The 57,671-nt window shown below is 55.0% G+C and carries 52 protein-coding genes (1 of these 52 running past the window's edge); 12 read left to right on the top strand and 40 right to left on the bottom strand.

Annotated elements, in window-relative coordinates:
• The 3 genes in view from kdpB to kdpF are tightly spaced (at most 9 nt apart) and all read right to left on the bottom strand, a layout consistent with a single transcriptional unit that may run on beyond the window.
• Positions 1 to 1,192: the 5' portion of a potassium-transporting ATPase subunit KdpB gene (gene kdpB / locus M5B43_RS22490; protein WP_248752137.1), read on the bottom strand. 872 nt of this gene lie to the left of the window's left edge; the window shows 1,192 of its 2,064 coding nt (coding positions 1-1,192); it begins with the start codon at positions 1,190 to 1,192; the stop codon falls past the left edge of the window.
• Between the two features lie 9 nt (positions 1,193 to 1,201).
• Entirely contained in the window at positions 1,202 to 2,896 is a 1,695-nt protein-coding gene (gene kdpA, locus M5B43_RS22485) for a potassium-transporting ATPase subunit KdpA (RefSeq protein ID WP_248752136.1), read from the bottom strand.
• A gap of 9 nt (positions 2,897 to 2,905) precedes the next feature.
• A complete protein-coding gene (gene kdpF, locus M5B43_RS22480; protein WP_003218754.1) occupies positions 2,906 to 2,995 on the bottom strand; it encodes a K(+)-transporting ATPase subunit F in 90 nt (29 codons plus the stop codon).
• Between the two features lie 413 nt (positions 2,996 to 3,408).
• Between kdpF and eat the strand changes: the two genes are divergently transcribed.
• Both eat and M5B43_RS22470 read left to right on the top strand, forming a co-directional pair.
• Complete coding sequence (gene eat / locus M5B43_RS22475; protein WP_248752135.1) at positions 3,409 to 4,773, top strand: ethanolamine permease; 1,365 nt, start codon at positions 3,409 to 3,411, stop codon at positions 4,771 to 4,773.
• Between the two features lie 111 nt (positions 4,774 to 4,884).
• Positions 4,885 to 5,052, top strand: coding sequence for a DUF2897 family protein (locus M5B43_RS22470; RefSeq protein WP_248752134.1), 168 nt, complete (start codon positions 4,885 to 4,887; stop codon positions 5,050 to 5,052).
• Between the two features lie 8 nt (positions 5,053 to 5,060).
• Here M5B43_RS22470 and M5B43_RS22465 read toward each other — a convergent pair whose 3' ends face one another.
• Positions 5,061 to 5,909: a DUF1989 domain-containing protein gene (locus M5B43_RS22465; protein ID WP_248752133.1), complete on the bottom strand. Its 849-nt coding sequence runs from the start codon at positions 5,907 to 5,909 to the stop codon at positions 5,061 to 5,063.
• A gap of 15 nt (positions 5,910 to 5,924) precedes the next feature.
• Positions 5,925 to 6,569 (bottom strand): GntR family transcriptional regulator, encoded by a 645-nt coding sequence (locus tag M5B43_RS22460; RefSeq protein WP_248752132.1) that lies wholly within the window; start codon positions 6,567 to 6,569, stop codon positions 5,925 to 5,927.
• Between the two features lie 124 nt (positions 6,570 to 6,693).
• Here M5B43_RS22460 and M5B43_RS22455 point away from each other — a divergent pair, with 124 nt between their 5' ends.
• The gene (locus M5B43_RS22455) at positions 6,694 to 7,068 is read left to right on the top strand and encodes a TetR/AcrR family transcriptional regulator (RefSeq protein ID WP_248752149.1); all 375 of its coding nucleotides are present in this window, start codon (positions 6,694 to 6,696) and stop codon (positions 7,066 to 7,068) included.
• Between the two features lie 27 nt (positions 7,069 to 7,095).
• Here M5B43_RS22455 and M5B43_RS22450 read toward each other — a convergent pair whose 3' ends face one another.
• A complete protein-coding gene (locus tag M5B43_RS22450) occupies positions 7,096 to 7,428 on the bottom strand; it encodes a ComEA family DNA-binding protein (protein WP_248752131.1) in 333 nt (110 codons plus the stop codon).
• Positions 7,429 to 7,563: 135 nt separating this feature from the next.
• Positions 7,564 to 9,669, bottom strand: coding sequence for an acyltransferase family protein (locus tag M5B43_RS22445; protein WP_248752130.1), 2,106 nt, complete (start codon positions 9,667 to 9,669; stop codon positions 7,564 to 7,566).
• 439 nt (positions 9,670 to 10,108) lie between these two features.
• On the opposite strand from M5B43_RS22445, the gene M5B43_RS22440 reads away from it, so the two are divergent.
• From M5B43_RS22440 to M5B43_RS22430, 3 genes are all read left to right on the top strand, one after another.
• The gene (locus tag M5B43_RS22440) at positions 10,109 to 10,921 is read left to right on the top strand and encodes an acyltransferase (protein WP_248752129.1); all 813 of its coding nucleotides are present in this window, start codon (positions 10,109 to 10,111) and stop codon (positions 10,919 to 10,921) included.
• 377 nt (positions 10,922 to 11,298) lie between these two features.
• Positions 11,299 to 11,949, top strand: a complete 651-nt coding sequence (locus tag M5B43_RS22435) for an acetyltransferase (protein ID WP_248752128.1) — start codon at positions 11,299 to 11,301, stop codon at positions 11,947 to 11,949.
• A gap of 21 nt (positions 11,950 to 11,970) precedes the next feature.
• Positions 11,971 to 12,825, top strand: a complete 855-nt coding sequence (locus M5B43_RS22430; protein WP_248752127.1) for a 3-hydroxyacyl-CoA dehydrogenase NAD-binding domain-containing protein — start codon at positions 11,971 to 11,973, stop codon at positions 12,823 to 12,825.
• Positions 12,826 to 12,895: 70 nt separating this feature from the next.
• On the opposite strand, the gene M5B43_RS22425 is transcribed toward M5B43_RS22430, so the two are convergent.
• The 27 genes from M5B43_RS22425 to mtnA all read right to left on the bottom strand — a co-directional run bounded on the left by M5B43_RS22425 (position 12,896) and on the right by mtnA (position 45,502).
• Positions 12,896 to 14,890, bottom strand: coding sequence for a nucleoside-diphosphate sugar epimerase/dehydratase (locus M5B43_RS22425; protein WP_248752148.1), 1,995 nt, complete (start codon positions 14,888 to 14,890; stop codon positions 12,896 to 12,898).
• 75 nt (positions 14,891 to 14,965) lie between these two features.
• Positions 14,966 to 16,144 (bottom strand): DegT/DnrJ/EryC1/StrS aminotransferase family protein, encoded by a 1,179-nt coding sequence (locus M5B43_RS22420; protein WP_248752126.1) that lies wholly within the window; start codon positions 16,142 to 16,144, stop codon positions 14,966 to 14,968.
• An 89-nt stretch (positions 16,145 to 16,233) separates the two neighbouring features.
• Positions 16,234 to 16,827 (bottom strand): sugar transferase, encoded by a 594-nt coding sequence (locus M5B43_RS22415; RefSeq protein WP_248752125.1) that lies wholly within the window; start codon positions 16,825 to 16,827, stop codon positions 16,234 to 16,236.
• Positions 16,828 to 16,934: 107 nt separating this feature from the next.
• Positions 16,935 to 18,062: a glycosyltransferase family 4 protein gene (locus M5B43_RS22410; protein ID WP_248752124.1), complete on the bottom strand. Its 1,128-nt coding sequence runs from the start codon at positions 18,060 to 18,062 to the stop codon at positions 16,935 to 16,937.
• Positions 18,063 to 18,065: 3 nt separating this feature from the next.
• Positions 18,066 to 20,018, bottom strand: coding sequence for an asparagine synthase (glutamine-hydrolyzing) (asnB, locus tag M5B43_RS22405; protein WP_248752123.1), 1,953 nt, complete (start codon positions 20,016 to 20,018; stop codon positions 18,066 to 18,068).
• Positions 20,019 to 20,125: 107 nt separating this feature from the next.
• A complete protein-coding gene (locus tag M5B43_RS22400; RefSeq protein WP_248752122.1) occupies positions 20,126 to 21,205 on the bottom strand; it encodes a glycosyltransferase family 4 protein in 1,080 nt (359 codons plus the stop codon).
• 83 nt (positions 21,206 to 21,288) lie between these two features.
• The gene (locus M5B43_RS22395; RefSeq protein WP_283099582.1) at positions 21,289 to 22,401 is read right to left on the bottom strand and encodes an oligosaccharide repeat unit polymerase; all 1,113 of its coding nucleotides are present in this window, start codon (positions 22,399 to 22,401) and stop codon (positions 21,289 to 21,291) included.
• A gap of 68 nt (positions 22,402 to 22,469) precedes the next feature.
• The gene (locus tag M5B43_RS22390) at positions 22,470 to 23,381 is read right to left on the bottom strand and encodes a glycosyltransferase family A protein (protein ID WP_248752120.1); all 912 of its coding nucleotides are present in this window, start codon (positions 23,379 to 23,381) and stop codon (positions 22,470 to 22,472) included.
• Between the two features lie 21 nt (positions 23,382 to 23,402).
• A complete protein-coding gene (locus tag M5B43_RS22385; RefSeq protein ID WP_248752119.1) occupies positions 23,403 to 24,656 on the bottom strand; it encodes an O-antigen translocase in 1,254 nt (417 codons plus the stop codon).
• Positions 24,653 to 25,783, bottom strand: coding sequence for a DegT/DnrJ/EryC1/StrS family aminotransferase (locus tag M5B43_RS22380; RefSeq protein ID WP_248752118.1), 1,131 nt, complete (start codon positions 25,781 to 25,783; stop codon positions 24,653 to 24,655). The genes M5B43_RS22385 and M5B43_RS22380 overlap by 4 nt, the downstream gene beginning before the upstream one ends.
• A 157-nt stretch (positions 25,784 to 25,940) precedes the next feature.
• Positions 25,941 to 26,363 carry an FdtA/QdtA family cupin domain-containing protein gene (locus M5B43_RS22375; protein ID WP_248752117.1) on the bottom strand — a complete coding sequence of 141 codons (423 nt, stop codon included), beginning with the start codon at positions 26,361 to 26,363 and terminating at the stop codon, positions 25,941 to 25,943.
• 45 nt (positions 26,364 to 26,408) lie between these two features.
• Positions 26,409 to 27,434 (bottom strand): NAD-dependent epimerase/dehydratase family protein, encoded by a 1,026-nt coding sequence (locus M5B43_RS22370; protein ID WP_248752116.1) that lies wholly within the window; start codon positions 27,432 to 27,434, stop codon positions 26,409 to 26,411.
• Positions 27,435 to 27,500: 66 nt separating this feature from the next.
• The gene (tviB, locus tag M5B43_RS22365; protein ID WP_248752115.1) at positions 27,501 to 28,778 is read right to left on the bottom strand and encodes a Vi polysaccharide biosynthesis UDP-N-acetylglucosamine C-6 dehydrogenase TviB; all 1,278 of its coding nucleotides are present in this window, start codon (positions 28,776 to 28,778) and stop codon (positions 27,501 to 27,503) included.
• A gap of 267 nt (positions 28,779 to 29,045) precedes the next feature.
• The gene (gene rfaH, locus M5B43_RS22360) at positions 29,046 to 29,585 is read right to left on the bottom strand and encodes a transcription/translation regulatory transformer protein RfaH (RefSeq protein WP_248752147.1); all 540 of its coding nucleotides are present in this window, start codon (positions 29,583 to 29,585) and stop codon (positions 29,046 to 29,048) included.
• Between the two features lie 16 nt (positions 29,586 to 29,601).
• Complete coding sequence (locus M5B43_RS22355; protein ID WP_248752114.1) at positions 29,602 to 30,024, bottom strand: hypothetical protein; 423 nt, start codon at positions 30,022 to 30,024, stop codon at positions 29,602 to 29,604.
• A 200-nt stretch (positions 30,025 to 30,224) separates the two neighbouring features.
• On the bottom strand, positions 30,225 to 31,598 hold the full coding sequence (locus tag M5B43_RS22350; protein ID WP_248752113.1) for a Wzz/FepE/Etk N-terminal domain-containing protein: 1,374 nt from the start codon (positions 31,596 to 31,598) through the stop codon (positions 30,225 to 30,227).
• Positions 31,599 to 31,946: 348 nt separating this feature from the next.
• Positions 31,947 to 32,177, bottom strand: coding sequence for a lipopolysaccharide assembly protein LapA domain-containing protein (locus tag M5B43_RS22345; protein WP_248752112.1), 231 nt, complete (start codon positions 32,175 to 32,177; stop codon positions 31,947 to 31,949).
• A 24-nt stretch (positions 32,178 to 32,201) separates the two neighbouring features.
• On the bottom strand, positions 32,202 to 32,498 hold the full coding sequence (gene ihfB / locus M5B43_RS22340; protein ID WP_003189779.1) for an integration host factor subunit beta: 297 nt from the start codon (positions 32,496 to 32,498) through the stop codon (positions 32,202 to 32,204).
• A gap of 130 nt (positions 32,499 to 32,628) precedes the next feature.
• Positions 32,629 to 32,913, bottom strand: coding sequence for a hypothetical protein (locus tag M5B43_RS22335; RefSeq protein ID WP_248752111.1), 285 nt, complete (start codon positions 32,911 to 32,913; stop codon positions 32,629 to 32,631).
• Between the two features lie 160 nt (positions 32,914 to 33,073).
• The gene (rpsA, locus tag M5B43_RS22330; RefSeq protein ID WP_071483562.1) at positions 33,074 to 34,768 is read right to left on the bottom strand and encodes a 30S ribosomal protein S1; all 1,695 of its coding nucleotides are present in this window, start codon (positions 34,766 to 34,768) and stop codon (positions 33,074 to 33,076) included.
• A gap of 119 nt (positions 34,769 to 34,887) precedes the next feature.
• Positions 34,888 to 35,577 (bottom strand): (d)CMP kinase, encoded by a 690-nt coding sequence (gene cmk / locus M5B43_RS22325; RefSeq protein ID WP_016971485.1) that lies wholly within the window; start codon positions 35,575 to 35,577, stop codon positions 34,888 to 34,890.
• Positions 35,574 to 37,784 (bottom strand): bifunctional prephenate dehydrogenase/3-phosphoshikimate 1-carboxyvinyltransferase, encoded by a 2,211-nt coding sequence (locus M5B43_RS22320; protein ID WP_248752146.1) that lies wholly within the window; start codon positions 37,782 to 37,784, stop codon positions 35,574 to 35,576. The genes cmk and M5B43_RS22320 overlap by 4 nt, the downstream gene beginning before the upstream one ends.
• A 28-nt stretch (positions 37,785 to 37,812) precedes the next feature.
• On the bottom strand, positions 37,813 to 38,925 hold the full coding sequence (gene hisC / locus M5B43_RS22315) for a histidinol-phosphate transaminase (protein WP_248752110.1): 1,113 nt from the start codon (positions 38,923 to 38,925) through the stop codon (positions 37,813 to 37,815).
• Between the two features lie 9 nt (positions 38,926 to 38,934).
• Positions 38,935 to 40,029, bottom strand: a complete 1,095-nt coding sequence (gene pheA, locus M5B43_RS22310; RefSeq protein ID WP_003172650.1) for a prephenate dehydratase — start codon at positions 40,027 to 40,029, stop codon at positions 38,935 to 38,937.
• On the bottom strand, positions 40,029 to 41,114 hold the full coding sequence (gene serC / locus M5B43_RS22305) for a 3-phosphoserine/phosphohydroxythreonine transaminase (RefSeq protein ID WP_248752109.1): 1,086 nt from the start codon (positions 41,112 to 41,114) through the stop codon (positions 40,029 to 40,031). Before serC ends, pheA begins: the two co-directional genes overlap by 1 nt.
• 231 nt (positions 41,115 to 41,345) lie before the next feature.
• On the bottom strand, positions 41,346 to 44,009 hold the full coding sequence (gyrA, locus tag M5B43_RS22300) for a DNA gyrase subunit A (protein ID WP_248752108.1): 2,664 nt from the start codon (positions 44,007 to 44,009) through the stop codon (positions 41,346 to 41,348).
• Positions 44,010 to 44,431: 422 nt separating this feature from the next.
• Positions 44,432 to 45,502 carry an S-methyl-5-thioribose-1-phosphate isomerase gene (gene mtnA, locus M5B43_RS22295; protein WP_248752107.1) on the bottom strand — a complete coding sequence of 357 codons (1,071 nt, stop codon included), beginning with the start codon at positions 45,500 to 45,502 and terminating at the stop codon, positions 44,432 to 44,434.
• A gap of 109 nt (positions 45,503 to 45,611) precedes the next feature.
• Between mtnA and M5B43_RS22290 the strand changes: the two genes are divergently transcribed.
• The 4 genes from M5B43_RS22290 (at position 45,612) to M5B43_RS22275 (ending at position 49,313) form a co-directional block, all read left to right on the top strand.
• Complete coding sequence (locus tag M5B43_RS22290; protein ID WP_248752106.1) at positions 45,612 to 46,943, top strand: TRZ/ATZ family hydrolase; 1,332 nt, start codon at positions 45,612 to 45,614, stop codon at positions 46,941 to 46,943.
• A 64-nt stretch (positions 46,944 to 47,007) separates the two neighbouring features.
• Positions 47,008 to 47,706: a bifunctional 2-polyprenyl-6-hydroxyphenol methylase/3-demethylubiquinol 3-O-methyltransferase UbiG gene (ubiG, locus tag M5B43_RS22285; protein ID WP_122305469.1), complete on the top strand. Its 699-nt coding sequence runs from the start codon at positions 47,008 to 47,010 to the stop codon at positions 47,704 to 47,706.
• Between the two features lie 4 nt (positions 47,707 to 47,710).
• Positions 47,711 to 48,382 carry an N-acetylmuramic acid 6-phosphate phosphatase MupP gene (gene mupP / locus M5B43_RS22280; RefSeq protein ID WP_248752105.1) on the top strand — a complete coding sequence of 224 codons (672 nt, stop codon included), beginning with the start codon at positions 47,711 to 47,713 and terminating at the stop codon, positions 48,380 to 48,382.
• A 190-nt stretch (positions 48,383 to 48,572) separates the two neighbouring features.
• Positions 48,573 to 49,313 carry a YciK family oxidoreductase gene (locus M5B43_RS22275; protein ID WP_248752104.1) on the top strand — a complete coding sequence of 247 codons (741 nt, stop codon included), beginning with the start codon at positions 48,573 to 48,575 and terminating at the stop codon, positions 49,311 to 49,313.
• A gap of 72 nt (positions 49,314 to 49,385) precedes the next feature.
• Here M5B43_RS22275 and M5B43_RS22270 read toward each other — a convergent pair whose 3' ends face one another.
• From M5B43_RS22270 to M5B43_RS22245, 6 genes are read right to left on the bottom strand one after another with little or no spacing between them, the layout of a single operon-like run.
• Complete coding sequence (locus tag M5B43_RS22270) at positions 49,386 to 50,900, bottom strand: ABC transporter substrate-binding protein (RefSeq protein WP_248752103.1); 1,515 nt, start codon at positions 50,898 to 50,900, stop codon at positions 49,386 to 49,388.
• A gap of 1 nt (position 50,901) precedes the next feature.
• Positions 50,902 to 51,900 carry an ABC transporter ATP-binding protein gene (locus M5B43_RS22265; RefSeq protein WP_248752102.1) on the bottom strand — a complete coding sequence of 333 codons (999 nt, stop codon included), beginning with the start codon at positions 51,898 to 51,900 and terminating at the stop codon, positions 50,902 to 50,904.
• Positions 51,897 to 52,853, bottom strand: a complete 957-nt coding sequence (locus tag M5B43_RS22260) for an ABC transporter ATP-binding protein (protein ID WP_248752101.1) — start codon at positions 52,851 to 52,853, stop codon at positions 51,897 to 51,899. Before M5B43_RS22260 ends, M5B43_RS22265 begins: the two co-directional genes overlap by 4 nt.
• Positions 52,850 to 53,707 carry an ABC transporter permease gene (locus M5B43_RS22255; protein ID WP_248752100.1) on the bottom strand — a complete coding sequence of 286 codons (858 nt, stop codon included), beginning with the start codon at positions 53,705 to 53,707 and terminating at the stop codon, positions 52,850 to 52,852. Before M5B43_RS22255 ends, M5B43_RS22260 begins: the two co-directional genes overlap by 4 nt.
• Positions 53,704 to 54,651 (bottom strand): ABC transporter permease, encoded by a 948-nt coding sequence (locus tag M5B43_RS22250; protein WP_248752099.1) that lies wholly within the window; start codon positions 54,649 to 54,651, stop codon positions 53,704 to 53,706. The genes M5B43_RS22255 and M5B43_RS22250 overlap by 4 nt, the downstream gene beginning before the upstream one ends.
• A 3-nt stretch (positions 54,652 to 54,654) precedes the next feature.
• Positions 54,655 to 55,542: a proline iminopeptidase-family hydrolase gene (locus tag M5B43_RS22245; protein WP_248752098.1), complete on the bottom strand. Its 888-nt coding sequence runs from the start codon at positions 55,540 to 55,542 to the stop codon at positions 54,655 to 54,657.
• Positions 55,543 to 55,725: 183 nt separating this feature from the next.
• On the opposite strand from M5B43_RS22245, the gene M5B43_RS22240 reads away from it, so the two are divergent.
• The gene (locus M5B43_RS22240; RefSeq protein ID WP_248752097.1) at positions 55,726 to 56,490 is read left to right on the top strand and encodes a LuxR family transcriptional regulator; all 765 of its coding nucleotides are present in this window, start codon (positions 55,726 to 55,728) and stop codon (positions 56,488 to 56,490) included.
• Positions 56,491 to 56,582: 92 nt separating this feature from the next.
• A complete protein-coding gene (locus M5B43_RS22235; RefSeq protein WP_248752096.1) occupies positions 56,583 to 57,515 on the top strand; it encodes a proline iminopeptidase-family hydrolase in 933 nt (310 codons plus the stop codon).
• Positions 57,516 to 57,671: the final 156 nt, after the last annotated feature.

Raw genomic sequence — 57,671 nt, 5'->3', positions numbered from 1 at the left:
ACACGCGGCCCTGGTAGTCGACACCGGACAAGCGGGTTTCGGCAGTGAACGGTACAGCGGTCAACTGATCCAGCGTCGGCTCGGCCTGCGGATGCAGCGCACGCAAGTACTCAACGATGGATTTACCTTCCGCCGTGTCATCCGCAAGCGACGCCAGCAACGCCCCCTCGGCCAGTTCGCGGCCGTTGACACCAGGCGCCGCCACCACTGCCGAGCAGCGACGGTTACCAAAGGTGATGGTGCCGGTCTTGTCCAGCAGCAACACATGCACATCCCCCGCGGCCTCAACGGCGCGACCGGACTTGGCGATCACATTGAGGCGTACCAGGCGGTCCATACCGGCGATACCAATCGCCGACAACAAACCACCAATGGTCGTAGGAATCAGCGTCACCAGCAGTGCGACCAGGAACACCAGCGGCAAGCTGCCATTGGCGAAGTGGGCGAACGGCTGCAAGGTCACAACCACCAACAGGAAGATCAGGGTCAGGCCGATCAGCAAGATGTCCAGCGCGACTTCGTTGGGGGTTTTCTGACGTTTGGCGCCTTCTACCAGGGCAATCATGCGGTCCAGCGTGGACTCGCCAGGGTTGGCAGTGATGCGGATCATCAGCCAGTCCGACACCAGGCGCGTATTGCCGGTGACCGCCGAGCGGTCGCCGCCGGACTCACGGATCACCGGGGCGGATTCGCCGGTAATGGCCGCTTCGTTGACCGCGGCGATACCTTCGATCACTTCGCCGTCACCGGGGATCATTTCCCCGGCGGCGACACGCACGACATCACCTTTGCGCAAGCTGGCGGCCGGCACGACCTTGAAGCTGCCATCGGCCTCCTTACGACGTGCACTCAAGCCTTCGCTGCCGGCCTTGAGGCTGTCGGCACGGGCCTTGCCACGCCCTTCGGCCAGGGCTTCAGCAAAGTTGGCGAACAGCACGGTGAACCACAGCCACACGGCAATTTGCACCGCAACATAGGTCGGCACAGCGGTGTCGGGCACAAAACACAGCACGGTGGTGAGGATGGCGGTCAGCTCGACCACCAGCATCACTGGCGAGCGTTGCAGCTGGCGTGGGTCCAGCTTGACGAACGCCTGGCCCAGCGCCGGGCGCCACAGGGCCGACATCGCGGTTTTGGCAGGCTCCTGGGTATGTACGGGAGCCGCATTTTTTGCAGGCATGTTCATTTTCATATTCCCTTTTTAGAAGCCCATGCTCAAGTGTTCAGCGATGGGGCCTAACGCCAGCGTCGGCAGGAAAGTCAGGCCGCCCACCAGCAAAATGGTCACGGTCAACAGGGTCACGAACAGCGGGCCATGGGTGGGAAAGCTGTTCTGGCCAATCGGTGCGGTCTTCTTCATCGCCAGGCTGCCGGCCAGGGCCAGTACCGGGAGGATGTAGCCAAAACGGCCGATCAACATGCCCAAGCCCAGCATCAGGTTGTGGTATGTGGTGTTGCCACTGAAGCCGCCAAATGCCGAACCGTTGTTGGCACTGGCCGAGGTGTAGGCGTAGAGCAGTTGGCTGAACCCGTGTGGGCCAGGGTTACTGATGGCTCCGGCCGGGCCCGGCAAACTGGCGGCAATCGCTCCCAGGACCAAGGTGCCGACCGGCATCACCAGCAAGGTCACGACCAGCAATTGCACTTCCTTGGCCTGGAGTTTCTTGCCCAGGTATTCCGGCGTGCGGCCAATCATCAGCCCGGCGAGGAACACGGCAATCAGAACGTTGAGCAGCATGCCGTACATGCCGGCGCCGACGCCGCCGAAGATCACTTCGCCAACCATCATGTTGACCAGCGCCACCATCCCACTGAGGGGGTTGAGGCTGTCTTGCATGCCATTGACCGAGCCATTGGACGCCGCGGTGGTGGTCACCGACCACAGCACCGTGCCAGTGGTGCCGAAGCGCACTTCTTTACCTTCCAGCGGCGCGGTTTGCTCTACAGCAGGGTTGCTCAAGGTTGGATTGGGCTGGTACTCGGCCCACAGCGAGGTCGCGCCGCCGATCAGGAACAGCGCCAGCATGCACCCGAGGATCGCCCGGCTCTGGCGCAAATCCTTCACGTAATGGCCGAAGGTGAACACCAACGCCACCGGGATCAGGATGATCGCCGCCAGCTCAAACAGGTTGGCCCAGGCTGTCGGGTCCTCAAAGGGGTGTGCCGAGTTGACGCCGAAGAACCCGCCGCCGTTGGTGCCCAATTGCTTGATCGCAATCTGGCTGGCGGCCGGGCCCAGGGGAATCACTTGATCCACGCCCTGCATCGTTACAGCATTGACGTAGTGGGCGAAGGTTTGCGGCACGCCCTGCCATACCAGGAACAACGCGAACACCAGGCACAACGGCAACAGGCCGTAGAGGGTGGCGCGGGTCATGTCGACCCAGAAGTTACCCAAGGTCTTGGTAGATTTGCGACCGATCCCACGGCAAAGAGCGACCAGGACTGCCAGGCCAGTCGCCGCACTGACGAAGTTCTGCACAGTCAGGCCGACCATCTGGCTGAGGTAGCTCAGGGACGCTTCGCCGCTATAGTTCTGCCAGTTGGTATTGGTCATGAAACTGACGGCGGTATTGAACGCCAAGGTCCATTCCTGGCCCGGCAATTTCTGCGGGTTCAGCGGCAGGTAGTCCTGGAACAACAGGATCGCGAACAGCAATACAAAACCGGCGAGGTTGAACGCCAGCACCGCCAGCATGTATTTCTGCCAGCTCTGCTCCTGCTGATCATCCACGCCCGACAGGCGATAACAGGCTTTTTCGACGGGCCCCAGCACCGGGGTCAGCCAAGTACGCTGGCCTTCCATCACCTTGTAGTAGAACCGCCCCAGGGCCGGCGCAGGAATCAGCACCAAGGCAAAGAAGGCGATGATCAGCCAATAGTCATAACTGTGCATAGCCTGCTCCTAGTTCCGATCCGCGCGTAACAGCGCAACCAGCAGATAAATGAACAGCGCCACGGCCAATAGCAGTGACACCCCGTCCAGAACGCTCATGGAAGTTTCTCCGTTTTGCGGCGATTGCCGCGTGTGGAGCAATTGTCGGCAGGAGTGGCGTAAAGGAACGAGAGCGAGGGTATGGGTGGGGCGTAAAGACGGCGTAAAGAGTGACTTCATGCGGGGTTTACAGGGGGATTTGCAGTGGCTGGGAGGGCCTCTTCGCGGGCAAGCCCGGCTCCGACATTCGACCGCGTTCTTTCAGTTAAAACTCGGTCAAGTGTGAGAGCGGGCTTGCTCGCGAAAGCACCCGCTCAGTCACCACCGCACTTATGTGGTGCAACGCAAGCCACATTCAAACGCCAAACCGTTCCTCCGGCGACAAAGGCACTGCTTTACGACAGGGTTCTGAGGCTTGGCATAGCCGCTGCAACACCCTGAATCATTCCAACCCCTTCAGGGAGCACCGCACAATGAACACACAACTCAAACCCACCTTGGGCACCCTGCATCTATGGGGTATCGCCGTCGGGCTGGTGATTTCCGGCGAGTACTTCGGCTGGAGCTATGGTTGGGGCGTGGCTGGCACCTTGGGCTTTTTGGTGACCTCGCTGATGGTCGCCGCCATGTACACCTGCTTTATATTCAGTTTCACCGAGCTGACTACCGCGATTCCCCATGCTGGAGGGCCATTTGCCTACAGCCGTCGCGCCTTTGGCGAAAAGGGTGGCCTGATTGCCGGGTTGGCGACCCTGATCGAATTCGTGTTCGCGCCGCCTGCCATCGCCTTAGCCATTGGCGCCTATCTGAATGTGCAGTTCCCGGCCCTGGACCCGAAACACGCGGCCGTGGGCGCCTATGTCGTGTTCATGGGCCTGAACATCCTCGGTGTAAAACTTGCCGCGACCTTTGAGCTGGTGGTGTGCGTACTGGCCGTCGCCGAACTGCTGGTGTTCATGGGTGTGGTTGCCCCGGCCTTCAGCTTCAGCCATTTTGCCCTCAATGGCTGGGCCGGTTCCGACACCTTTGGTGCCCCGGCGATTGCCGGCATGTTTGCCGCGATCCCCTTCGCTATCTGGTTCTTCCTCGCGATTGAAGGCGCGGCCATGGCGGCCGAAGAAGCCAAAGATCCGAAGCGTACGATCCCCAAAGCCTATATCAGCGGCATCCTGACTCTGGTGATCCTTGCCATGGGCGTGATGTTCTTCGCCGGCGGCGTGGGTGACTGGCGTACCCTGTCAAACATCAACGACCCGCTGCCGCAAGCGATGAAAACCGTGGTAGGCGACAGCTCCGGCTGGTTGCACATGTTGGTGTGGATCGGCCTGTTCGGCTTGGTAGCGAGCTTCCACGGCATCATCCTGGGTTACTCGCGCCAGTTCTTTGCCCTGGCTCGCGCCGGCTACTTGCCTTCTTTCCTCGCCAAACTGTCGCGTTTTCAGACACCCCACCGGGCAATCATCGCCGGGGGCATCGTCGGCATCGCAGCCATCTACAGCGACGGCCTGATCAACCTGGGTGGCATGACCCTGACCGCTGCCATGATCACCATGGCGGTGTTCGGTGCCATCGTCATGTACATCATGAGCATGCTAAGCCTGTTCAAATTGCGTAAGACCGAGCCGCTGCTGGAACGTACCTTCCGCGCACCGGGCTATCCCATCGTGCCGGGTATCGCACTGGTACTGGCGGTGGTGTGCCTGGTGGCGATGGCCTGGTTCAATACCTTGATCGGGCTGATCTTCCTGGGCTTTATGCTGGTGGGCTTCATCTACTTCCAGATGACAGCACAGGACCGCGCCGATGCGCCGGCGGATGCGATGTTGACCGGTTCATGAGGTTCCTGAGGCAGAACGGGCCTACAATGAACTACTAACAACACCCGTTGCTCAAAGCAGCAATTACCGTGGGAAATTTCCCCGACTGTTTACTGCCTCAAGGAGAGCGCTATGCCGTGGTATGCCTGGTTGATTTTAGTGGTCGCGATCGGTTCGATCGTCGGTGGTTTGTTGATACTGCGTGACAGCGCCAACAAGGTGGAACTCACCGACGAACAGCGCAAACGCGTGGCCGAGAACAATGCGCAGGCGGATGCCAAGGACGCGCAAGACCGCTGAGCCTTGGGTTACTCCCAATCGGCCTTGGCAATATGCAACCCGTGCTGTCCCTTGTAGGCAGCACGTTCAGGCTGGCTCCAACCGCCCAGCAACGCGTCCTCCAACCGGTAGATTTCCACACCCAACGGACGACACACCGTCAGTGGGTCCTGTGCGTCCGGCCCCCACATCGGCAACGACAAATCTCCACCCGGGCATGTCGACAGCGCACACAGCAGATCAATCTCGGCGAAAAACTCCAGGTAATCGCCCTTCTGTGCCGGACAGGCTTTCATAAAGTACATGTCATCGTGATTGAGACCGGTGCATTGGAAAATATTCAGCACGTCATGCACATCGAACTCCGTCAGACCGTGGGGTAATACGGCGCGGGTCAGGTTTGAATGGCAGTGGTGATGGAAGTCCTCCCCCGTCAGCATACGGTTCACATAAGGGTCGCAACGCGTGCCAAGCAAATCGTGCAGGCGACCACCGTGCTCATCAATGCCGTAACTGGCCAGGCTGTCATCGGTGATGGTCACCAAGGGGCGCAAGAAAGGCAGGTTCGACCACAGCCGATCATGGGTGCTGACATGGGCGCCTTGTAGTTGCCGCGTACGCGCGGCCCACAAGCGCTCGCGAGGATCATTGGCATTCCACACGTTGAAGTCGCCCACCTGCGGGCCAACCGGCGTAGTCACACGAAACACATGCCCGGCCGGTACGTTCCACGCCCTCCCCGTGCGAATCGGCACCTCGAACTGCTCGATCAGCGTGCGCTGGTCCTTGCGATCACGAATACGCTCATAGAACGCCGTATCCACCTGCAACGCCGAACCTTTGCTGACCTGATAAGCGGCGGGATAGTCTTTGTACATTGGCGCAATCCTCCATCAAGGGTGATCAAACAGGGCAAGGGAAAGGTGTTCGGAATCATCCAGGTACAGGCTCATCGCCTCCCCGGCGGCCAGCGTGTTGTTATTGGCTAATAACGTGTAGATCTCACGGTCCCGTTCCAGCCAGGGCGACTGGAAACGCTGCTCATCGGGCGCGGCGCAGAACACCAGGCGCAACTGGGCAATCACCTGGGCGAAAAAATCGTCGAACAACGGGCTGCACATCAACCCGACAATCTGCTGGTGGAACACCAGGCTGTGGGTGGCCACGGCCCGCCAGTCCTCACGCTCGCGGGCCAGGGTGGTGGCTTCAATGGCGCTTTGCATACGCTCCGATTGAGCCGCTGTCAGCGGGCTACTCTGAGCAATCGCCTGCAACTCCAGAGTGCGACGGACTACAAACAGATCGCGCACTTCTTCGCGCTCCACTCGCCGAACCATCACCCCCTTATTGCGCACATAGCGCGTCAGCCCCTCCTGGCCCAAGCGATGCAACGCCTCACGAATGGTATTGCGCGATGCGTTATACCCCTTGACCAGATCCACCTCGACCAACGCCATACCCGGTAGCAACCGCCCACCGATGATGTCGGCGCGGAGTTCCCGGGCGATCTGGTCGGCTAAAGACAAACTGAGTGACATCACCACCTCAAGATTGTTGAACAATCACTGAGCCAGATGTAATCACTTTTCATGCCAATGCTGCCTGGATAGGTAAGAAAGGTATGACTCCGCAAAAGCGCTCGCTCGTTCACAAGACACTCCTCTGCACGGCTTATCAGACCATAACGTCCAGACTCACCAACGCATCGTCAAGGAAGCTTCCGTCCACTTTCGCCGCGACGGTATAGATACCGGCGGACTGCAGCCGCTGATGAAAGCGCTGAATCTGACGCATGGCGGCTTCTACACGCACTTCAAATCCAAGGGCGCGGTGCTTGGCGCCCGATTGCAGCAGGTTGAAACGGCCTTGCGCATTGAGAATGACGATGAACAAAGCGTGGTACTGATGTCGACGCTGGCGGGCGCACGGGCATTGGCCAGGAGTGTCGAAAGTGCACAGTTGGCGACACGTCTCTTGAATGGGGTGCGCGCCAGTCTGAAAAAGCAAATTTCAGCGGGTGAAAAGGCCGGTCAATGACCGGCCTCTTGGATTACCCTAGCTTCCTCAATTGATCGCCAACCTCTCGCGATTCTTCTCCAGCAGCGCCTTGCCGATGCCCTTTACTTCCAATAACTCATCCACCGCCGTGAACGGGCCATTGCTTTCGCGGTAAGCGATGATCGCCTTTGCCTTGGCAGAGCCGATACCGAACAGATCACGACGCAGGGTTTCGGCGTCAGCGGCGTTGAGATTGACCTTGGTAGCTTGCTCGGTCTTGGCCATTTGGGCGGCGATCGGGGTTGAGGCCTCAGGTTTGGCGCTAGGTGCAGCGGTGGTGATCAGCGATACACAGGCAAGAACAGCAAAAACGAGGGATGAGAAACACGTTTTACGCATAGTGAGGCTCCATAACATCAGTGAAGGAAAAGCAGCTTCTCCAAAGCTGCTTCTCAAACTTAGATGATGTGGAGCGAGAGTCAAAAATGACTGCGTTACAGAGTGTGATTACTTTTATTCAGCAGACACAATCTGTCACTCATCACTCATCTTTAGAGGATCAACTTTTTGACTATTAAACGTTTGATGCAACTTGCTCATCACCAACGGCGCAAGCGCACTTCTAGATAAAAACACCGAGGCGATAGACGTCAAGTGGCCGTAGTCAAACGTCACTAGACCCCGCGTAGGATCTGCGCCTAAATAAGTCAAACATCCTTCACTGTCACAGAACACGTCCCGAGCAGAAAGGTAATCAAACCCTCCCTGCCCGCTATCATAGAGCTGTTTAAGAGACTCATCAGCCTCTCGAACTTCTGAAACAAAATGAGTGGTCATTTTGCGCGGGGGATCCGGCCAATACTTACGAACGATCAGTTGGTAGAGCGGTCGATCATAGCGAGGCACAGGCCCCACGACAATTAAATCACCAACGCCATAAGCTTTTAGCTGACTCGCCAACGCTTTTAAGTCATTTGACTGATCCAGCCCAGCAAACTGGGCAACAATCACCACCGCTGGTTTTTTTTCCTTTATAACGCTTAAGGCAAATGCATTAGACTTTTCACAATTTTTCGCCCTTGGATAATCGGCGTTTGGCAAGTAAGCCATACAGCCGGACGTAGCAACCTGCAAGATCGAAACTTCACTTGGAATTTCTTCACGAAGCCCATAATAAAGTTGTTGGGCATGAGAGTCGCCCCAAATCATGACGGAGGTATTAGTCTGTGGCGTATAACACGACTCCGCGATACGCTCGATAGGATCGTTGGTAGGATGACCTTTGCGATAGCTATCGAAGTCAAAGAAATCGCACTCCAGGCGGTACGTTTTTGCAAGACCATGCTTGGCAACGTAAGCCTGTTCGGGCCATGAATTCTCAAAGTACTGTGCAAAGGCTTCGCGTTCAGGCATTCGTTCAGGCAGACCATTTTTTACAAAAACAGTAAACCCCGTTGCGCCCATGATTACACCGAGCAGCAATAGAATGGCACTGTTTTTCCTTGAGAGAGCGCCCAATCGAAACGGCCTTTCTATAAATAGATAAGTCGCGACCGCAAGAACAATACTTAACAAAACCGCCGCTAAAACCATTCCAATCGTAGGTGTATCTACATTAATGATTTTCAGAAAGGTCAGGATTGGCCAATGCCACAAATAAAGGGGATAACTGATCAACCCCAACCAGACAATCGGCCGAAGCGAGAACAGGCTGCGATTCAACCATACGTGAGGGCCCGCGAGAATGATTAGCGCAGCACCCAAAACAGGCGCAACGGCCCTTGCCCCCGGAAAAGGCAGCCCCTTATGAATAGTGTAGAGCGCGATGACCAGCAGTAAAAAACCAGCAACAGCAGTCGCATTACGAACCCACAGCGCCAGACGCCCAGTCAACTCACTCCTGACGCCACATGACGCCAATGCCCCAGTCAGCGTGCATCTGTTGTATAGGCTTTCATACGCGAGCAAGCTACCAATCAGCAGCTCCCATGCACGCCCGATCGGCAAATAGAACGCAGCCGAGGGTTCGCTTTTGACATCGCTTACATTGATACCAAAGGACAACAACACGCATATAATCAATACGTAGAGGGCGAGACGTCTAATCTTCCATACGCACAATGCCACCAGTGGAAAAAACAAATAAAACTGTTCCTCTATACCCAGTGACCACAAGTGCAACAGCGGCTTCAATTCGGAAGCGGTATCAAAATACCCTGACTCTTGGAACAATATTATATTTTGAACGAATGCAATTCCAGCAGCGATGTGCTTTCCAACAAACTTGAATTCCACTGCCATCAACAAGAACCAACCGGCTATAAAGCAGGCAAGCATCATAAGGATCAGCGCCGGAAATATCCGTCTAATTCGACGAACATAGAACTCAACAAAGCTAACCCCCCCCTTATCCAGGCTTTTAAAAATTATACTGGAAATCAAATAACCCGAGATAACAAAAAAAATGTCCACCCCTATGAAGCCGCCCTTCAGCGCCAAAGGAAATGCATGAAATATAACAACGGCCAGAACCGCAAAAGCGCGGAGCCCGTCAACATCCGGACGATAATCAACATGCTGATTGTGTTGATGTGAGGACCGCTCTTGCATAGGAGGGCGCGCCGTATTAATCATGGTCATTTTTTTATAAACTTCTCAATATAATTATCAAGCACATACTCAACCATTGCAGATGACTCACGCAGGGCATCAAAAATCGGCCTATTTTACGTACCGAAAAAGAATGACTCAATGGATATTACGGCCTGCTCTGCAATCTCTGCGCTCCCATCTCGAGTGGCCCTGCCGCACACCTTCAATGTTCGCTGTCGCACTAGCCTGGACGAACCGCCGACACCCGACCTCGCATGATGTGGCGGACTCACACTCACCGCACGCCCAACGGTTGCGAAAAGGTCCGGCATGCGAAAATCGAAGGAGAGCAAGCAGGTAGCACACAAACGGCCACTCCATGCCAAAGGGATCAGCAGGAACGACTCCCAGCTCTTCACGGATTACGGCGCCAGCGCTTCATCTCGCCCGACTAATTAGATACTATGTTTTTCCGTTAGACGTCAGCTTGGCCAAACTCAGTACTCCTGCTACAAAGACGCCCTTCCTACCTTATCTACCAGCGGAAAACTTTATGATACATGCAACCGCGATTATTGACCCCGACGCAAAAATTGGCAGCAACGTAAAAATCGGCCCCTATAGTATCGTCCATAAAAACGTCACCATCGGGGACGACACAGAAATTGGTGCCTACTGCGAAATTGGTTTGCCAACGAAACTGGCAAACGGACGTCCGTTGATCATTGGAAAAGCGTCCATTATTCGTTCACATTGTGTTTTTTACGAAGGGTCTTCGTTCGGTGATAACCTTACGACAGGGCACAGAGTTACAATCAGAGAACTGACTACCGCCGGGACGGGCTTTCAGATAGGGACACTTGGCGATATACAAGGACACTGTGAAATCGGAAACTACGTAAAATGCCATAGCAATGTCCATATAGGACAACATTCAACAATAGAAAACTATGTATGGATATTCCCCTATGTTGTATTAACTAACGACCCTCACCCGCCTAGCGAAATAATGTCTGGCGTTAAGATCGAAGAGTTTTCGGTCATTGCAACAATGTCCGTCATCCTGCCAGGCGTCACGGTTAAAAGAGGGGCATTGGTCGGTGCGCACAGCTCGGTGAGCCGAGATGTAGCTCAAGATACGGTAGTCGCTGGCTCTCCTGCAAAACTGATCTGCAACACCAGCAAAATTAAGCTGAAGGATGGTTCAGGAGAAAGCGCATACCCTTGGCGCAGGCACTTCCACCGCGGTTATCCGAAAGATATCGTGTCCAAATGGATTGAAGAGTTTTCTGAGCAATAAACCCTTTGCTCTCATTACTGATAGGGCGTGCGCAATCCGACTGAGCCCTTGGCATTCCGAACGCACGCCCCCCCTAACAATCAACAATTAGAAAACACACCCGGGCTTAAGCAGTGTTAAAGATCTATTTAACAGACAGCGTCTCTTATCAGTTTTTTGGCCAGGCTTGTCGGCACGAGCCAGGCCGGAGGTCCAACAAAGCACGCCATCATTCGGCCACCACCTCAATAAGGGGTACCACGAGCGGTCGAGAAACCAGCCTGAGCGCCCTCAGCCAAACTGTAAAACTCTACTGCCGACACTGACACTGACACTATTCACCTGTAGAATCGCTTGAGCCAAGGTCAATCCTGATTAAGCTTAAGGACCAGCTGAAGATGAAAATTTACGCAATCGTAGGGGCCGGTGGATTTGGCAGAGAGGTCGCCCCCCTAGTCACTCAAATGACTGAAATCACGTCCCACGATAATTTCAAAATTTTATTCGTGGATGACCATTTTCAAGACAAGGTTATTAACGGTTATACCGTGGTTGATACCGAAACTTTTATGAAAATGGACGGCGATAAGTTCTTCAACATTACGATCGCCAACAGCAAAACCAGACAGTCCATAGCCGAGCGGCTCATAGAACTGGGTGCAAAGCCATTCTCAATCTCAGCGCCGAACGCAATTAATCTGAGTCATAACATTATTGGCGAGGGTGCTGTCTTTTGCCCTTTTACTACTGTCACTTCAAATGCGACCATTGGTAAATTCTTTCACGCTAACCTCTACTCATACATTGCGCATGACTGTGTGATCGGCGACTACGTGACGTTTGCCCCCAATGTGCAATGCAATGGAAGCGTTGTGATAGAGAATCACGCTTATATCGGCACTGGCGCGATGATTCGACAGGGCACACCAGATAGGCCAATCGTGATCGGTGAAGGTGCTGTCGTCGGCATGGGTTCAGTAGTGACCAAAAGTGTCGCCCCGTACACTACCGTATTTGGAAATCCTGCAAAACCATTGCGGTCTGCCTAAGAGTAAAGGAATATATTTAATATGAAAGAAGTCAAGGTTGCCGTCATCGGCTCAGGCACGATGGGAAAGGGAATCGTCCAAGTACTCGCGCAATCTGATGCGACTGCTTCTATAGTCTGGATAGGCCGTTCTCAAGCAAGCAGTGAAGAAGCTTTTGATAACCTAAACGCTCTGTGGGAGCGCATGATTAACAAAAAAAGATTAGCAGCAGAAGATGTTTTGAGATTTTCTCAGAAAATTCGGACAGCTCACCATTATGAAGCATTAAAAAATTGTGACTTGATTATTGAAGCTGTTTCCGAGGACATGTCGGTAAAACACGGTATATTCCGTGACATCGCACAGTATGTGGACACTACTTCACTAATAGCGTCAAACACATCATCGCTATCAATTACTGAGTTAGCAAGCCTTACAAAAAACCCAGAAAATGTCATAGGTCTGCATTTTTTTAACCCCGCTCCAGTCATGAAGCTTGTTGAAGTAATTGTTGGCCTCTCTACCTCTAAAGAAACCGAAACCTGGGCATTCGATTTCGCCAAAAGCTTGGGGAAAGAGCCGGTACTGGTTAACGAAGCTCCCGGATTCATCGTCAACAGAATGTTGATTCCGATGATCAATGAAGCTATCGGAATACTCGCAGAAGGCGTCGCCAGCGCCGAAGAGATAGACAAGGCCATGAAGCTGGGCGCAAACCACCCCATTGGCCCTCTTGCCTTGGCGGACCTGATCGGAAATGACGTTAACCTTTCGATTATGGAGACCCTACACAACGAGACAGGCGACCCAAAATATAGGGCCCACCCTTTACTGAGGAAGATGGTCAGGGCAAACAAGCTGGGGAGAAAGACCCACTCTGGGTTTTACGAATATTAAAAAAACCGGACTATCATAATAGTCCGGTTATTCGTACCCTCGCGTCGCTATATATTCATGCTCTATAACATCAAGGCTCCAAGCGGCGCTGCTGATAAATCCAATCAACAATTTCACCATCAGGTGTGTAGCCACTGACTGTATCTCGCAGCAACTGGCGAACACGAGCGTAGTCGTCCTGATCTACTGCCGAAAGTAGCTCTATCAGCTTGGCCTTAAGAACGTCCCAAGCAATGTGATCTTCATTAGCACTCATAATCATAGGGTGCTGTGTGGCCACGACGTTATCGCCTATCAGCAACTCCTCGTACAGTTTTTCTCCTGGTCGCAGACCGGTGAATTCAATCGCGATATCGCCGTGTGGATTCTTTTCAGTGCGCAAACTCAACCCTGATAAATGAATCATTTTTTCGGCCAGTTCGACGATTCTAACCGGTTCGCCCATGTCCAACACAAACACATCCCCGCCCTGCCCCATTGACCCAGCCTGAATGACCAACTGGGCGGCCTCAGGAATAGTCATGAAGTAACGGGTGATTTTCGGATGTGTAACGGTGAGGGGGCCACCAGATTTAATTTGCTTGTGAAAGAGTGGAATCACAGAGCCGGACGACCCAAGGACATTGCCAAAACGTACCATGGTAAAGCGTGTTTTATTAACCCGCAGGATGTTTGCCGTGTCACCAAACAAGGCAGGTGCCAGCTCACGACTGAGGGCTTGTAATGTCAACTCGGCCAGTCGCTTGGTACTACCCATCACATTGGTCGGGCGCACAGCCTTGTCGGTTGAGATCAATACAAAGTTTGAGACACCGGCCTGCAGCGCTGCCTGGGCAGTATTCAACGTACCGATCACATTATTCATCACTCCTTCGGCAATGTTGTGTTCGACCATCGGCACATGTTTATAGGCGGCAGCATGATAAACCGTGTCAACATGCCAGGTTTTCATGATGTCCAGCAACTTACCCTCATTGCGAACAGAACCTAATATTGGCAACAGACGCACAGAAAGGGATTCACGGGTAATACGCTGCTCGAGCTCGGACAAGATACTGTAGAGATTAAACTCACTGTGCTCAAACAATAACAACGTGGTTGGGCGAAGTGCCAAAATCTGCCGGCATAGCTCCGAACCGATGGACCCACCAGCCCCGGTAACCAGCACACACTGCTCTTTGATGCAGTGCTCTAGCAACTCATCCTGTGCGGGTACAGCATCGCGCCCCAGCAAGTCAGCGATATCCACCTCTTGGATATCATCCACCTTAACCCGCCCGCTGGCCAAATCCATAAACCCTGGCACACTTCGCACGTGCAGCGGAAAACACTCGAGAAACCCTAAAATTTCCCGGCGACGAGCTCGATTTGACGAAGGAATCGCCAGGAGAATTTCCTGAGCGCCAGTGGCATCAATCATCCGTTGAATATGTTTAGGCTTATAGACCTGCAGGCCGGAGATTACCCGATCAGAAATACTATTGTCGTCGTCAATAAATGCGACAGGTCGCATGACACGTCCCATGCGCAACGCAACTACCAACTGATTCCCCGCAGCACCTGCGCCGTATATGGCCACGCGTGGCAGACCATCTTCACGGTTTGTGAACGGAACATGCTGGGCCGCAGCAAACCAGTCACCTAAGAAATACTGACGCATTGCCAGGCGCAAACCGCCCACCATGATCAGGCTGAGCCACCAATAGTTGAAAATAATTGAACGCGGCACCACGCTCTGATGGTTGCTGTACCAATAAACAACAACCCCCAAAACTAATGATGAAAGGCTGACGGCCTTGACGATCGCGATAAGGGCATCATTGCCGAAGTAGCGCATTACGGCCCGATACATTCCGAAGCGAATGAACAATGGGACAGCAAGGACGGGAGCACATATGAACAACCACAAATGAAGCTTGACCGGATTGGTCATCTCATCCATTCCCAGCCGAACGACAAACGCCAACCACAGCGCGGCCCAGACCAGAACAACATCTGTAGCCACCTGCAGAATGCGCTTCTGCCGACGTGGAAGCCTCAACAAATACGTTCGTACGCTATCCATATATACCTTGAACACCTCTCCGGTACCAACCAAACCCTTCATTCATAAACATACGCAGTGCCACACCCATAAGAGCTATCCGATCGAAGCCTCCGTGACGACATCGATTATTACCTGGCACGTAAGATCCATTTCGGCGCGGGTCAACGTTGGGTGCACCAGGAACATCATACTCGTTTCACCCAGTTCCTTTGCATTCGCCAGACGCTGAGCAGGTCGCAACCCAGTATTATCGAATGCTTTTTCTAGGTAAACCTCGGAACAGGAGCCTGAAAAAGCGGGGACACCGCGTGCCGCGATTTCGCTCAATATTCGATCCCGAGACCAACCGTCCTTCAACTGCTCCGGCCGTACAAACACGTAGCATTTATAAGCTGCGTGAACACTACCTTCAGAAAACAGTGGAACCCTTAATGCTGGTAGCTCGCGAGCAGCGTCCCATATGCGCGTGGCGTTCTGCTCGCGCTGAGCTTGCCACGCCTTCATTCTACGCAGCTGAATTCTGCCAATAACAGCTTGGACCTCCAACATCCGCCAGTTGGTACCAAAACTTTCGTGCAACCAGCGAAAACCGGGGGCGTGTTGACGCTCATAGACAGCCTCCCAGCTCTTGCCATGATCCTTATAAGCCCACATGTCAGCCCAGAGCGTACGGTCGTTAGTGGTCACCATTCCACCCTCGCCACCGGTGGTCATGATTTTATCCTGACAGAATGACCAGGCACCGATATGCCCGATAGAACCGACCGGACGGCCTTTGTAGTAAGCACCATGAGCCTGTGCACAGTCCTCAATAACCATCAAATCGTGCCGGGCGGCAAGGTCCATGATTGGATCCATATCGCACGGCCAGCCCGCGAGATGCACACAGATCACTGCACGAGTACGAGGCGTTAACACCGCCTCGATGGATTGCGCTGTAAAGTTTTGCGAGTCACGATCTACATCAGCAAAAATCGGCGTGGCCCCTGCATTGATGATGCTAGAAACCGAGGCCAGAAACGTTCGCGACGTTACGATGACTTCATCGCCTTCACCAATGCCCAACGCGATGAGGGCTAGGTCCAGCGCAACGGTGCCGTTGGCAAGTGCAATCGCGTAATCGGTGCCTGACCAGGTGGCGAACTCGCGCTCAAACTGGCGAGCTTCCTGCCCAGTCCAATAGTTGACCTTGTTCGACAGAATGACATCACGAACGGCGTTGGCCTCTTCTTCGGTGAACGAGGGCCAGGGGGAAAATGATGTTCCCAACATGAATAACACCTTAAATTTTTATCAAGACAAAGTTAAGAAACTCAAACGCTTGGTCAGAACACCCCTTCCATCCAAGCTCCCCCGCTTATTTACTTGGACCCCGTAAACTTACTCATGGTAGCTTCGCCATCAGCGCTGATTCCTTCCCTGACGATAACCTTTTTGATCGTCAGTATAATAATTTTCAGGTCAAGCCATAACGACTTATTATCGACATACCAGACGTCCAGCTTGAATTTCTCTTCCCAGCTTACCGAGTTTCTACCGTTGACTTGAGCCCAGCCAGTTACCCCGGGCCTCACCCAATGACGGCGGTACTGTTCGGCGCTGTAGAGCGGCAAATATTCCATAAGAAGAGGCCTGGGTCCAACCAAGCTCATATCCCCTTTCAGAACATTAAGCAAGCCCGGCAGCTCATCTAAACTACTGGAGCGCAAGAAGCTTCCGAAGGGTGTCATCCGCTGCGCGTCAGGCAACGGATTGCCATTCTGGTCGACAGCGTCAAGCATCGTTCGGAACTTCATCATTTTGAAAGGTTTGGCATTCAAGCCTGGTCTTATTTGACTGAACAACACTGGAGAGCCGAGTTTTCGCTTGACCAGCCATGCGACTATGATCATGACGGGGCCTAATAGGATTAGGCCACACAAGGACGCAAAAATATCAAATGAACGTTTAAGCATTTTTAACTCAACAAAAATTATTATCAGGCTTCAACGCTATTGCAACACCTTTCACCGAGGCCTTCAGTGTAAAGTCGACAACATGAGTTAACACCCCAAAAACACCGTTAAATACCCATTCCCTGCAACATTGCCGCGTTGACTTTTTCAACGTCATACTTAAGCTCCGCCAACGCGCGGGATTTTTTGCCCATACTCGAAATAAGCTCCGACGAGTTGACAAACTTCAACATCGCAGCAGTGAGTCCTTCAACATCCTTGACCGATATCAAAAAACCATTTTCCCCATCAACCACCGTCTCGCGACAACCAGGAGCATCCGTGGTGATAATAGGTCTACCCATTGCCATGGCCTCAAGAACGGTGCGAGGCGTTCCCTCTCTATAAGATGGCAATACATAAACAGATGAGTCCGCAATCGCCGGCCTCACATCCTGCAAGCGACCTAAGAATTCCAATGTACCATCACCGACCCAGGCATCCAGTTCTTCTTGCAAAATAGCATCCGGATTTTCATCAATCCACCCAACGACCTTGAACACGACATGCTCATACTCGGCCTTTATGGCCTTCGCGGCACCGACAAACTCACGCACGCCTTTGTCGCCGAGGAGTCGAGCAATCAAGAGAAAGCTAATTTTTCCAGGTAGGGGGACGACATTAAAGTCACCCAAATCAACACCCGAACCGTTCACTACAGTAGAAGGCGTTTCAGATCCGATCAGTTTGAGTTGCTGGAACAACGCCTGGTCATCCGGGTTCTGAAAGAAAACTCGGGTCGCAGATCGCAGCGACAACGCGTACAAACGTTGCACTAAGGCGCGAAGCAAACCACGGCGCTCCCCCGTCCCATCACTCGATCCCTGAAATGCATAACCTAGACCGGTGATCAGCGCAAAACGCCGGCGAACCCTCATCAATCGAGCGGCGAGCAGACCATAGATAACCGGCTTCACCGTATAAGCCAAAACGACATCCGGTTTCACATGTGCCATAAGCTTACAAAGTGAAATGAGGGTGAAAAAGTCGACAACCGGGTTCATGCCGACTCTTCGCAGCGGAATTTCGTGCACGATCACGCCTTTCTCTTCCAGGCGCATCCTCACAGGGCTATCTGAAGGGAGATCCGGCGCGGCGACATGCACCGTCAGGTCTCTAGCAATCAACGCGTCCAATAACGGCCCACGAAAGTTGATCAAAGAATCAGGATAGCTGGCGATTAATAGAAAATTCATTTTTTATTGCTCTGCCAGCCAAGCTTGAAACATAAGAATATCCCACAAGTGATGCTGCCAATTTCTGCGTCCGCTCAAGTGTTCCGCCCACTTTTTCCGGATGGGTTCAGGATGGAAGAACCCCTCTCGACGCAAGCGCCCTTCATCGAGAAGATTCTCTGCCCATTCTCTCAAAGGCCCCCTGAGCCAACTGTCCAGTGGGATACCGAAGCCCTGTTTGGGACGCTCAATAAGCTCTTTAGGCACATACCGATATAGAACTTCCCGCAGTAACCATTTGCCCTGATTATCCCGAATTTTCAGGTCCAGGGGCATGCGCCAAGCTAGCTCAATAACGCGATGATCAAGCATTGGCACACGTGACTCCAGACTGACAGCCATTGATGCGCGGTCTACTTTGACCAAAATATCGTCGGTCATATAAGTCTGCGTATCCATTGCCATCATCCAATGTTCAAAGCTATCGGTCACAGGCCAAGCGGTCTTGTCGGTGAATAGCGTTACCGGCTCATGCGCTCCGATTACAACACTAGCAGGATCCTCCCAATGGCTGTTCAGTTGATGATAAAAGTCTTCACCACTGGCAATACCGAGCACCGAGGCCAGTTTATGAGCTTTATCCCCGGGCGTCGCCAGGTGCAAGCGCTTGGGCAGCAGAGGCTTACTCAACTGAAACAATTGGTCCCACGCCCCCGGCGATAAGGCACGCAGCATTTTAGCAGTCGCGCTGCGCGCAAAACCCGGCAAGCGGTGCATTTTCTGCCAGACCTGCCGCGCGGTTAGATACCGGTTATAGCCACCGAACAGCTCATCCCCGCCGTCACCGCTAAGCGCGACGGTAACCTCTTTCCTGGCCATGTGACTGACCAAAAATGTTGGAATCTGCGAACTATCACTAAACGGCTCGCAGTACATGGATGCAAGCTTTGGGATAACCGCAAGGGCATCCTCGGGGCGCACGTAGAGCTCCGTATGCTGCGTTCCCAAGTGCTTTGCCACGGCCTTCGCATGCACCGCCTCGTCATAGCCACTTTCGTCAAAGCCAATGGTAAAGGTACGAACTGACTGATTACTTTGGGCCTGCATCAACGCAACAACTGCACTGCTGTCGACGCCGCCGCTCAAGAACGCACCGAGTGAAACGTCGGCCAACATCTGTTGCCCGATACTCAGTCGGAGCTGATTCTCCAGTGCGTCGGTCGCTTCCTTCGGCGAACCCTTAAAAGGATCTGCCAGCCCAGCAGTAACGGCATCGTTGACCGACCAATAGGCTTGAGATTCAGAACTTTTTGCAGCAGCAATATCGCTCAGCGTTAAAGACACGTAGTGCCCAGGACGAAGTTTTGAAATGCCCTTATAAATACTGTAAGGCGCGGGAATACAATTATGGCGTAACATAAGCGCGAGCGAATTACGGTCGACTTCGGCTTTAAATTCCGGATACGCCTTCACTGCACTCAACTCAGACGCAAATAGTAAGATATTATCCTGCCACCCCCAATAAAGAGGCTTCTCGCCCACTCGATCACGAGCCAGCGTCAATACCTGCTCTTGCTTATCCCAAAGCGCAAACGCGAACATGCCGACCAGCGATTTCAGCGCGTTTTCGATGCCCCAACGAGCAAGACATGCCAACAAGACTTCGGTATCTGAATGGCCCGTCCAAGGAGGAGTATTACCTTCTGCCTCAAGTTGATTGCGCAACTCGAGATGATTATAAATCTCTCCATTGAAAGCCAGGACATAGCGCTGGTCGTGAGAATGCATCGGCTGGTGGCCCGCGCTGGTGAGATCAACAATCGCCAGTCGCCTGTGCCCCAACGCAAGTCCAAGGTCATCAATCCAGATACCCGAATCATCAGGTCCGCGGTACGCTATGGCATCGTTCATTCTGGAGATGACTTCGTAAAGCTCAGGGCGCTTGGACGGATCGAAAAGACCGCTTAATCCACACATTTTAATAAATCCCGAATTTAAGGCCGCGAAGGTAAGCGTGGGTGAAGCCTTGAAAATTAAACTGAGATGACAAGACCGTCGGCAACATTACCAAAGAACTTATTACACTAACCTACCCGACTGCCTGCTACGGCTAGTATATCCCTGATTCGCGGCGCTTGAACTTGCACCGAAAAGACGCTTTCTACTGCATAAAGCCCTTTGCTGCCATAAAAAAGACGTAAATCCCGATCGCCCAGTAACGTGTCAAGACAGCGATGCCAATCAGACATGTCTGTTGCTAACATTCCACACTGGTTGCCTTCGACAATATCAACATTCACACCCACGGGTGACGCAATAACCGGCACCCCGCAAGCCATATATTGAATTAGTTTATACCCACACTTCCCCTTCTCCCAAAGCCCATCAATCAATGGCATGATCCCAATATCAAGTGCCTGAACAAACCCAGTCTCAGCGTCTTCGCTCCAAGCTTGGACCTCGACGTCAATACCCTCAAGTTCGTTGATAACGCCTTCACTAGCGCCCATCAAAACCACGCGAGCACCATAAGTTTCACATGCGACTCTGAGAGCATCTCGAATTTGGACGACATACTTTTCAGTTGACGGGGAACCAATCCAGCCGATTACCATTTTTTTATTGGGGAGTGGAAGTGTGCCCGCGTAGCGAGAATGATCGACCACAGTCGGTATCACCTCAACATTAGGCGCCCCCGCTTTTATCGCACGGTCAGCGAGATAAGCGTTGCCTGCAACTACACATTCTGCGTGACGCATCACTGTGTCAATCTTGGATCCCAAAAGAAACCGAACCAACACACTTGAAGAAAGATCATACGTGTGAAAAACCGCGTCATCGTAATCAACGATATACGGAACACCAAACAACTTTAGCAGCCTTTCTGCGAAGGCTGGGCAGAACGGAAATATCTCCTTTTCGATCCACACAACGTCATAGCGCGCCGCCTTGAACAGCACAACGAGACGCAAAATATATTGCTTTAGTGTTAAAAGAAACGATCTGCCACCGCCCCGATAAAGGTCCTCAAGATACTTATCATCAAACAGCGTCTCAATATCCACTTGCAACCCTTCAGCTTCCAAAAAAGGTAAAAACTGAAGCGTTCGAAGGCGCGTACTGGCTCCCATACGAGAATATTTTGGAAGTAATAAGATTTTCATTTTGATCTCAACAGCTCAAATAATTTTACGGTCATCCGTTGCGTAGCCAACGGCGTCTGGAGACCACTGACAAGACGCATTGATCACGGGGAAATTTGCTGCCCACTCGGGTGAAAGAACCGCCCCGCAAAGAGAGGAAAAAGTATGAGCATCAAATATAAATAGGTCGTCAATGAAAATTGCCATGCATAAAACATCATGATCAGCGCATACATAAAACAACTAAGAATTGCTAAGTAATAACCTTTTCTCTTAGCTGCAAAAACCCGGAGAATCGCAAAAAATGCACCGACAATTGCCATAGATATTATGACAGCCGGCAGCCCACCGAATAAGTATGGAGACGCTGCGTAGGTGAGAACATTGAAGTCTTTATCAGTGAGACCAAGGTCAAGAGGAGGGCAAGAGTATAACCCCAGCGACATCAGATCAATAAATTTTCCAAACACCAGATCAGCGCAGCCTAAATAGTCCTTACCCTCGGTCCATTGTGAAAAGGCTGTCACAGCATAACCCAAGTACAACAGGATAAAGTCATACCCCTTATCTCCGCCGGTTTTGCCGGTTCCGACAGCAACGATGATGAACAAAGCTATTAAAACGGCTAAGGACAGCAGCAGCCCCTTCAGTCTTATCCACCCCTCGTTGATGGCGGTATAACCCACCGCTACAAATATAAACATCATACTTGTTCTCTCCGCCATACTAAAAGCCGAGGTCAAATAAATGATCGCTGCTACCAAGCAAGGAAAAGCTCGTTTTTGCTGTGCATAGTAAAGCGACAAACACAGTGCGAACAACGCAAAGTGCTGAGCCCCATAGGAGGGTTGGTGCTCCCAGGTATTCGCGATTCTCAATGCTAACAAAACGCTACCATAATTTCCGTTATAACCGAACGCATAAATCTTGTAAAGAGACAGTACTAAACCAAAAAAAGCACAAAACCAGTAGAGCTGGATAACAACTCGATAGGGTGAGATCAGTTCAGCTTTTGGGTGAGGGATACCGCCTACATTCAACAATACATATACAAGCATGTAAACGATTACAAAAGACAGGACACCCAACAAATAAACACTGTGCCCCCAATCCCAGGGTTGCTCAAGGGCCAGCAGGTTAGCACAATACATTAGCAGGGTAATGAACAGTAAGACGAAGACTGGTGACACTAACGCATTCTTAAAAAATAATCTCAATTAAACCACCGTCCAACCGCTACTAGGGAAACCAAGGGTATAGGCGAGCTCATTACCACGCTCAACTATTAATTAGACCTTCCTGCTATTTTTTTTCCCACTAGGCCTATCGCCGCAGGTATGGCCGCAACCACGTGCATAAACTTCGATGCCCTGAGCATCGCGAGTGTCGTGGCGAAATCACCGCTCTTCAAAGCCGAAATGACATAAGAAGCCAGGACACGGCCAATCGCTTTACGCTGAATATAATCCGGTGCAAGTTCCTCCATCAACTCCCGCACCATGAAATACTGCCTCTTTACATTTTTATAACTATTTGATTCGTGTTGCCGATAACCAACAACACTCACCTCTGGCACATAAAGAAAATCCACATCACGAACAGGAAAACGTGTTAACAACTTTATAAAAGTAGGATAATCGTCCAACATCAACTTCGGATCCCAGCCACCAATTGTTCTCAATGCGTCAGTTCTAAAAACAGTAGATTGCAATAGTATTGGAGAGGGATAATTCAAGAAGATACTGCGACTCATTGCATCAACGCTTAGACTAAAGAAATTATCTTGGGCAACCCCGTATATAGGCGTTCTTTTTTCAGGTAATTGATCAAAGAAAGCATAACCACCACCGATACAAAATTTTGCGTTCGGACTCCCGATTAACTTATCAACACATTTTTTAATCCCGGCCGCCTCTGGGATATCATCAGATGCAACCAGGTAAACAAACTCCATATCTACCATCGCTAAACCCAGGTTCAGTGATGAAACAAGGCCCGCATTTGGCTTGGATATAAACTCGACTGTGCTATCGGATAAACTTGAAATAAAATCCCCGATGGCTTCGCCAGACCCGTCTGTAGAGCCATCGTCAATTACCAAGATTTTTCGCCCTGGCAAATCGACTGCCAGAGCGGCCTTAATACAACCCAACACATAATTAATATGATTATACGAAGGTATCACAAGTGTAATCATGCTTAGCTCATTTTCAAATAATTATTGAACTGCCTTCAATTTGCGTGACATGCAAACACCCATAACAACCCAGTACGCCGCGTAATTGATTGCGTAGGCCACGGTCACACCCTGCAAACCCAGTTCATTGGTAAACAGCCAAGACAAAATCACAAAAGAAGAAGAAAAAACAATTTCTGTGACCATGAAAAGCTTGAACATCGCTTTCCCAAGCATCAAGTAGGCCATAACCCAACTTCCGATCTTCAACGTATCGCCTAGCATTTGCCAGGCAAACAGATCAGTCATCGGCAAAAACTCAGGAGTAAAAAGCAACTTCACTATCATGTCGCGAAAAAGATAGATTATCAGTGCGCCCGCCGCAGTGAGAGGCAATATTATTTTATATCCATTCGCGATTTCTGCCCTGATATCTTCCGATTTTTTCAACTCGGAGAATTTAGGTAAATAATAGACACTTAGCGTTGTGGTGATCAGCATAAGATAAGCACCACTTAGCCGCGTCAACGCCTCCCAATAACCCGCCGCCTCCCACCCGAAGCTTTGGCCCAAGTGATTTCGAACCAAAATCTGACTAATGGGCACACACGCCACAGAAGTGAGTGACATCGCTGTATACTTAGCCAAATTTCGAGCCACGCCGGGATCAATTCGTCCGATAAAATATCGAATCTTGAACCACGGGGCTGTATAGCAAAGAAAAACTGTAACAAAAAAGCTTAACGACTGATAAACCGCCAATGCTACCAACGCGCCATACAGCCCCCACATAATCGCCATATACGCGGTAACGGCCAGAGCAAAAAAGCTCCCCGCGATATTTGATATAACGTACCGAGGGATTTCTTTCTTACCGTTTAGTACTGCTAGCAGTAAAGTATTCAGAATAAACAACACTAAGGTCGCTGAAAACCAAACAAATACACCACCAAACGCACGATCTTTCAAAAAGATCAGAGATAATCTTTCATTAAACACGGTCACGAGTACGCCGGTCACCAGCGCACCGATCAAGGAAATGCTGCCTGCCGTGCGCCACACCGTGCGCTGCCGCTCTTCATCTTCATGATACTCAGCGGTGTATTTAGTGACGCCAGCATTAATGGCGCCACTTGCAAACGTTGTAATCATCTGTACTGCGTTTTGAAACTGACCAAGCGCAGCATAGCCCACAGGCCCGACGTACACCGCAAGGATTTTGTTTATACATAATAGCGTGACCATACGTACAACGACTGCTATACCATTCAACAAACTGGTTTTAAGAAACGTCATTCTACCGTGGCGCCGTTAAAACTATTACATGCTTCGATAACGATGGAAACGTCATCCGTATTCATCGTCGGTCCAATCGGGAGACTAATGACTTCGGCGTGCATGCGCTCGGTAATATCAAAATTCAACTCATCCCACTCGGCATAAGCCTTCTGCTTGTGCGGAGGGATAGGATAATGAATCAGCGTCTCCACACCTTTTGCACGTAAATGGTCTTGAAAAGCAGTTCGATTCTGACACCGAACAACAAACAAATGCCAAACATGCTCGGAGAAGGCGGTAGCATCAATAGACTTTTCAAGCGGCAACTTCAACGCTTGGTTTTCTATACCAGCCATGTAGGCAGCTGCAATACTCCGACGCGCACTCATATCTTTTTCCAAGTGGCTCAGTTTCACACGCAACATCGCCGCTTGCAGCTCATCCAGGCGACTGTTCACGCCTTTGTATATATTATTATATTTCGATTTCGACCCATAATTTCCTAAGGCTCGAATAGTTTCAGCAAGCTCATCATCATCTGAGGTTACAGCGCCAGCATCTCCTAACGCCCCAAGATTTTTGCCCGGATAGAAGCTGAATGCTGAAGCATTTCCCCAGCTACCTGTCTTTTTACCTTTCACGCTTGCGCCGTGTGCTTGAGCCGAGTCCTCCAGCACCAACAGACCATACTTTTGCGCAAATTCATTAATAGCAGACATATCGCAGATTTGCCCATAAAGATGCACAGGCAATACCAGCCTTGTGCGATCAGTGAGAGCGCCTTCCAATCTCGCTGGACACAAGTTGAAGGTAGCGTTGTCAGGCTCTACTAACACCGGAACCAAACCGTTCTCGGTGATCGATAGAATACTCGCAATGTACGTATTGGCCGGAACAATGACTTCATCACCCTCCTTCAATCGCCCAAGCACTTTCCACGCTCGTATGGTTAACGTCAGAGCGTCCAAGCCATTTGCCACACCAATACAATGCTTAACACCACAGTACGCTGCAAATTCAGCCTCGAACGCCTCTACTTCTCGGCCTGATATATACCAACCAGAATCAATAACCCGAGTACATGCTTCAATCAACTCAGAACGCAGCACGGCGTTGATGCTTTTCAAATCGAGAAAATTTACCATCTTTATATAACCTGATTAGTTTCTAAGGCGGCGAGTAAGGCAGCACACAACCGCTGACGTCATACAACACACTGCTTAACTTTATAACAACGCAGCACATCACCAGATCAATACCGTGCAATAACTCACAAGCTTAAACAGTGGAGGTGCTATAGGCCTATGATGAGCTTGATATTCTAGCCTGGCGTGCGATGGCTAAAAACTCTTCGTAGTTTCGAATATAATCTGCTTCATCATAAGGTGCGCTTGCCAAGACAAGCAGTACACACTGCTCACTGAAGTCATGCATTTCACGCCACATACCACCTTCGATCAAAATCCCTTTTGTTGCACAATCCAGCCAAACGTCCTCTCGCTTAACGCCATCATCCAATACCATACGGCACTTGCCGACCAGGCATATAGCGACCTGTTGCAAGTTCCGATGGGCGTGGTATCCACGACTAACGCCTTCAGCCGTCCGATAAATATAGTAAACACGCTTTATCTCAAACGGAACGACCTTACCCTGTTCGATTGAAACCAGACTGCCTCGCTCATCACCCAACGTCTGGAAATCTATCCATTTAATAAGACTCATCATCCCCTCTCATAACCATTAGCAGGCTATACATACCCTTCAACATCACTTTAAAAAAGTGACATACCACGGCATCGCCTTTGCCACACCATGCTCTATCAGGTAGGCAGGTGAGTAACCAAGACTGGTTTTTATTTTTCCAATGTCAGCTTGAGAGTGCCTCACGTCACCAGCACGAAAATCCCGGTATACCGGGTCCTTTCGATAATCAATACCATTTGCCGCCAGCTCTTTTTTCAGAGCGTAAAACAGCGTATTAAGTGTTGTGCGACCACTGACAGCAACATTATAAACCTGGTTGCGAACAGCTGGATCAACCGCGGTAGCCGCCAACAAATTGGCTTGGACAGTATTCTCTATAAAGCAAAAATCGCGGCTTGTTTCACCATCTCCATTTATAAATATAGTTTCGTCCTTAATCATGGACGCCGCCCATTTCGGGATAACAGCCGCATAGGCACCATCCGGATCTTGCCGCTTACCGAACACATTAAAGTAACGCAGGCCAATGGTATTAAAGTTATAACAGCGTGCGAACACGTCAGCATATAATTCGTTGACGTACTTTGTCACCGCATAAGGGGACAACGGACTACCGATCACATCTTCAACTTTCGGCAACCCTGGGTGATCACCGTAAGTAGAACTGCTAGCGGCGTAGGTAAAACTTTTTACCTTGGCATCCCGTGCAGCCACCAGCATATTCAGAAAGCCGTCAATATTAGTTTGGCTTGTAGTGATCGGATCATTTAGGGAGCGAGGCACGGAACCAAGAGCAGCCTGGTGAAGCACATAATCGACGCCAGAACAAACCTCATGACAGACATCCAGATTTCGGATATCACCGTTAACAAATTTGAACCTGAGCCACTGTTCACCATCGACGCTCTGCTGTACCTCATCGAGATTACGCTGGTGCCCTGTAACAAAACTATCAAGGCCGACCACATGCTGATCCAACTTCAACAGCGTCTCAAGCAAATTCGAACCGATAAAACCTGCAACCCCGGTAATAAGCCAAACTTTTGGCTCATTTGGAAGGTTCTTTAAAAGCATTTCGTAACGCGTCATAGGGTCCACTTCGTAGAGAAAGAGAGTCTAAAATTGCCCACTACTGTGTAGGCATCTAAAATACAATCACAAACGAATATCAGACTGACCACGTTCCAAAAGGTATTTCAGGTCATAAAGCACGTGTTTGTCCTTACCGAGTGCGCGAATTTTCGCAGCCCCCATCGATCGAAACTCATTATGAGCCACCGCAAGTACCACGGCGTCATACGTGTTTTCAACCGGAGTATCGATAGGCATTATGCCATATTCGTGCTCTGCCTCAGCGCCACTTACCCATGGGTCATACACGTCCACAGCAATATTGTATTCCGCCAGCTCCCGCACGATATCCACGATTCTTGTATTACGCAGATCGGGGCAGTTTTCCTTGAACGCCAACCCCATAATCAGCACCCTGGCACCGTCGACATGAATACGCTGCTTGAGCATCGCTTTTACCAACTGCGAAACGACATATGCCCCCATACTGTCATTCAAACGACGTCCTGCCAGTATAATTTCGGGGTGATAACCGATGGACTGAGCTTTATGGGTCAAATAATAAGGATCGACGCCGATGCAATGCCCCCCTACCAATCCAGGACGGAAAGGCAAGAAGTTCCACTTGGTACCGGCAGCCTCCAGCACAGCCTCCGTATCAATACCCATTTTATTAAAAATAATGGCCAGTTCGTTAATCAGCGCAATATTTAAATCACGCTGCGTGTTTTCGATAACTTTAGCGGCTTCTGCGACACGAATGCTACTAGCTTTATGCGTGCCCGCAATAATAATTTCGCCATACAGCGAATCCACAAGATCAGCCACTTCTGGAGTAGAACCCGCGGTCACCTTTTTAATAGTAGTAACGCGGTGTTCCTTGTCACCCGGGTTAATTCGCTCTGGACTATAACCTGCAAAAAAATCAACATTAAACTTGAGTCCCGAGATTTTCTCCAACACGGGGACACAATCTTCTTCAGTAGCACCTGGGTAGACAGTCGACTCGTAAATAACGATATTGCCTTTCTTCAATACCTTCCCGATACTTTCCGAAGCCTTGATTAAAGGAGTCAGGTCTGGCTGATTGTATTCGTCGATTGGCGTGGGAACAGTCACCACGAAAACATTACAATCTTCAAGTTCATTTAAATTTGAGCTAAAACTGAGAGATTTTGCAGAAAGCAGCTCATCATCACTCACTTCCAGCGTCGAATCATGCCCCTCTCTAAGCGCCTCAATGCGAGACTTATTGATGTCAAATCCAACAACGGAGCGGTGCTTTCCGAATTCAACTGCCAACGGCAGGCCAACATACCCCAAACCAACAATAGCAAGTTTTATGTCTTCTAATAACAACATGTGTTTGTTCCATTTAGAAAAGCGCGATTCCATTTCAGCTTCGCACTGGTAAATTTAAATCGAAAAGTCGATTACACTCGTGTTGGCTAGGGAACGTGCCTCGCGAAAACTGTCACTGGGCAGAGCTGCCGTAATTTTTTAGCCTTCCTTGAATTCTGCCGCGGATTCTTAGCGCACCGGAGCGCGAGGAAAATAAAATAATCCCACGCTACCGCCCCAAGGTTTTTAGTCATCCCCTTGAAGACTCGCCTGCTGCTATCACGCCATTCACGCCTCGCTGCCAGCCCCACCTAGGCAGCTCAAAGGGACAACAATCTGTCGCTGGTGGCTTAATATGCTGATCAACAAAATGGCTCTTTCCTCACCGTCCATCGCCATGAAAATGGACTCAAACCCGGAAAAATCGCCATCAAGGATAACTACCTTATCACCCGCGTGATACGTAGGAACAACACCCAAATCTGCCCGCTCCTGCAGCGCATGAATAAGGCCGGACGCTACTCCCAGTGGGGAGCCGCCAAAAGCAACCATACGACTGACCCCCTTTGTCGACCGTAGCGGGGCCCAATTGGCACCTTCCGGGAGGTGTACAAATAAATACCCCGGAAACAGTGACTCCGTAATGAACTGTCGCCGACCACGACTGACCTTTTCGCGCCTGAGGACTGGGCGAGAGCATACATACCCTTGCCGTTCGAGATTCTCCTGAGCGCGCCCGTCTTGCTTAGGCTTGCATTGCACCAGGTACCAATCGTAACGCAACGAGGTATTGGGCTGCCGGATGATTGAGTGGGTACCTACACCCATAGCGTTTTCACGAATATCATTTTCCATGGCATGCTATTACATTTACATCGACAGGTATATTTGCCAGGCCATATTGACATCTAATACCGAACATGCCCTGAAATACAACTTGCTCCCACACCCGCCAAAACCACCTACTGCGGAAGATCATAAATTCGCATGCAGATAATACTACCCTGAACACCCAATTCAACCAGAGCATGCTTTGACACTCGCGAAACGCTCCCGGCGCTGATGCTGCTTGATCAGACTGCATCAGCACCTCAAAAGCGGTGGACAGGCCGCCTCTGAAATATCCTTGCAAAAAAATCAATGAAACGACATTTCTGAGGTTACACATGGCCGCCAGCCATTGATCATCACGCCCCTGAAAAGTCAAGGCTTTCGGTCGCTCACCAAGATCGCGCACCCTACAGGCCCTGCCCAGGATTTGAGGCATTTAAACCACATTTGGTTCCCCGGGATCGCTCACTGGTATAAAAACCCATTTGATAAAAGCAAGCCTGATAAGCAACACCCGAACCGATATCAAAATGATATCAATGCAGAACCAGAACGAGGATATGCTCTATATAAAGTCATTCAAGCAGACCTTCGACACCACCACCCGAAGAAAACACAGTCCTTATAACCTGCCGACTATCGCGTTGCGTCGAGAAGCGCACGCTCGGCACTGTCATGGTCCAAGGTGCTTTCCACGACAGGAAAGCTAAACCCATCTGTTCGCCTATCCTGATAACCTCTCAAACGTAAAAAATGGCGGCATGCGGCAATAAAGATTCCCAGCAATACCCCGAGGAAGGCTCCCAGGACGACAATTAGAAGCTTATTGGGCTTAATTGGACTCGCAGGTTCCACTGCCCGCTTATCGATAGCAACCAGTTGTAATTTCCCCATATCCATATTCAAATTGCGCAATCGAGCAATCTCTGCACGCATGGGCTCTACGCCTTTAAGAAATAGATCCTCGTTCTTCCTCTGATTCAATACCTCGATCTGCCTATTAGACTGGAGCAGTTGAAGCTCCTTAGCGATCTGCGCAATACGCTGCTCTGTAAAATCATCCGACTTGCGCTGCGATAATGCGGCCCTCTCAGCATCTAACGCTTCAACACCCATAAAATACAAAGGGACTTGCTGATTGTTGATCTCAGTGCGCATCATGCTGACTGCCCCACCCCGCTCACCCTCTCCCAGCGATGACGGACTAGAAGGTTTTCTGATACCCAAAGACTTTGCAATTCCTATTGCCTCACTGAGCTGCGCCATTCGATCCGCACGACGCGCTTTCAACTGCATCCTGAGAGCCTTAAGCTCGTCTTGTAGCTGCGACCGCCTCAGCGCGTCAGCCTCTGTCAAAAGAGCGATCCTCGCTTCTTTTTCAGTGTTGTAACCTGAGCGGGCAGCATCCAGCTTGCCTTTAATCTCATCCAGTCGATTTTTTACAATCACATCAAGGTCTGCGGCAATCTGATTCCGCTCTCTTGTGATGGCGTAATCTACAAGGCCGTTGAGGATAGCAACACCATCAACCCCTTTCGGGTAGTTCATTTCCATCTGAATATAAGCATTCAACGAGTCCGCTTTTTTTGCATCGCTCGATACAAGCCTGATTGAATTTCGATTAAATGCTTCAAAAGACTGTTCCAAGGTGCGGCCGGGCTGTTCAAATGACTTAAATAGCTTCTGATTTTCGCGAAAAAAACCAAGACGAGTCTCATACGACTCCAGAGAAGCACCCACCTTCGTCAGGGCCTCATCTGGCGGGAGCCTGTAAATTTCCGAGCGATTCAGGGCATCGAGTACATTGATTGCAGAAGGACGCAAAACACTTGTCACCTGATACTCAGGCGTGGCAATAAACGCGTATGCGACAGCCAACACGCTTGCGAATATAGCAACCGATAAAATCAGCTTTCTCTCTTTCCAAATCGCTTGGGAAAGCTCGACAACATCAAACTCCCTCGATGGGGGAGCGGGAGGGGCGGGAGGAACGCGGAAGCTACTACTCACAACAAAAACCTGCCTTCAAAGAGAAACTGCGGGCTCGTTATGCAGACAAAATTGTGTATTTTTTATTCTAATTGGATGACCGCCAAAACCCAGCGTCTCTGCCAAATTTTGAGCGCACAAAACGCCTGTTATCGAGAACAGATTCCATTCTGCCATCTCTCTGACATATTACAAGTCTTGACATGTATGTAGGACGATTCTGAATTTTCTCGGGAGATAGCGTCGCAACCAGTAAGATTTACGAGAGACCGCAACCGCGCAAAATTCAAAGGGGTTTAGCCTAGAAAATTTTCTGACAAACGGTCACTAACATTCACCCTTCCACATTCCAGGTAGCAGGCTCAAACCCTAGGCAACCGACTTAGGACGACGCTTACGAACAAACACGCCCAACAGAGGCCCTATCATCATCCCAACAATCAAAGCTACCACCACAAACACCGCCACCGGCATTTGCGCAGAGCTCCAACCCAGGAATGACAGCGCAACACCCTGCTGATTCTCAAGCACGAATGCCAAGACCACCAGCGCTGCAAGCACTGCAATCAATACCGCAACAACGCGCTTAACCCCACGCATAATCTTCTCCTACGCCAAAAGCACTCAGACGCCCTCTTCCTCTTCTTCGTTCACTCGATCGCGCAATTCCTTGCCCGGCTTGAAGTGAGGAACGAACTTGCCGTCAAGGCTTACGGACTGGCCGGTCTTTGGGTTACGGCCTACGCGCGGCGCGCGGTAGTGAAGCGAGAAACTGCCAAAGCCGCGAATCTCAATACGATCCCCGGTCGCAAGGCACTGGGACATTTGCTCAAGCATGGTCTTGATAGCCAGCTCCACATCCTTGGATGAGAGCAGCCCTTGATGGGTGACAATTCGTTCGATCAACTCCGACTTCGTCATATTTTTCCCTTCTTTTTCAAGCAGCTAGGAAAAGCGCTTCGAAGGTTTTAGCATGACCTGACGAATTTGAACAGCCCATACAGCAACTAATCTGCGGGCGAAATAAACACCCGCGGCTCACACACGCATCTCACTTACAGATCACCAACATCGTCCGAGTCACCGCTCCGGCTGGATTCCAGCCAAACAGGTAGTCACCCTCTTCGTCCTCTGCATCACTGGAACGGGTGACAACCTTGTAACCCTGCATCTTGCATTCACGGGCAGCGCGCTTCTCGCACCCCTCCCACTTATTACCCAAGCCAGAACAGTCGATCTCGATGCCACTGGCGCCGTACTTGGCGTGGGTCTTGGCACTGGTTGAAGAGCAACCTGCAAGCACCACCAATGCGAGTACTACGATAATTCTGTTCATTCAAACCCTTACTGAATCAGCAACGCGAAATAGCTTCTTTAATCACTATAGCCAGTTCTGACATTGCGCTGCACGCCTTGGTTCTATGGTGTTGATTCATCAAATTACGGACACAAAAAAGGGCGACCGAAGTCGCCCTTTTTCTATGGTCTGACAGAACTTAGTTCTGCTTTTCCATTTGTGCACGCAGCAGGTCGCCCAGAGTGGTAGGACCAGCAGCAATTTCAGAGGTAGCTGGCTTGTCGCGCAGGCTCTGGATTGCTTCTTTCTCTTCAGCATCGTCTTTCGACTTGATGGAGAGCTGGATTACGCGGCTCTTGCGGTCAACGCTGATGATCTTGGCTTCTACTTCCTGGCCTTCTTTCAGAACATTGCGCGCGTCTTCAACGCGGTCACGGCTGATTTCAGAGGCTTTCAGAGTTGCTTCGATATCGTCGGCCAGAGTGATGATGGCGCCTTTAGCGTCAACTTCTTTCACGATGCCCTTAACGATTGCGCCTTTGTCGTTGTCCTGAACGTATTCGGAGAACGGATCGCTTTCCAGTTGCTTGATACCCAGGGAGATGCGCTCGCGCTCTGGGTCAACCGACAGGATAACGGTGTCCAGCTCGTCGCCCTTCTTGAAACGACGAACAGCTTCTTCGCCAACTTCGTTCCAGGAGATGTCGGACAGGTGAACCAGGCCGTCGATGCCGCCGTCCAGACCAATGAAGATACCGAAATCGGTGATCGACTTGATGGTGCCGGAGATTTTATCGCCCTTGTTGAACTGGCCAGAGAAATCTTCCCATGGGTTAGATTTGCACTGCTTGATGCCCAGGGAGATACGACGACGCTCTTCGTCGATGTCCAGAACCATAACTTCCACTTCGTCGCCGACTTGTACGACTTTCGAAGGGTGGATGTTCTTGTTGGTCCAGTCCATTTCGGAAACGTGTACCAGGCCTTCCACGCCTTCTTCCAGCTCAGCGAAGCAGCCGTAGTCGGTCAGGTTGGTAACACGCGCGGTTACGCGAGTGCTTTCTGGGTAACGAGCTTTGATAGCGACCCATGGATCTTCGCCCAGCTGCTTCAAGCCCAGGGAAACGCGGTTGCGTTCACGATCGTACTTCAGAACCTTGACATCGATCTCGTCGCCAACGTTGACGATTTCGGAAGGATGCTTGATACGCTTCCAAGCCATATCGGTAATGTGCAGCAGGCCATCGACGCCACCCAGATCGACGAATGCGCCGTAATCGGTGAGGTTCTTGACGATACCTTTGACTTGTTGGCCTTCCTGCAGGGATTCCAGCAGAGCTTCACGCTCGGCGGAGTTCTCTGCTTCCAGGACGCTGCGACGGGAAACGACAACGTTGTTGCGCTTCTGGTCGAGCTTGATGACCTTGAATTCGAGTTCTTTGCCTTCCAGGTGCGTGGTGTCGCGCACTGGACGAACGTCGACCAAAGAACCTGGCAGGAACGCACGGATGCCGTTAACGTCGACAGTGAAGCCGCCTTTAACCTTACCGTTGATAACGCCCTTGACCACTTCTTCAGCTGCGAAGGCTGCTTCGAGAACAATCCAGCATTCAGCGCGCTTGGCTTTTTCACGGGACAGCTTGGTTTCACCGAAACCGTCTTCAACCGAGTCCAGAGCAACGTGAACTTCGTCACCGACATTGATAGTCAGGTCGCCAGCATCGTTGTAGAACTGTTCCAGCGGGATCAGAGCTTCAGACTTCAGACCAGCGTGAACGGTTACCCAGCGAGCTTGGTAGTCGATATCAACGATAACACCGGTGATGATGGAGCCTGCCTGAAGGTTCAGGGTTTTTAGGCTTTCTTCAAAGAGTTCCGCAAAGCTTTCGCTCATTTTAATTCCTGTTGATAAGGGCGAAGAATACGCCCATCTCCACACCCCAGACGGTGTGGGTTAGTTTCAATTAGAAGAAGCACCACAGGACTATGACTGGTCCCCTGCGGCCTTCTTGGTCACCCGGCGATATCGCGAATGGCGATTTCACTCAAGATGCGTTCCAGCACCTGCTCGATGGACAACTCCGTGGAATCCAGCTGTATGGCATCAGCCGCCGGCTTGAGCGGGGCTACTGCGCGCTGGGTATCACGCTCATCGCGTGCACGGATCTCATCTAGCAGACTCGACAGACTAACACCATCGACTTTGCCCTTCAACTGCAAGTAGCGGCGGCGAGCCCGCTCCTCGGCGCTGGCGGTCAGGAAAATCTTCAGCGGCGCATCCGGAAACACCACGGTGCCCATATCGCGGCCATCAGCCACCAGCCCCGGCGGCTCCTGAAAAGCCCGCTGACGCTGCAGCAGCGCGTCACGCACGGCCGGCAGTGCGGCAACCTGGGAAGCCCAGGAGCCTACTTGTTCATTACGCAGGTCATCGGTCACATCGTCCCCTTCGAGGATGATGCGCTGCGGATGACCTTCCGTCGCGCCGACGAACTGCACATCAAGGTGCGCCGCCAGCAACTTCAGGGATTCTTCGTTGGTCAGGTCGACGCCATGGTTGCGTGCGGCAAATGCCAGCAAGCGGTACAGCGCGCCGGAGTCCAGCAGGCACCAGCCCAGGCGCTTGGCCAGGATGCCGGCGATCGTGCCTTTGCCCGAGCCGCTTGGCCCGTCGATGGTAATCACCGGTGCTTTGATATTCACAATTGAGCCTCTTGGGCAACACGAATGCCTACTTGGGCACACAGTGTAAGAAAGTTCGGAAAAGACGTAGCTACATTGGCGCAGTCACGGATACGAATCGGCGCTGCCGCCCGCAAGGAAGCGACACTGAACGCCATGGCAACCCGATGATCGCCATGGGCATGGACTTCACCACCACCCATCGGCCCCCCTTCAATGATAAGCCCATCAGGGGTCGGCTCACACTTCACGCCCAACGCCAGCAGACCGTCGGCCATTACCTGTATACGATCGGACTCCTTCACGCGCAGCTCTTGCGCCCCGCGCAACACGGTTCGCCCTTCAGCACACGCCGCGGCGACAAACAGCACCGGGAATTCATCGATCGCCAACGGCACCAGCGCTTCGGGAATCTCGATCCCCTTGAGCGCAGCTGCACGTACACGCAGGTCAGCTACCGGCTCGCCACCCACTTCACGGGCGTTCTCCAAGGTGATGTCTGCCCCCATCAGCCGCAGGATATCGATCACCCCGGTGCGGGTCGGATTGATGCCGACATGCTCCAACAACAACTCGGAACCTTCTGCAATCGAAGCCGCGACCAGGAAAAACGCCGAAGACGAAATATCCCCCGGCACTTCAATGTGGGTAGCCGTCAGCGCATAACCCGATTCGATTGACGCCGTAGCCCCCACTACTTCCACCGGATAACCAAAGCCGCGCAACATACGCTCGGTGTGATCACGGGTCGGCGCGGGCTCGGTGACCGCGGTCTTGCCTTCTGCATACAAACCAGCCAGCAGCAAACAGGATTTAACCTGAGCACTGGCCATCGGCAGCATGTAAGTCAGGCCCTTGAGCGCCTGGCCGCCACGAATGGTCAGCGGCGGACACCCTTGCGGGCCGGTCTCGATCACAGCACCCATTTCCCGCAGCGGCTTGGCCACACGGTTCATCGGACGCTTGGACAGCGAAGCATCCCCCGTCAGCACACTGTCGAAACTCTGCGCCGCCAGCAAGCCGGACAACAGACGCATGGAGGTGCCGGAGTTACCCAGGTAAATCGGCCCCGGCGCCGGCTTCAAGCCATGCAAGCCAACGCCATGGATAGTGACGCGACCATGGTGCGGCCCTTCAATCACCACGCCCATGTCGCGAAAGGCCTGCAAGGTCGCCAAGGCGTCTTCGCCCTCAAGGAAACCTTCGACTTCCGTCACGCCCTCAGCCAACGAACCAAGCATGATCGACCGATGGGAGATCGACTTGTCACCCGGCACCCGAATGCGCCCGCTCAAACGGCCGCCCGGTCTGGCGATGAACGTCAGATCATCGGTACTCACGGCCGTCTCCATATAGGCCCGGCGCGCCAGGATCTTGCTGAAATGCTCACGCGCCACGCGCGCACGGGTGAACACGCCCAGTAGCTGATGACCATCTCCGGCATCCACCGCGTCGCGCAAGGCATCGAGGTCACTGCGGAAAGTGTCCAGAGTGCGCAACACCGCCTCACGATTGGCGAGGAAGATGTCATGCCACATCACCGGATCGCTGCCGGCAATCCGCGTGAAATCACGAAAGCCACCAGCGGCGTAGCGGAAAATGTCGAGGTTCTCGTTGCGCTTGGCCAGGGAATCCACCAGGCCAAACGCCAGCAGATGCGGCAAATGGCTGGTCGCCGCCAGCACTTCGTCGTGACGCTCGACCTGCATATGCTCGACATCCGCCCCCAGCTCGCGCCACAGGCGATCCACCACGGCCAAGGCCGCCGGATCGGTTTGCGCAAGCGGTGTCAGAATCACTTTATGCCGACGGAACAACTGCGCATTGGACGCCTCCACCCCGCTCTGCTCGGAACCGGCAATCGGATGGCCCGGAACAAAACGCGCCGGCATGCCGCCAAACGCCAGTTGCGCCGCACGCACCACATTGCCCTTGGCACTGCCGACGTCCGTGAGAATCGCCTGCCCCAGGTCCATGCCAGCCAACACCGCCAGCAATTTCTCCATAGCCAGGATCGGCACGGCGAGCTGGATCACATCCGCCCCCTGACACGCGGCTGCCAGGTCCGCCTCGCAGCGATCCACCACCCCCAGCTCAACCGCCAACTTGCGCGATTGCGGGTCCAGGTCCACACCGACCACTTCACCACACAGCCCGCTTTCACGCAGGCCCTTGGCGAACGAGCCGCCGATCAACCCGAGACCCACCACCACCAGGCGACCGATCATAGGCACGGCAGGTTGCAATGCAGTGACATCAACCACGAGCCAGGACCTTGGCCAACGCCTCCAGGAAGCGGCTGTTTTCAGCCGGCAAACCGATGGTGATACGCAGGTGGTTCGGCATGCCGTAGTTGGCCACGGGGCGCACGATCACGCCTTCGCGCAACAGGCCCTGGAACACAGGCGCAGCCACTTGGCCAAGGTCAACGCAAATGAAGTTACCCTTGGAGGGAATCCAGCCCAGGCCCAACTCACGCAAGCCTTCCTGCAACTGCAGCATGCCGCTCTCGTTGAGGCGACGGCTTTCTTCCAGGTACTCGGCATCCTTCACCGCCGCACAGGCGGCCGCCAGGGCCAGGCTGTTGACATTGAAGGGTTGACGCACGCGGTTCAGCACATCAGCCACCACCGCCGTGGACAAGCCGTAGCCAACCCGCAGCGACGCCAAGCCATACGCCTTGGAGAAGGTGCGCGACACCAGCAGGTTCGGGTAAGCCGCCAGGAAATCCAGCCCATCCGGCAGATCGCTGCCTTCGGCATACTCGATATAAGCCTCATCCAGTACCACCAGCACATGCCCGGGCACGTCTTGCAGGAAGTCGTTCAAGGCTTGCGCATCGAACCAGGTACCCGTCGGATTATTTGGATTGGCGATAAACACAACGCGAGTCTGCGCGTCGATAGCGGCCAACATCGCGGGCAAATCATGCCCCCAATCCTTGGCCGGAATAACGCGGGCCTCTGCGCCCACCGCCTGAGTGACGATCGGGTAGACCGCAAAGGCGTGCTCGCTGAACACGGCATTCAAGCCAGGCGCCAGGTAAGCGCGCCCTACCAGCTCAAGGATGTCGTTGGAGCCGTTGCCCAAGGTCACCTGGTTCAATTCGACCCGGCAATTTTCGGCCAGCAGGGACTTGAGGGCAAAGCCGTTGCCATCCGGATAACGGGTCAGCTCGGCCAGCTCTTCACGAATCGCCGCCAACACTTTGGGGCTTGGGCCCAGCGGGTTTTCGTTACTGGCCAGCTTGACGATCTTTGCCGGGTCCAGGTTCAACTCACGCGCCAACTCGTCCACAGGCTTACCCGGCACGTAAGGCGACAGTTGTTGCACGCCCGGCTGAGCCAGGGCGAGGAAGTTGCCACTCATGTTAAAGCCTCACAAAACCGCTTTCGGGTAAGAGCCCAGCACCTTGAGTGCCACGGCTTCCTGACTGATTTTCTCCAGCACGCCCTTGACCAGCGGGTCACGGTGATGGCCGATGAAGTCGATAAAGAACACATAAGTCCATTTACCGCTGCGCGAAGGACGAGTCTCGATGCGCGTCAGGTCAATCCCGTTATCGTGGAACGGCACCAGCAGCTCATGCAGCGCACCAGGCTTGTTGCTCATGGAGACGATGATCGACGTCTTGTCGTCGCCGGTTGGCGGTACTTCCTGGCTGCCGATCATCAAGAAGCGCGTGGAGTTGTCCGGGCGATCCTCGATCTTCTCGGCCAGGCGCGTCAGGCCGTACAAGCCCGCCGCCATATCGCCGGCAATCGCCGCCGAGTTCCACTCACCCTTGACCCGCTTGGCGGCTTCGGCGTTACTGGAGACCGCCACGCGCTCCACATTCGGGTAGTGCGCATCCAGCCACTTACGGCACTGGGCCAGCGACTGGGCATGGGAATAGATACGGCTGATGCTGTCAGTCTTGGTGTTCTCGCCCACCAACAGGTGGTGGTGGATACGCAGCTCGACTTCACCGCAGATCACCATGTCGTGCTCGAGGAAGCTGTCCAGTGTGTGGTTGACTGCGCCTTCAGTGGAGTTTTCCACCGGCACCACGCCAAAGTTCACCGCACCGGCCGCCACTTCACGGAACACTTCGTCGATCGCCGCCATGGGCTTGCTGATCACCGCGTGACCAAAGTGCTTCATGGCCGCCGCCTGGGTAAACGTACCTTCAGGGCCGAGGTAGGCCACTTTCAGCGGCTGTTCGAGAGCCAGGCACGAAGACATGATTTCGCGGAACAACCGCGCCATCTCTTCATTGCCCAGCGGGCCCTTGTTGCGCTCCATGACACGCTTGAGCACCTGGGCCTCACGCTCAGGCCGGTAAAATACCGGCACCTCGCCTTCCGCCAGGGACGCCATCTTCACCCGTGCCACTTCCTGGGCACACCGCGCGCGCTCACTGATCAGTTCCAGGACTTTCTCATCCAGGCTATCAATGCGTACGCGCAGGGCCTTGAGTTCTTGCTCAGACATTAGCCGTGTTCCTTTTCGAACTCTGCCATGTAGGCCACCAACGCCTTGATGGCGTGGATGTCGACAGCGTTATAAATGGAGGCGCGCATGCCACCCACCGAACGGTGGCCCTTGAGGTTCAGCAGGCCACGCGCGTCAGCACCTGCCAGGAATGGCTTGTCCAGGCGATCATCGGCCAAACGGAACGGCACGTTCATCCACGAACGGTCGGTCAGGTTGATCGGGTTGCTGTACAAGTCGCTGGCGTCGATGAAGTCGTAGAGCGTGCGCTTCTTCTCTTCATTGAGCTTGCCCATGGCGGCCACACCGCCCTGCTCTTTCAGCCACTCGAACACCAGGCCCGACAGGTACCAGGCGAAGGCAGGTGGCGTGTTGTACATCGAGCCGTTATCAGCCGCGACCTTGTAGTTGAGCATGGTCGGGCACAACGAACGAGCGCGACCCAGCAGGTCTTCACGAATGATATTGACCAGGATGCCGCTCGGGCCGATGTTCTTCTGTGCGCCGGCGTAGATCATGCCGTACCTGGACACATCGATCGGGCGCGAAAGAATGTCCGAAGACATGTCGCACACCAGCGGAACATCACCCACCTCAGGTACCCAGTCGAACTCCAGGCCGCCAATGGTTTCGTTCGCTACGTAGTGAACGTAGGACGCATTCTTCGACAACTTCCACTCGTTCTGGCCGGGAATGGCGAAGTAGTCATAAGGCTTGGCGGTGCCCGCCACGTTGACGTGACCGTAACGGGAAGCCTCTTCAATGGCCTTCTGCCCCCAGATACCGGTGTCGATATAGTCGGCAGTGCCTTCTTCCGGCAACAGGTTCAGCGGCAGCTGGGCGAACTGCTGGCTGGCGCCGCCCTGCAGGAACAACACTTTGTAGTTGGATGGGATGTCCAGCAAGTCGCGCAGGTCCTGCTCGGCCTTGGTGGCGATGGACACGAACTCATCGCTGCGATGGCTCATTTCCATCACGGAGAGGCCTTTTCCATGCCAGTCGAGGAGTTCACCCTGCGCACGCTGCAGGACTGCTTCAGGAAGCGCCGCGGGACCGGCACAGAAGTTATAGGCTCTCTTGCTCACATCCAATCTCACTCTGGTCTGGTGGTAGTCACGCAAACATATCTGCCGACACCGGATCCCGTGTGGGAGCGGGCTTACTCGCGAAGGCGGTGGGTCAGTCAGCCTATGTGCCGCTGACACTCCGCAATCGGGAGCAAGCCCCCTCCCACAGCTGGATCTGCACGGGTATCGATATTTCCATCCGGACAAACAACAAGGGGGCGAATCTTCATCCGCCCCCTGTGTGTCCGCTTATTCCTGCGGTTCTTCTTCGTCTGCGGCAGCGTCGAGGGTTGGCTCGTCGACGCCGTCATCGGCATCGCCGATCACTTGCCCCTCAAGCGCAATCCCTTCTTCGCCTTCCAGCTCCTCGCCTTCGACTTCCGATGGTTCCTGGACACGCTCCAGACCCACCAGCGTTTCGTCGTTGGCCAGCTTGATCAGCGTCACGCCCTGGGTGTTACGCCCCAGGCTCGAGACTTCAGCCACACGGGTACGCACCAGGGTGCCCTGGTCGGAAATCAGCATGATTTCCTCGCCATCGAGCACCTGTACCGCGCCAACCAGACGGCCGTTGCGGTCGTTGCTGACCATGGCGATAACACCCTGGCCGCCGCGCTTGTACTCCGGGAACTCGCTGATGGCAGTACGCTTGCCATAACCACGCGCCGAAGCGGTGAGGATCTGGCTGCCTTCTTCCGGGATCAGCATCGAAATCAGCTTCTGCCCTTCCGGCAGGCGCATACCGCGTACACCGCGGGCGGTACGGCCCATGGCGCGCACGTCGGATTCCTTGAAGCGCGTCACTTTGCCGCCGTCGGAGAACAGCATGACTTCACGCTCGCCATCGGTGATGGCGGCCGAAATCAGTACGTCGCCTTCGTCCAGCTCCAGGGCAATCAGGCCCACGCTGCGCTGACGGCTGAAGGATTCCAGCGGGGTCTTCTTCACGGTGCCTTTGGCGGTAGCCATGAAGATGAAGTGACCTTCGGTGTATTCGTCGACCGGCAACATGGTGGTGATGTATTCATCACTGTCCAGCGGCAGCAGGTTGACCAACGGACGACCACGGGCAGCACGGGAGGCTTCCGGGATTTCGTAGGTCTTGAGCCAGTACACCTTGCCCTTGCTGGAGAACAGCAGCAGCGTGGTGTGGCTGTTGGCGACCAGCAGGTGAGCGATGTAGTCCTCATCCTTCACGCCGGTAGCCGACTTACCTTTACCGCCACGGCGCTGGGCCTGGTACGCAGCCAATGGCTGGGTCTTGGCGTAGCCACCGTGGGAGATGGTCACCACGCGCTCTTCTTCCGGGATCATGTCACCCAGGGTCAGGTCGAGGCGCGCATCGAGGATCTCGGTGCGGCGCACATCGCCGTATTCGGCGCGGATCACTTCCAGTTCTTCGCGGATCACTTCCATCAGGCGCACGGCGCTGCTGAGGATGCGGATCAACTCGCCGATCTGGTTGAGGATCTCCTGGTACTCGGCCAGCAGCTTCTCGTGCTCCAGGCCGGTCAGGCGGTGCAGGCGCAGCTCCAGGATGGCCTGGGCCTGTTCCGGCGACAGGAAGTACTTGCCTTCACGCAGGCCGTATTGCGGGTCCAGGGTCTCCGGACGGCAGGAGTCGGCACCGGCACGTTCGACCATGGCCACCACGGCGCTGGATTCCCAAGGCGTGCTGATCAGCGCTTCCTTGGCTTCCGACGGGGTTGGCGAGGCCTTGATCAGGGCGATCACCGGGTCGATGTTCGACAGTGCCACCGCCTGGCCTTCCAGGATGTGCCCACGCTCGCGAGCCTTGCGCAGTTCGAACACGGTACGACGGGTGACCACTTCGCGACGGTGACGTACGAAGGCTTCCAGCAGATCCTTGAGGTTCAGGATACGTGGGCGACCGTCGATCAGTGCCACCACGTTGATACCAAACACGCTTTGCAGCTGGGTCTGAGCGTAGAGGTTGTTGAGGATCACCTCAGGCACTTCACCACGACGCAGCTCGATCACCACGCGCATACCGTCTTTGTCGGACTCGTCGCGCAGCTCGGTGATGCCTTCCAGCTTCTTCTCTTTTACCAGCTCGGCGATCTTCTCGATCAGACGCGCCTTGTTCAACTGGTAAGGCAGTTCGGTGATGACGATCTGCTGGCGGCCACCGACCTTGTCGATGTCTTCGATCATCGAGCGGGCGCGCATGTAAATGCGGCCGCGACCGGTACGGTAGGCTTCGATGATACCGGCGCGACCATTGATGATCGCAGCGGTCGGGAAGTCCGGGCCCGGGATGTATTGCATCAGCTCATCGACGGTCAGCTCAGGGTTGTCGATAAGGGCCAGGCAACCATCGATGACTTCACCGAGGTTGTGCGGCGGGATATTGGTGGCCATGCCCACGGCGATACCGCTGGAGCCGTTGACCAACAGGTTGGGAATCTTGGTGGGCATGACAGCCGGGATCATCTCGGTGCCGTCGTAGTTCGGCACCCAGTCCACGGTTTCTTTATGCAGGTCGGCCAGCAGCTCGTGCGCCAGCTTGGTCATGCGCACTTCGGTGTATCGCATGGCCGCGGCGTTGTCGCCGTCGACCGAACCGAAGTTGCCCTGGCCATCTACCAGCAGGTAGCGCAGGGAAAACGGCTGGGCCATCCGAACGATGGTGTCGTACACCGCAGTGTCGCCGTGAGGGTGATACTTACCGATCACGTCACCGACAACACGGGCAGATTTCTTGTACGGCTTGTTCCAGTCGTTACCCAGCTCGCTCATCGCGAACAGCACACGCCGATGCACGGGCTTCAAGCCATCGCGCGCATCAGGCAGTGCCCGACCGACAATTACGCTCATCGCGTAGTCGAGGTAGGACTGTTTCAGCTCGTCTTCGATATTGACCGGGAGGATTTCTTTGGCCAGTTCGCCCATGAGAAGCCTGATTCCTTTTTCGGGTGAAACCTCGTCACATCCTATGGGACGAACGAAGCTCGCCGCTGCCGGCAGAGTGCCTGACAACGACTTACGACAAATCAACGAGTTATGACACGGATCTGCACGTTATAGGCCACCCCTCGGGGCAACCCTGGAAACCGCCGGATGTTATCACAATCGCCGCCACGCACCTATCCCCCTGATGCGCATGGAGCATAGTAAGTTGACGGATGACAGGCTTGAGGGGGACGAGAGGGGCTCAGAGCTGGGTTGATGCAATTTTAAGGGGGCAGATCCGAGAGAATTATTGACTTTGATGACCAATCGGGGGCAAGCCCCCTCCCACATTTGAATGTGTTCACAGCCCAAGTGTGGGAGGGGGCTTGCCCCCGATTGCAATCTGACAGGCACTACAGCCCTCAATGCAGGCGCTTACGGCACATCAACTTGGCCAGCTTGGCCGCGTCCGGCCGTTCGACAATGCCTTTTTCGGTCACGATCACGTCGATCAGGTCGGCCGGGGTTACATCAAACACCGGGTTGAAGGCATTCACCTCCAACCGCTGGCCGTTGACGTCCAACAACTCACTGGCATCGCGCTCTTCCAAGGCGGCATCATCACCTGTGGCCATCATCAGATCGAGGGTAGAGCTCGGCGCCACCACCATGAAGCGCACGCCATGGTGCATGGCGCAGACCGCCAACTGATAGGTGCCGATCTTGCTGATCACATCACCGTTGGCGGCGATGCAATCGGCGCCGACAACCACCCACGTCACACCTTTGGTCTTGAGGATATGCGCACCCGCCGAGTCCGCATTCAGCCGGACCGGAATGCCCTCGCCCGCCAGTTCCCAGGCCGTCAGCCGCGAACCTTGCAGCCAAGGCCGGGTTTCGTTGACGTAAACCTGCTCGACCATGCCCTCCAGAAACGCGGCGCGAATCACCCCGAGTGCCGTGCCGACACCACCCGTGGCGAGCGCGCCGGCATTGCCATGGGTCAGGATCGCCTGGGCATTGCCCTGGTGCTTGCGGATCAGCTCGACGCCCAACTGGGCCATCGTCAGGTTGGCCACCCGATCACTGTCATGGATCGCGACAGCTTCGGCTTCCAGCGCCGCCAGCGGGTCGGCGTGCTTTTTGAGGCGATCCAGACGGTCGCGCATGCGCTTCAAGGCCCAGAACAGATTCGATGCGGTCGGACGCGTATCGGCCAGCAGTGCGTAGTCTTCTTCCCACGCGGCTTGCCAGTCCCCTCCCTCAGCGACACGCTTGCGAGCTGCCAGGACCAGGCCATAGGCTGCGGTGATTCCGATAGCCGACGCACCCCGCACGGTCATCGAGCGGATAGCCTCGGCCACCGCCTCAACCGTGTTGCAAGCCACCCAGCTCTCCCGGGACGGCAAAACACGCTGGTCGAGCAGATACAGCGCGCCATCACGCCAATCGATGGCCTTCACTTTCTCTGCAGCTAACAGTCGGTCGCGCATCCCTTACCCCGCACTCATGAACAAAAGCCGCCGATTATAGCGATCCGCCAGCCAGGACGCTCGGGTATACTTCGCCCTTCTTTTATAGCTGCCCGGGAAGAAGCCTGCGATGACCTCTACTGCCGCCCCGCTCGACGTGTTGCTGCTGCCGACCTGGCTGGTACCTGTCGAACCTGCCGGCGTGGTACTGAAGGAACATGGCCTGGGCATCCGCGATGGGCGCATTGCCTTTATCGGGCCACGGGCCGCGGCCTTGAAGCTGGCAGCCAGCGAAGTTCGCGAGCTGCCCGGCATGCTGCTCAGCCCCGGCCTGATCAATGCCCACGGCCATGCGGCAATGAGCCTGTTTCGTGGCCTGGCCGACGACCTGCCGCTGATGACCTGGCTGGAGAAACACATCTGGCCCGCCGAGGCCAAGTGGGTCGACGAAGCGTTCGTGCGTGACGGCACCGACCTGGCCATCGCCGAACAGCTCAAGGGCGGCATCACGTGCTTCAGCGACATGTACTTCTACCCCAAGGTCGCCAGCGACTGCGTGCACAACAGCGGCATACGCGCACAGATCGCGATTCCGATCCTCGACTTCCCGACGCCCGGCGCCGGCAGCGCCGATGAGGCCATTCGCCAGGGTGTCGAGCTGTTCGGCGACCTCAAGCACCACCCACGCATCAAGATCGCCTTCGGCCCTCACGCGCCCTACACCGTGAGCGATGACAACCTGGAAAAAATCCGGGTGATCGCCGAAGAGCTGGATGCCACGATCCATATGCATGTGCACGAAACCGCGTTCGAGGTCCAACAGGCCGTCGAGAAGAGCGGCGAGCGGCCATTGGCGCGCCTGGGCCGCCTCGGGCTACTGGGCCCACGCTTCCAGGCCGTTCATATGACCCAAATCAGCGAGGATGACCTGGCTTTGCTGGTAGAAAGCAACACCAGCATCATCCATTGCCCGGAATCGAACCTGAAACTGGCCAGCGGCTTTTGCCCGGTGGAGCGTCTGTGGCAGGCTGGGGTCAATGTGGCCATCGGCACCGACGGCGCCGCCAGCAACAATGACCTGGACCTGCTGGGCGAAACCCGCACCGCCGCGATGCTGGCCAAGGCCGTTGCCGGTTCCGCCACCGCCCTGGATGCCCACCGCGCATTGCGCATGGCCACCCTCAACGGTGCGCGGGCCATGGGCCTGGAAAGCGAGATTGGCTCGCTGGAAGTCGGCAAGGCGGCGGACATGGTCGCTTTTGATCTGTCGGGGCTGGCGCAACAACCGATCTACGATCCGGTCTCACAGCTTATATATGCCACCGGGCGCGATTGCGTGAAACACCTTTGGGTCGCCGGCAAGCAATTGCTCGACGACCGGCAATTGACCCGCATGGACGAACCCCAGTTGACCGCCACGGCCATCGCCTGGGGCCAACGCATCAGCGGGCATCACGAATAACGCTGGCGCTGACCCCCTGGGTTCGGAACCTGCAAACCGATTTATCAGATTTAGAGGATGCACCATGAGTAACGTCGATCACGCCGAAATCGCCAAGTTCGAAGCCCTGGCTCACCGCTGGTGGGACCGCGAAAGCGAGTTCAAGCCGCTGCACGATATCAACCCGTTGCGAGTCAACTGGATTGACGAACGCGTCAACCTGGCCGGCAAAAAGGTGCTGGACGTCGGTTGCGGTGGCGGCATCCTCAGTGAGGCCATGGCCCAGCGCGGCGCTACCGTGATGGGCATCGACATGGGCGAAGCGCCGCTGGCCGTGGCCCAGCTGCACCAACTGGAATCGGGCGTGAGCGTGGAGTACCGGCAGATCACCGCCGAAGACCTGGCCGAGGAAATGCCTGAGCAGTTCGACGTGGTCACCTGCCTTGAGATGCTCGAGCACGTGCCGGACCCTTCCTCGGTGATCCGCGCCTGCTTCCGCATGGTCAAGCCGGGCGGCCAGGTGTTCTTCTCCACCATCAACCGCAACCCCAAGGCTTACCTGTTCGCGATCATCGGCGCCGAATACATCATGAAGCTGCTGCCGCGCGGCACCCATGACTTCAAAAAATTCATCCGCCCGTCCGAGCTGGGTGCGTGGAGCCGCCAGGCCGGGCTGACCGTCAAGGACATCATCGGCCTGACCTACAACCCACTGACCAAGCACTACAAGCTGGCCAGCGACGTTGACGTCAACTACATGATCCAGACCCTGCGCGAGGAGTAAGCCTGTGAAGTTGCGAGCGGTTCTCTTCGATATGGACGGTACCCTGCTGGACACCGCGCCGGACTTTATCGCCATCTGCCAGGCCATGCGCGCTGACCGCGACCTGGCGCCGATCAACCCCCAGCACATCCGCGACGAGATCTCCGGTGGCGCACGGGCGATGGTCGCCGTGACCTTTTCGATGGACCCGGAATCCCCAGGTTTCGAAGCACTGCGCCTGGAATTCCTCGAGCGCTACCTCAAGGGCTGCGCAATCCACAGCAAACTGTTCGACGGCATGGCCGAACTGCTGGAAGACATCGAAAAATCCAAGCTGGTCTGGGGCGTAGTCACCAACAAGCCACTGCGCTTTGCCGAGCCGATCATGCAGCAACTGGGCCTGGCCGAGCGTTCGGCCCTGCTGATCTGCCCGGACCACGTGAAGAACAGCAAGCCGGACCCGGAGCCGCTGATCCTGGCATGCAAGATGCTCGACCTGGACCCCGCCAGCGTGCTGTTCGTGGGGGATGACCTGCGCGACATCGAGTCCGGTCGCGATGCCGGCACCCGCACGGCGGCGGTGACGTTCGGCTACATCCATCCGGACGACAACCCACGCAACTGGGGCGCCGATGTCGTGGTGGATCACCCACTGGAACTGCGCAAGGTGCTCGATAGCGCACTGTGCAGTTGCTGATGGCTCACTGATCTTGCTGACCGATGAAAGATCACAATGTGAGAGGGGCTTGCTCCCGATGGCGGTGGGTCAGTCAATACATGCAGTGGCTGACACTCTGCTATCGGGAGCAAGCCCCCTCCCACCGTTGGGTCTTCACTGTTTTTAAGATGGGTGTACGTAAACCTGCTGAATTCTGTCGAGGTTGTTTATGTTTGATTACTCTGCACGTCCAGACCTGCTCAAAGGCCGGGTGATTCTGGTGACCGGTGCCGGTCGCGGGATTGGCGCGGCAGCGGCGAAAACCTATGCCGCCCATGGCGCCACGGTGCTGTTGCTGGGCAAGACCGAAGCCAACCTGGCCCAGGTGTATGACGAGATCGAAGCCGCAGGCCAACCCCAGCCGGTGGTGATCCCCTTCAACCTGGAGACCGCCCTGCCCCATCAGTACGATGAGCTGGCCGCGATGATCGAAAAAGAGTTCGGCCACCTCGACGGCCTGCTGCACAACGCCTCGATCATCGGCCCGCGTACGCCGATCGAGCAGTTGTCCGGCGAGAACTTCATGCGGGTGATGCACGTGAACGTCAACGCGATGTTCATGCTGACCAGCACCTTGCTGCCGTTGCTCAAGCTGTCCCAGGATGCATCGGTGGTGTTCACCTCCAGCAGCGTCGGGCGTAAAGGCCGCGCTTACTGGGGCGCCTACGGTGTATCGAAATTCGCGACGGAAGGCTTGATGCAAACCCTGGCCGATGAGCTCGACGACGTGGCGGCGGTACGCTCCAACAGCATCAACCCGGGCGGCACACGCACCAGCATGCGAGCCCAGGCGTACCCGGGGGAAAACCCGATGGAACGACCGGCACCGGAAGAGATCATGCCGGTGTACCTGTACCTGATGGGGCCGGACAGTGCCGGCATCAATGGGCAGGCGTTTGACGCGCAGTAAGACACACCGCTGAACCAAATGTGGGAGGGAGCTTGCCTTCTCCCACATGTGTATTACGGTGTTCTTTGACGCTTAGTTTTTTACCACTTGCTCAAGCGTGAAGCGCCCCAACGGGTTCTGCAGGAAGTTGCTCACATTCTTGCGCGAGATGTTGATGTAAGGGCTGTAGTACAAGTCGATCCAGTTCACATCCTGTTTCGCCAGCTTCTGCAGTTCGACGTACATCTGCTCACGCTTGACCGGGTCGGCCTCGATGCGCGCCGCAGCTACCAGTTCCTTGACCTTATCGTTCTTGTAACGGGTCATGTAGTTCTGGTTGGTGTCGTGGCCCAGCACGAAGGTGGTCTTCTGGTCCGGGTCGAGGATGTCGTTGGTCCAGTACATCACTGAAATATCGTACTCACCGTCCACCAACATCTGCCAGCTCTGGGTCGGGTCGACTTTCTGCAAGTTGGCGGTGACGCCGACCTTGGCCAGTTGATCCTTGATGATCACAGCAATCTGCTCATCGGCTTCATTGCCGGCGTTGACCACGTAGTTGAGCTTCAAGTCCTTGGCACCGGCATCGGCCAGCAGCTTCTTGGCGGCTGTCGGGTCGTAAGGGCGCTGCAGGTTGTTGGCGTAGTGGAACAGCGAGCCTTTAGGGATGTAAGAGTACGCCACGGTGCCTTGGCCGTACGTTGCGGTCTTGACCAACGATTGCTTGTCGATGGCCATGTCCAGCGCCTCACGCACTTGCTGCTTGGCCAGCAGCCCGTGAGCATGGTTGATCAACAGGTGATCTTCACGGGTGGACGGGTCGGAGTGGATCACCACGTTCTGGTCTTTCTTCAGTTCTTCCACGCGGGAGAACGGTACGAAGATCGCCGTGTCGAGCTCATTGTTCTGCACCATGCGCATGCGGGTGTTGTCGTCGGTCACCGACACCCATTCCACGCCATCGAGGCTCACGTTCCTGGCCTGCCAGAAGTTCGGGTTCTTCTTCAGGATCACCCGATCACCCTTGCGCCACTCGCCCACGGTAAACGCACCGGAAGTCACCGGGTTTTCCGAGTAGGCATCTTCGCCCATCTGGGTCATGGCTTTTTCCGACAGGATCGACACCGTCGGCGAGGCCAGTTGCGAGAGGAAGGCGACCGCTGGGGTCTTCAGCGTCACCACCAGGGTCTGCGGATCAGACGCCTTGGCCGTGTTGATCAGGCTGAACGGTTCACTCCACAGCGACGCCTTGTTGTCGCGGATGCGCAACAGGCTGAAGGCGGCATCGCTGGCGGTGATCGGCGCGCCATCGGAAAATTTCGCGTCACGCAGTTTGAAGGTGTAGGTCAGGCCGTCCTTGGAAATCTCCCAGCTTTCTGCCAGGCCCGGTTCCATTTTGGTGCCCAGGTTATCCACGCGCACCAGGGTGTCATAGACGTTGGCGAATACCCAGGTGTCGCGGTTCTGTGCGCTTTTGATCGGGTCAAACGTGGTGCTGTCTTCCCGGCAGCCGATGGTCAGGACCCCAGCGGCTTGTGCAAAACCAGCGGTCAGCGACCACGCCGTCAGCGTGGCGGCGGCGAGCAATTTCAAGTGGCGCGATTGCATGTCATAACTCCTTGTTTATAACGGCAGAAAGGGTCAACGGTTGTTCAAGCACGCAACTGTATCGATGCTCGTGCAGGAAATGGGTCGGCGGCAATACCACGGAACACATGGCCCGGGCATACCGGCAACGCGGGTGAAAGGCACAGCCTTCAGGCAAATTCAGCGGGCTCGGTGGCTCACCGGGCAAGGGTTGCGTAGGCAAAGGCCGATAGGGATCGATCTCGGGAATCGCCTCGATCAACGCAGCGGTATAGGGATGACGTGGCGCGGTAAACACCGCTTCCACCGGCCCTTCCTCGACGATCTTGCCCAGGTACATCACCGCCACGCGGTCGCACAGGCGACGCACGATCGCCAAGTCATGGGCGATAAACAGAATCGCCAGGTTCATGCGCTGTTGCAGCTCCAGCAACAGGTTGATGATCTGGCCCTGGATCGACACATCCAGTGCCGCTACGCATTCGTCGGCGATGATCAAACGTGGCTCCACCGCCAGCGCCCGGGCGATACCCACACGCTGGCACTGGCCGCCACTGAGGGAACCGGGTTTGCGGGCGGCCAATTCGGGACGCAGGCCCACCAGCTCGAGCAGCTCGTTGACCCGGGCCGGGATCTGTTGCGGGGTGACTTTGCGCTGTACGCGCAAGACCTCGGCAAGGGTTTCGCCAATCGTGTGCCGTGGGTTCAGCGCGGCATAGGGGTCCTGGAAAATCATCGCGGTTTCATGGCGCAGTCGTGCGATGTCGATGGCGCTGCCATGGGCCATGTCGATGCCATCGAACAGCACCTGCCCGGCACTGATCGGGTTGAGGTGCAAAATCGCCCGGCCCAGCGTACTTTTGCCGCTGCCGGACTCACCGACCAAGCCCAGGGTTTGGCCCGCTGCCAGGTTCAGCGACACACCGTTCACCGCCCTCACCCACTGCTTGCTCAGGCCGAACACACCCTTGCCGGACGCGGCAAAGCGCACCTCAAGATCCTTGATCTGCAACAGGCTCATGGGCGAACGCCCATAGGATAGTGGCAGGCCACCCGCGTGCCTTGCGGCAGGCGTTCGGTGCACAAGGCGCCCACCTGCGGGCAGCGCGGATTGAAGCGGCAACCGTCGGGCAACGCGTCCAGCAAGGGAGGCTGGCCCGGGATGGTGCGCAACAAGGCATGGCCAGCGCTGTGGGCCGGCTGGCAGTCGATCAGGCCAGCGGTGTAGGGATGCTGCGGGTGCGCCAAGAGGTCATATTTGCTGCCGCGCTCGCACAGGCGCCCGGCGTACATCACGGCGATGGAGTCGCAGGTTTGCGCGACGACGCCGAGGTCGTGGGTGATCATGATGATCGACAAGCCGCGCTGGTCACGAAGGTCCAGCAACAGTCGCAGGATCTGCGCCTGCACCGTCACGTCGAGCGCCGTGGTCGGTTCATCGGCGATCAGCACCTTCGGGTTACAGCCCAGCGCGACCGCGATCATCGCGCGCTGGCGCATGCCGCCGGAAAACTCGTGGGGGTAGTTGTCGACCCGCGCTTGCGGGTCGGGAATCCCGACTTGGCGCAACACCTCGATAGCCTGCAAGCGTGCGTCTTTTTTCGAGGCACCTTGATGCAGGCGGATACCCTCGGCAATCTGCTCGCCAATGCGCATCAAGGGGTCCAGGTGGCTGCTGGGGTTCTGGAAGATCATGCCTAACTGCCCGCCACGCACAGCACGCATACCGGCATCATCCAACTGCAACAAGTCCTGGCCGGCCAACCATACGCCAGCGCCCTGGACACGCAGGTTGGGCGATGGCAACAGACGCATCAGCCCGCGACAGGCCATGGTCTTGCCCGAGCCGCTCTCGCCCACCAAACCAAGGATCTCACCTTCGGCCAGGTCGAAGGACACGCGATCAACCAGCGTCACATCACGCCCGGCATTAGTGGCGATCACACTGAGCTCCTGCACTTGAAGCACGCTCATGAGCGATCCCCCAATACTTGCGCCACACCGTCAGCCAGCAGGCTGAATCCCATGGCCAAGGTCACGATGGCCAAGCCCGGGAACGTACAGATCCACCAGGCAGTGGTGATGAACGCCTGCCCTTCGGCAACCATGGTGCCCCATTCGGCGGTCGGCGGTTGGACGCCCAGCCCCAGGTAACTCACGGCGGCACCATTGAGCAGCACCAGCACCGCGTCAGACATGGAAAACACGATCGAGCCAAACATCGCATTGGGCAGCAGATGCCGGAACAGGATGCGCCCATGGCCAAACCCCAGGCTCTTGGCGGCCAGGGCAAAGTCGCTCTCTTTGAGCACCAGGATCTGCGAACGAATCAGCCGCGCATAGGACACCCAGCCCACCAGCGCCATGGCGATATAAAAACTCTTCAAGCCGGGCCCGAGGATAGCCATGATTGCCAGCATCAGCACGAGGAAGGGGAACGCCAGGATCACATCGATCACACGCATGCAAAAGCTGTCGAAGCGCCCGCCGATGTAGCCGGAGATGGCACCGACGAAGGTGCCGATGATGAACGGGAAGATCACCCCGATAATCGCCAGTTGCAGGTCGACGCGTGCCCCCCATATCACCCTCGAAAGGATGTCCCTGCCGTAATTATCAGTGCCAAACGGATGGGCCAGGCTGGGCCCCAACAAACTGATGTCGGTGTTCTGCGCAATCGGGTCATAAGGGGCGATCCACGGTGCAAACAGCGCCAGGGCCAACCAGATGAGCAGAATCAACAGCCCCCACGCGGCGGTGAACCGGCCATTGCGAAAGCCCAAAGGCAGGCGCAAACGCCAGGGAGCAATCAGTGGGCGGCTGCTCATTGCATCTTCACCCGGGGGTCGAGGGCAACCGTGACCACGTCCGCCACAAAGTTAACCACCACCGTCGCACAGGCCAGCACCATCGCCACGCCCTGCACCACCATGTAGTCCCGGGTAAAAATGCCGCGCACCAGCAACTGGCCAATGCCCGGAATGGCAAACAGGCTTTCGATGACCACCGTGCCGCTGATCAGCCAGCCGATGTTGACCGCCAGCAGGTTGACCGCCGGCACCAGGGAGTTGGGCAGTACATGGCGACGGAACACAGCCGCTTGCGATAGCCCTCGCGCGCGGGCGGCGGTGACATGGTCAGCCTGCAATTCCATCAACATGCTTGCCCGCAGGTTGCGCACCAGCACCGCCGACAGCGCCAGGGCGATGGTCAAGCACGGCAGGACCATATGGTGCGCCTTGTCCAGCCAGGTCCGCCCGTAGCCGGACACCGGGAACAAGCCCCATTGCACGCTGAGCAGCAGGATCAGCATCAACCCCAGCCAGAACGCCGGCATCCCAAGGCCGACCGTGGTGAATATACGGATCAGGTTGTCCGCCCAGCCGCCTTTGTTGCGCGCCGCCCACGTCGCCAGCGGCACCGCAATCAGCAGCGCAAGCACCACACTGCCCAGTACCAGCACCAGCGTCGGTTCGATACGGGTGACGATCAGTTTCAGCGCATCGACCTTGTACAGTAGCGATTGGCCGAGGTCGCCCCTGAGCAGGTTCTTCAGGAAGTAGAAATATTGCAGCCACAACGGTTCGTCGAGGCCGTACTGGGCGCGGATTTTCAACAAGGCGTCCGGCGTGCTGCGCGAGCCGAGCAGCGCGCGGGCCGGGTCGCCGGGAATCGAGCGCACCAACACGAAGGTGATCAGGCTGATGCCAAACAGCACCGGCAGCAATTGCAGCGGCCGGGAGAGTACAAAACGGTAACGCGCCAGGTTCATCCGTCAGCCTCGGTGGCGAGCGAGGAAGTCCAGCAGTACCGGGAAGTATGCCTGGGGCTCCTCATAAAAAGGCATATGGCTACTGTTGGGGAACACGTGCAATTCAGCCTGCTTGGCTGCCAGCTTCATGCGCATGGCACAGGCAGGCGTCAGTTCGTCGTGCTGGCCAGTGGTGATCAGGATCGGCATCTTGAAGTCGGCCATTTCAGCGATGCGGTTCCAGTCCTTGAGGTTGCCGGTATAGAGGAACTCATTGGGACCCTGCATGGTTTCGTAGGGCCCCATGTTCCAGTCGTCAAGGGAGCGCTTGAGCGGCTGCGGCCACTCGTCCAGGCGGCACACGTGGCGATAGTTGAGCAAGGTGATGGCCGCCTGGTACTGCGGGTGGTCCAGGGTCCCCATGGCTTCGTGGCGCTGCATCATGGCCACGGTTTCGCTGCCGAGGGCACCGCGCAGGCGTTCGAGTTCTTGAGAGAGATGGGGAATGTCGCCGACCGTGTTTTCGAGGATCAGGCTTTTCAGCGCACCGGGATAATGGATCGCGTACTCGATGCCCAGCCAACCGCCCCAGGAATGCCCAAGCAAATGCACCCGGCCCAGGTTCAGGGCTTGGCGCACGGTTTCGACTTCTTCTACATAACGGCGGATTTCCCACAGGGAAACATCGGTCGGTCTGGCTGATGCGCCCGTGCCAAGCTGGTCGAATGCAACCACTCGCAGGTTATGGATTTTGAGCCAGCCGTGGGCGTCGCGCAAGTAGTCACACGGCAAGCCCGGGCCACCGTTGAGACACAACAGCACCTCATCGCCTTCGCCAAAGCTGTAGACCACGAGGTTATGGCCATCGACTTGCACGTTGTACTGCTGGTCGGGGGCAATTTCACGCCACATGCATACATTCCTTGTGTTGTATCAGCCTGGCAGGTAGCGGCCGTTTATCAGGCCAACACTACCGAGGATGCCGCGCGTCCATAACCTAGTATTTCTTATAGGTTTGGCCTGGCAGTCCTTCGCCGGGGCGTGGCATTCTACTTGCCGCAAGTCGAGATTCAAATGAATTCGGGAGCAGAACGGATGCAGGCCAAGCTAACCGCCTTCAATGACCGTCTCATACCAGGCAGGAGCCTGGACGAGCAGATGGACAATACCTTTACCCTCGCCCAGCAATTGGGTTTCGATGCACTGGTGTATGACTACACCCCGGTGCCCATCGACCTCAATGGTGCACTGATTACACCCTCGGTGCTGCAATTGCGCAACACACCGACCGACTGGCAAGCCTTATGGTGCGGCGAAGGGTTTTACCAGATAGACCCGGTGCAACACCTGGCCCTGAGCACGGTGTCACCCTTTGTCTGGTCCTACGAGGCGAAAACCGAGACCGCCCTGCAAAAGATCATCGACCCTTGCCACGCGCCGGTGTCTTCGTACCTGCATGAGCAGCAGTTGACCTGCGGTGTCAGCGTGCCGATCCACCTGCCCCGGGGAGGCTTCGCATCGTTGACGGGCCTGCGTACCGGCAAGGCGCGCACGGTATTGAAGGACGCGCAGCAGACGTTGGCCGATTTCAGCCTCATCACCCATGCCTTGCAGGAAGCGGCCTACCCGCTGTTCAGCAGAGAGCTGCGGACCTACCCACATATTCACCTGACCAAACGCGAACGCGAGTGCCTGAAATGGGCCGCCGACGGCCTGACCGCCGCCGAAATCGCCACGCAACTGAGCCGTTCCCTGGCGGTGGTCACCCTGCACCTGGCCTCGGCCATGCACAAACTGGGGGCCAAGAACCGCGTGCAAGCGGTCGTACGTGCCACCCATTACCGCCTGCTGGAGGGCTGATCCGTCGGCAAAACCTAGCTGTTTTGCTAGTTACCTAAACTTCTTGTGCAGACTATTGTGTCCCTGATCCTTTTTTCAGAGCAGGGCACGAAATGGAATTCATCGAAAAAGTCCGCGAAGGCTATGCGTCCTTTGGCGCCTATCAGACCTGGTACCGCGTTACGGGCGACCTGACCACCGGCCGTACACCGTTGGTGATCATCCATGGCGGCCCCGGCTGCACCCACGACTACGTCGATGCCTTCAAGGACGTTGCCGCCAGCGGTCACGCAGTGATTCACTACGACCAACTGGGTAATGGCCGCTCCACGCACCTGCCGGAGAAAGACCCTTCATTCTGGACCATCAGCCTGTTCCTCGAAGAACTGAACAACCTGCTGGACCACCTGCAAATCAGCGACAACTACGCGATCCTCGGCCAATCCTGGGGCGGCATGCTCGGCAGCGAGCATGCGATCCTGCAGCCCAAGGGCCTGCGCGCGTTCATTCCCGCCAACTCGCCGACGTGCATGCGCACCTGGGTCAGCGAGGCCAACCGCCTGCGCAAACTGCTGCCGGAAGGTGTGCACGAAACCCTGCTCAAGCACGAACAGGCCGGCACGTATCAAGACCCGGAATACCTTGGCGCCTCGCGGATTTTCTATGACCAGCACGTATGCCGGGTCAACCCGTGGCCGGAGGAAGTGGCGCGCACCTTCGCCCAGGTCGATTCTGACCCGACGGTGTACCACGCCATGAGCGGCCCGACCGAATTCCACGTGATCGGCAGCTTGAAAGACTGGAATGTGATCGGCCGATTGTCGGCGATCAAGGTACCGACCCTGGTGATTTCCGGCCGTCATGACGAGGCCACACCGTTGGTGGTCAAGCCGTTCCTGGATGAGATCGCGGACGTGCGCTGGGCGCTGTTTGAAGACTCCAGCCATATGCCCCATGTGGAAGAACGCCAAGCGTGCATGGGAACGGTGGTGAAGTTTTTGGATGAAGCGTGCTCCATGCCACACAAGGAACTCAAGGCGGGTTGAATTCCTGTGTGAGTGGGCGGCTTTTAAGCGCTGTGGCGAGGGAGCTTGCTCCCGTTGGACTGCGTAGCAGTCCCATTCTTTGTCAACAAAGAGCGGGGCCGCTTCGCGCGCTCCCTCGCCACAGTACAGCGCGCCTTCTTAACTGACGGGCATTAG

Source organism: Pseudomonas sp. MWU15-20650, from assembly GCF_023242475.1.
Lineage (GTDB): Bacteria > Pseudomonadota > Gammaproteobacteria > Pseudomonadales > Pseudomonadaceae > Aquipseudomonas.
The sequence above is the reverse complement of the archived record's forward strand: the minus strand, read 5'-3'. Positions and strand labels throughout refer to the sequence as shown.

Bases quoted from the DNA above. Each gene is read 5' to 3' on its own strand.
- M5B43_RS22260 (WP_248752101.1), bottom strand. From the start codon at position 52,853: ATGAGCGTGCTTCAAGTGCAGGAGCTCAGTGTGATCGCCACTAATGCC.
- rpsA (WP_071483562.1), bottom strand. From the start codon at position 34,768: ATGAGCGAAAGCTTTGCGGAACTCTTTGAAGAAAGCCTAAAAACCCTG.
- M5B43_RS22460 (WP_248752132.1), bottom strand. From the start codon at position 6,569: ATGTCACTCAGTTTGTCTTTAGCCGACCAGATCGCCCGGGAACTCCGC.
- gyrA (WP_248752108.1), bottom strand. From the start codon at position 44,009: ATGGGCGAACTGGCCAAAGAAATCCTCCCGGTCAATATCGAAGACGAG.
- kdpA (WP_248752136.1), bottom strand. From the start codon at position 2,896: ATGCACAGTTATGACTATTGGCTGATCATCGCCTTCTTTGCCTTGGTG.
- M5B43_RS22290 (WP_248752106.1), top strand. From the start codon at position 45,612: ATGACCTCTACTGCCGCCCCGCTCGACGTGTTGCTGCTGCCGACCTGG.
- hisC (WP_248752110.1), bottom strand. From the start codon at position 38,925: ATGAGTGGCAACTTCCTCGCCCTGGCTCAGCCGGGCGTGCAACAACTG.
- M5B43_RS22450 (WP_248752131.1), bottom strand. From the start codon at position 7,428: ATGCGTAAAACGTGTTTCTCATCCCTCGTTTTTGCTGTTCTTGCCTGT.
- M5B43_RS22255 (WP_248752100.1), bottom strand. From the start codon at position 53,707: ATGAGCAGCCGCCCACTGATTGCTCCCTGGCGTTTGCGCCTGCCTTTG.
- M5B43_RS22265 (WP_248752102.1), bottom strand. From the start codon at position 51,900: ATGAGCCTGTTGCAGATCAAGGATCTTGAGGTGCGCTTTGCCGCGTCC.
- M5B43_RS22420 (WP_248752126.1), bottom strand. From the start codon at position 16,144: ATGTTGGGAACATCATTTTCCCCCTGGCCCTCGTTCACCGAAGAAGAG.
- M5B43_RS22320 (WP_248752146.1), bottom strand. From the start codon at position 37,784: ATGATCGGTCGCCTGGTGGTGGTGGGTCTCGGGTTGATCGGCGGCTCG.
- M5B43_RS22465 (WP_248752133.1), bottom strand. From the start codon at position 5,909: ATGTACAAAGACTATCCCGCCGCTTATCAGGTCAGCAAAGGTTCGGCG.
- M5B43_RS22470 (WP_248752134.1), top strand. From the start codon at position 4,885: ATGCCGTGGTATGCCTGGTTGATTTTAGTGGTCGCGATCGGTTCGATC.
- ubiG (WP_122305469.1), top strand. From the start codon at position 47,008: ATGAGTAACGTCGATCACGCCGAAATCGCCAAGTTCGAAGCCCTGGCT.
- M5B43_RS22275 (WP_248752104.1), top strand. From the start codon at position 48,573: ATGTTTGATTACTCTGCACGTCCAGACCTGCTCAAAGGCCGGGTGATT.
- asnB (WP_248752123.1), bottom strand. From the start codon at position 20,018: ATGTGTGGATTAAGCGGTCTTTTCGATCCGTCCAAGCGCCCTGAGCTT.
- M5B43_RS22415 (WP_248752125.1), bottom strand. From the start codon at position 16,827: ATGCTTAAACGTTCATTTGATATTTTTGCGTCCTTGTGTGGCCTAATC.
- eat (WP_248752135.1), top strand. From the start codon at position 3,409: ATGAACACACAACTCAAACCCACCTTGGGCACCCTGCATCTATGGGGT.
- ihfB (WP_003189779.1), bottom strand. From the start codon at position 32,498: ATGACGAAGTCGGAGTTGATCGAACGAATTGTCACCCATCAAGGGCTG.
- M5B43_RS22250 (WP_248752099.1), bottom strand. From the start codon at position 54,651: ATGAACCTGGCGCGTTACCGTTTTGTACTCTCCCGGCCGCTGCAATTG.
- mtnA (WP_248752107.1), bottom strand. From the start codon at position 45,502: ATGCGCGACCGACTGTTAGCTGCAGAGAAAGTGAAGGCCATCGATTGG.
- M5B43_RS22355 (WP_248752114.1), bottom strand. From the start codon at position 30,024: ATGCCTCAAATCCTGGGCAGGGCCTGTAGGGTGCGCGATCTTGGTGAG.
- M5B43_RS22370 (WP_248752116.1), bottom strand. From the start codon at position 27,434: ATGACGCGTTACGAAATGCTTTTAAAGAACCTTCCAAATGAGCCAAAA.
- M5B43_RS22430 (WP_248752127.1), top strand. From the start codon at position 11,971: ATGAAAGAAGTCAAGGTTGCCGTCATCGGCTCAGGCACGATGGGAAAG.
- pheA (WP_003172650.1), bottom strand. From the start codon at position 40,029: ATGTCTGAGCAAGAACTCAAGGCCCTGCGCGTACGCATTGATAGCCTG.
- M5B43_RS22240 (WP_248752097.1), top strand. From the start codon at position 55,726: ATGCAGGCCAAGCTAACCGCCTTCAATGACCGTCTCATACCAGGCAGG.
- M5B43_RS22245 (WP_248752098.1), bottom strand. From the start codon at position 55,542: ATGTGGCGTGAAATTGCCCCCGACCAGCAGTACAACGTGCAAGTCGAT.
- M5B43_RS22345 (WP_248752112.1), bottom strand. From the start codon at position 32,177: ATGCGTGGGGTTAAGCGCGTTGTTGCGGTATTGATTGCAGTGCTTGCA.
- M5B43_RS22445 (WP_248752130.1), bottom strand. From the start codon at position 9,669: ATGACCATGATTAATACGGCGCGCCCTCCTATGCAAGAGCGGTCCTCA.
- tviB (WP_248752115.1), bottom strand. From the start codon at position 28,778: ATGTTGTTATTAGAAGACATAAAACTTGCTATTGTTGGTTTGGGGTAT.
- M5B43_RS22435 (WP_248752128.1), top strand. From the start codon at position 11,299: ATGAAAATTTACGCAATCGTAGGGGCCGGTGGATTTGGCAGAGAGGTC.
- M5B43_RS22375 (WP_248752117.1), bottom strand. From the start codon at position 26,363: ATGAGTCTTATTAAATGGATAGATTTCCAGACGTTGGGTGATGAGCGA.
- kdpF (WP_003218754.1), bottom strand. From the start codon at position 2,995: ATGAGCGTTCTGGACGGGGTGTCACTGCTATTGGCCGTGGCGCTGTTC.
- M5B43_RS22425 (WP_248752148.1), bottom strand. From the start codon at position 14,890: ATGGATAGCGTACGAACGTATTTGTTGAGGCTTCCACGTCGGCAGAAG.
- M5B43_RS22235 (WP_248752096.1), top strand. From the start codon at position 56,583: ATGGAATTCATCGAAAAAGTCCGCGAAGGCTATGCGTCCTTTGGCGCC.
- M5B43_RS22410 (WP_248752124.1), bottom strand. From the start codon at position 18,062: ATGAATTTTCTATTAATCGCCAGCTATCCTGATTCTTTGATCAACTTT.
- M5B43_RS22335 (WP_248752111.1), bottom strand. From the start codon at position 32,913: ATGAACAGAATTATCGTAGTACTCGCATTGGTGGTGCTTGCAGGTTGC.
- M5B43_RS22380 (WP_248752118.1), bottom strand. From the start codon at position 25,783: ATGGTAAATTTTCTCGATTTGAAAAGCATCAACGCCGTGCTGCGTTCT.
- M5B43_RS22390 (WP_248752120.1), bottom strand. From the start codon at position 23,381: ATGATTACACTTGTGATACCTTCGTATAATCATATTAATTATGTGTTG.
- M5B43_RS22270 (WP_248752103.1), bottom strand. From the start codon at position 50,900: ATGCAATCGCGCCACTTGAAATTGCTCGCCGCCGCCACGCTGACGGCG.
- M5B43_RS22385 (WP_248752119.1), bottom strand. From the start codon at position 24,656: ATGACGTTTCTTAAAACCAGTTTGTTGAATGGTATAGCAGTCGTTGTA.
- rfaH (WP_248752147.1), bottom strand. From the start codon at position 29,585: ATGGGTGTAGGTACCCACTCAATCATCCGGCAGCCCAATACCTCGTTG.
- M5B43_RS22400 (WP_248752122.1), bottom strand. From the start codon at position 21,205: ATGAAAATCTTATTACTTCCAAAATATTCTCGTATGGGAGCCAGTACG.